Below are 55,843 nucleotides of genomic sequence, written 5' to 3'. Positions count from 1 at the left end.
TGAATTTAGAATATTCGAACTAAAAGGTATTATTGAACAGCTTAAGATAACCCGGCCGGGTGCTGAAGATGTCAAAAAAGCAGAAGAACGGGCACCTGCAATTGTTTCGCCTCCTGCGCCTGTTATACCACAACCTCCTGTTGAAAAACCGAAAGCTCCTGTTGAGGCAGAGATAAAACCAGAACCTATTACACCTCCAAAAATTGAACGGCAACCCGAAGTTATTGAAGACAGCTTATCAATCATCAATCGCCCTATAAAAACACGCGATTTTGGGCACGTGAAACCTTTGCAGCCCAGGCCGTCTTTTTTTGAGCGCCATCCCGACCTGGAAAAATTCATCGGCGAAAATCTCATTAATAAAATAGGCATAGCCATCCTGGTGCTGGCCATTGGCTTCTTTGTAAAATATGCTATCGATAACGATTGGATAGGCTTAGTAGGCCGCGTGGGCATAGGTATTGTTTGCGGCGGTATTTTAATTGCTGTTGCACATGCGCTGCGTAATAGTTATAAGGCCTTTAGCTCGGTATTGGTGGGCGGTGGCCTGGCTGTGTTTTATTTTACCATAACGCTGGCATTTCAGCAGTTTCATTTGTTTAATCAAACAACGGCATTCATTATTTTAATTGTGATCACCGTTTTTGCGGTACTGCTTTCCTTATTATATGATAAGCAGGAGCTGGCCGTGATTGCATTAGTTGGCGGCTTTGCCAGCCCGTTTATGGTAAGTAATGGCAGCGCCAATTATAACGGTCTGTTCATTTACCTGCTGATATTAAATACCGGCCTGCTCATTATTGCTTATTACAAAGCATGGCGGGTGCTTAACATTGTTTCGTTTGGGTTTACGGTAATTGTTTTTTCAACGGTGCTGTATACACTTACACCTCCTACCTACCATTTCGGCTTTATTTATGCCAGCATTTTTTACGCGCTTTACTTTGTTATCAACATAGCCAACAACGTACGCGAGAACAAAAAATTCATCGCCTCCGATTTCAGCATTTTGCTTCTTAATACCGGGTTATATTTTGCTACCGGCCTGTACCTGTTAACCATGATGCATGATGAGCAATACCGGGGTTTGTTTTGCGTGAGTTTGGCTGTGGTAAACCTGGTGCTGTCATACGTGCTGTTTCGTAATCGTAAGGTGGATACCAATATTTTGTACCTGCTTATCGGCATTACGCTCACGTTTATTTCGTTAGCTGCTCCTATTCAGTTGCATGGCAATAACATTACCATTTTCTGGGCTTCAGAAACGGTGTTGCTTTATTGGCTGTACCTGCGCTCTGGCATTCAGCTCATGAAATATACAGCTGTGTTTTTATGGATAGCCATGTTGCTAAGCTTGCTAATGGACATGTACCAGACTTATAGTAATTACAGTTTGAGTTTAACCATAATTGCCAATAAGGGTTTCATCACTACGCTATTTGCTGCTGTAAGTTCATTTTTACTTTCGGTATTGGTTAAAAAGGACCCAACCAAGGTGGAGCACACCAATATTTTTACTGAGCAGCTTTTTGGGGTAGCCGCACTTGTGCTTCTTTTTTTAAGCGGCCTGCTGGAAATCAACCACCAGTTCCTGAACCATTACACGGATACCAACCTTAATATTTTATATGCGATGGTGTATACGCCTGTGTTTGTATTTATCTACTATACGTCATCGCCCAAAATACAGGTTATCAATTTTAGCAGCGACGCAAAGTTTGTGATACTACTCGTCTGCCTGATTGTTTACCTGTTGCTTACGCCACAATATTATTCGCTGCAACATTTGATGCTCGAAACTAAGAAGCCGTCGACCAGTCATTTTATGGCACATTGGATTGGTGCTGTATTTATCGGTCTGTTGTTTTACAGGGTGATCCGCTTATGTCAGCAAAATTTGAACGAAGGCCTGAAAAAAGCGTTTACCTGGGTATTAAGCGCGGGCGTTGTATTGTTTTTAAGCTTTGAAGTAAGCCTGATGAGTAACCTGCTATTTTTTAGTAAAGCCAATTCTATCGATCAAATAGAAACCGTGTACATAAAAACCGGCTTACCTGTATTATGGGGACTGCTTTCCTTCGCCTTGATGTGGCTGGGGATGAAATACAAGCTCCGGGTAATGCGGGTGGCCTCATTAACATTGTTCTCGCTTACTTTAGTAAAATTATTTTTGTTCGATATTAAAAACATCCCGGTTTGGGGTAAAATAGCTGCTTTCTTTTGTTTGGGGGTACTGCTCCTTATTGTGGCATTTATGTACCAGCGAACAGCTAAAAAAAATATTGCCGATGATGAGGCTAAAAAAAATGAATAAGCTAACGCTTTTAACGCTGCTGCTTTGCGGAGTCATATTACCCGCATCGGCACAAAAAAATTTTAAATATAAAGCCGCGCTGCACAAGATTGACAGCACCGGCTTTTACCGTATTGGCTTGCAGCCGGAATTGGTAGCGAAAGCCAAACCCGACCTGTCGGACATTCGCATTGCAGACGCGAAAGGCAACTTTGTGCCTTACATCCAGGCCGGTAGCCTGCCGCAAAAAAGCCAGCAAAGCTTTGTTGTTTTCCCGGAGATCAGCAACACGCCAAAAACCGATACCAGTACTGTTTTTATCATAGAAAATAAAACCGGGCTGGTACTCGACCGCCTTTGGATCAGGCTGCAAAACACAGCCGTAAAACGTAAAGTGAACCTGCTGGGCAGCGATGATCTGAAACAGTGGTTTGCCATCCAGGAAGAGATCCCCTTGCAGGAAGCTGTACAAAACAGTGAAGGCACCTACCTGCAATCGTTGTCGTTTCCGGCGAGTAACTATCGCTATTTAAAAATCCAGGTAAACGATAAAAACAAAAACCCGGTTAAGTTTTTGGAGGCGGGCATTTATACTGAGTACGCGTCGACAGCGCAAAGTTACACGCCTGTTTCGCCTTTAAACATCATCCGTGCCGATAGTAATAAAACCACCTTTATCGACATTAAGCTGAACGATAATTACCAGGTAAACAAGTTGCACCTCAATATCAGCGCGCCGAGGTATTATAAACGAAGTGTTACCGTTTACCAGTTTGTAAACAATGGCAGGGAGCTCCTGAGCGAAGCCGAACTGTCATCAGATAAAACAACTGATCTGTTAATTGCTGCAAAAGCCAACCACCTGTTAATAGAGATAAGCAATGGCGATAACCAGCCGCTGAGCATCGGCGAGATCAAAGCATTTCAATCTGACGAATATTTGATCAGCTACCTTGAAGCTAAGCAAAGCTACCGGTTCCTGGTCGGTGATCCTTCAGCTCAGGCACCGGAATATGATCTTAAGTTTTTTGCTGATAGTATTGGAGGGAACACCCCGGTTATTAAACACGAAGCTGTTGTTAAAAACACCGGCTATGCAGTGGCAGTAAAACCTGCCGGGAAAGATTACATCGGATTAATTTGGGTAGCTATTATTGTTTCATTAGGGTTGTTGTTGTTGTTGACTTTGAAGATGACCAGGGAGGTGAAGAAAAAAGAGGAGGAAAGATAAAATTTCCACCCTTTAAATTTAGAATGAGATTGGATGTAGAGGCTTGCCCATCCCGGCAGACTTATACTTTAGAGCAAATAACCGTCAGCAGAAGCTTAGAGAGTAAATCAAAGTTTTACAAACCATCGACTATGGTTTATGGACTATCAACCACAAATCCTTACATTTGTATTGAGGTAAAAATTGGATAAAGTAAAAGTTTTAGAGAAATATCTACCGGCAGAAGCGGCCCCGCTCATTGCCCGGTGGATTGACTACTTTAAATGCGAATTTAAAATTTCGCGCAACCGTAACAGTAAATTTGGCGATTACCGCTCACCCTATGGCGGCAAAGGTCACCGCATCTCGGTTAATTACGACCTTAACCCCTACGCTTTCCTGGTAACAACAGTGCACGAGTTTGCACACCTGCATACCTGGAACGAGCATAAACAAAAAGCCAAACCCCACGGAACAGAATGGAAAAACAATTTCAAAAAAATGATGCAGCCATTTTTTGAAAAAGAGATTTTCCCGGCAGATGTTAAGAAGGCTATCGTAAACTACCTGGATAACCCGGCGGCGTCAAGCTGCTCAGATTTGAACCTGTACCGCTCGCTGCGCAAGTATGATCCTCCCAAAACATCCGAAGCAATTTTAACGGTAGAAAAGATCCCGCTTAAGGCATTGTTTAAGCTAAAGGACGGTAGAGTGTTCCGCAAAGACGAAAAGCTGCGTAAGCGCTTTAAATGTACCGAAGTAGCTACTAAGCGTATCTATCTGTTTAGCCCGGTAGCGGAGGTGGAGTTGATTGAAGGGGCAACGGCGGCGTAGCATACTTTTTTATTTAAGCCGTTTTAACTAAATTAGCATAAAAGTATTTACAACATGAGTACTACCATCCCTGCAACTGCTGTCGATATATACCGGATGCTGCCCGAGGGTACCAGATGCGAAGTGTTGTACAACCAACTCATCATGACCCCGGCACCCAACACCGACCATCAATTCATTTCCGTAAAACTTTCGGCCCTGCTTTATAATTTTTTGGAAGAGACAGGTAAGGGCGTAATACTGCATGCTCCTGCTGATGTTTATTTCGAGGAGGAACAATCCGTTTTACAGCCGGATGTACTGGTGATCCTGAACGAAAATAAGTCAATTATCCAAAAGGATGGCATTCATGGTGCACCTGATGTTGTTTTTGAAATACTATCAAGCAATCGTATTCACGATACTTTAAAAAAGAAAAACCTGTACGAAAAAGTGGGGGTAAAGGAATATTTCATTATTGATCCTGAAGATAAAAAGGTGGTCATGTTCGCTTATAATGAAGCGCACCAATACGAACTGGTATATGAACTAACCGGCAAAATCACCTCTGAAGTTTTAGGGTGTAGTTTTAATTTGTAGCCGTCGGGATTTGCGTATATGATTCGCTTCTACGGATCGTACCTATCCCAATCAATTTATTCCGTACTTTTACCGCATGGCAAAAGTTATATCATTTGTAAATAACCCTTACCAGGAGAATACCTATATTTTGTATGATGAAACCGGCGAATGTGTGATCATCGATCCGGGTATGTATACCGCTCCCGAGCAAAACACCGTGGTCGGCTTCATCAAAAACAATAACCTGAAGCCTGTTATGCTGCTCAACACCCATTGCCATATCGATCATGTGCTGGGCAATAAATTTGTGTTCGACCAGTATGGCCTTAAACCCCGTTTCCACGTTGGTGAGTCGGAAGTATTGGCGGCCGTAGTAGCTTATGCTCCCTCTATGGGCTTCCGTTACGATGTATCTCCTATGCCTGATGAATTTTTGCCTGAAACCGGCACCATTCACTTTGGCAACACTACGCTACACTTGATATTCGCGCCCGGCCATTCGCCTGCTCACTTGTGTTTTTATGATAAAGAGGCTAAGATCCTGATCGGGGGCGATGTGCTGTTCAGACAAAGCATCGGTCGCACGGATTTGCCGGGAGGTAACTTCACCCAACTGATTGATAATATCGAAACCAAACTGTTCACCCTTCCCGATGATGTTACCGTTTATCCCGGCCACGGCCCCGAAACAACCATCGGCTACGAAAAACAAAACAATCCGTTTTTAACTTAGTTAACATCATAGTGACGTTTTACTGAGCATAAGCAAACCTGAACGCATAATTCCCACACAATTGAACACCTCCATTTACATAGCAAAGCGTTACCTGTTCTCGGGCAAAAAAATGCATGCTATCAATATTATTTCGGGTATATCCATGTTGGGGGTGCTCATTGGCAGCGCGGCTTTGCTTATCATTCTTTCGGTGTTCAATGGCTTTGAAAAAGTTATCCTTTCGTTATACAGCAACTTTACGCCCGAAATAAAGATAGAAGCTAAGCTTGGCAAAACCTTCAATCCCAATACACCTTACTTTGCTTCCCTGCATAAAGATGCGCGCGTATTTTCATTTACCGAAGTATTGCAGGAAAAAGCCCTGATCAAATATGGCGATAAACCGTTTTTAGGTACCGTAATGGGCGTGAGCGATGATTTTTTGAAAAACAACCAGCTCGATAGTACCATAGCCAGCGGCTCATTCACGCTTAAAAGCGGCGATCAAAATTTTGCCGTTATTGGCGCTACCATACAGGGGAGCTTAGGTATTAATGTTCATGACGAGCTTTCGTCCATGCAGATCTATTCGCCGCGGCGCGACGCGGAAAACTCGGTCAATCCTTTAAATGAATTTGTTGTGCGCAGCATTAACCCATCAGGAGTGTTTGCCATACAGCAGGAATTTGATGACATAGCTGTAACCCCCATAGAGTTTGCCCGCGACCTGCTTGACCAGCCGGTAAATGTTTCTTCACTCCAGCTTAATTTTAAGCGCGGCACCAATATCGATGCCATGCAAAAAGACATCCGGGATAAAATAGGGAATGACTTTACCGTAAAAAACCGCAAGGAACAAAACAGCGAGCTTTACAAAACCCTTAATTACGAAAGCTGGGCGGTTTATATGATCCTTACCTTTGTGCTCATCATCGCAATATTTAATATCATTGGCTCGTTAACCATGCTGGTTATTGATAAGCGCAAGGACATAGCCATTTTAAGCGGGCTGGGCGCCAATAAAAATATGATCCAGGGGATTTTCTTTTTTGAGGGAATGATGATCACCGCTATTGGCTGTATTATCGGCATAACGCTGGGCACCATTTTTTGCCTGCTGCAGCAGCATTACGGATGGATAAAAATGGGGGCCAAAATGTCGGTGTTAGACTCGTATCCTATCGACCTTAAAATTAAGGATTTTGGCCTGGTACTGCTAACCGTTGGCGGCATTTCGGTAATAGCTGCCGGCATCAGCGCCCGTTTAAGTATTAAAGGATTGGATGAAATCAAACAGGATTTGTAAATTTGTTAAATGGGTATGAGGTATATCAAAGTTTTTGTTTTGCTGCTTGTTATTATTGCTGTTTACGCATGTAATAATGATGCCCATAAAAAAGACGGGGTTACACTTTATAAAGGCTTGTATAGCGCGGGCCCCGAAATTAAATCATTTAAAGATTGCGATAGCGGCCAGGAGTTTTGGGCTGTTGACAGTTCGGCTCAGTTGGAGCTTCAGTATTCCCAACTCAATTTCGAAAAACCCTATGAACCTGTTTACGTGGAGGTTGAAGGCATCAAATCAAAATCGGGCGATGTTGGCCGCGGGTCTGAATATGACAGTACCCTCGTTGTAAAAAAAGTAGTAAAAATAACCAAAGAGATCCCGCAGGACGTATGTAATTAACCCCCTGCCGCCATTGTTAATAAAAGCCTAAAACAATAACTTAGGCTTTTGCATTAAGCATTAAACACTCATCTGCCTTATCGGCGTAACTAACAACCCATGGAATCAAAACGTCAGCAAAAATTTGCCGGAGTAATACAGGAAGACCTTGCAGCTATTTTTCAGCGCGAAGGCATGAATTATTTGCCTAATACACTGGTAACCATAACCAAGGTACGTGTAACGCCCGATTTGGCCATAGCTCGTATATTTTTAAGCTTTTTGGGCAATCCTAATGTGCAAACCGCTTTGCATACCATCAAATCGCACGCTTCGGAAATCAGGTACAAACTGGGCGCCCGCATCAAAGACCAGGTAAGGATCATTCCGCAGCTTGAGTTTTTTGTTGATGATACCAGCGAATACGTTGAGCGTATGGACAAGATCTTTGATAAGATCAGTAAAGAGGAACGCCAGCCCGATACCGAAGAAAACTTATAACCACTGATGGACCGGCACACGCTGTTTGCTAATTACGTTAACAATCATCCCGAAGCCATTGGCAAAGTGGTTGATTTTGATGCAGATCATGACCGCCTTTATCATTTTGACCTTACCGCCGCCAATAAGGAGTTGACGGCTGAGGTTATTAACAAGCCGTGGATGTTCAGCCAGTTAGTGAGCGAAAAGCTGCGCGACTACAATTGCCGTTACGGTATTGGCGGGTATATGGAACACCGTACCATTTATGCCTTTAGCAGTCATTTTGATACGGATGATGAGCCCCGGCGCCTGCATTTGGGCGTCGATATCTGGAGCGATGCCGGAACGCCGGTATATGCCCCGCTTGATGGCATTGTGCACAGTTACCAGGATAATAATACCATTGGCGATTACGGCCCAACCATTATTTTACAACACGACCTTGATGGCTTAACCCTTTATAGCCTGTACGGGCATTTAAGCCGTAAAAGCCTGAACGGGCTTTCTAAAGGTATGCCTGTGTCTAAAAACAGCCAAATAGCAACCCTTGGCAATACCGATGAAAACGGCCATTGGCCGCCGCATTTACATTTTCAGCTTATGTTTGATATGGAAGGTAAACAGGGCGATTATCCCGGTGTAGCTAAGTTTTCAGAAAAAGAGATCTGGCAGAAAAATATACCCGACCCCGGCTTGATATTGAGGTTTCCGGATGCGGTGAATGTGGGGTAGGCCCCATAGAGACGCATAATTGCGTCTTCCCCACAACCCCGCGGCTGGTAAACCTTTTTAGGACGATACATTCGGAAAAGCACAAGTCATCCATGCTTATATCCCCCACACAGGACTTGCGCTAAAAAGGGATTGCCGGTGCTGGGATAACTTTTGCATCCTGCTGTTATTTCTCCGTTAATACCGTAAACTTAAAATCAAGCGGTTCAAACAGGCGAATGAGTTCATCAATAAAAGTTTGCCCCCATTTTACATACATGAGGCCGAAGTTTTCAGAACGCTCCTGCAAACTGTCTTTCGGGAAGAGCTCGGCTTTAACGGCGGTGAGTTGCTCCAAGCGTACACTGTAATTTCTTTTTTCGGCACGGATCAGCTTCTTTTCAAGGTTATCCATGGCCTTTTTAAGGCGGGCCTGTACAGCCGCCGCTGAGGGTGAAAGGGTAGGATCTATCTTGTAGGCACGTAGTTTTATTTTCTCAAAAAGGTTTTCCATTTCCCTCCATTCTTCGGCAATGCTCAGGTTATGGCCGCTGTGCTTTTTGATCCAATAGGTTTGCAGGGCATCGCTTTGTTTAAACAAGGCAAGTGCATCCAGATCCATACGTGATATCTTGGAAGCTTGTTCTTTCTTGATTACCAAAGCCGAGTTGCGAAGGATGAGGATAGGGAAATCAATTTTATAATGATCAAAATTAGATTTCAACTCGAGCCAGTAAACTACTTCTGCACCACCGCCGATGTAGGCAATGTTTGGTAAAATACATTCCTGGTATAGCGGGCGCATCACCACATTAGGGCTAAAGCGTTCGGGATACGCTGCTATTTCCTTTTTTAGCTCAGCTTCAGTAAACCTGATTTCGGTATTGAGCACATGATAGCTGTCATTTTCGAAAACTATCCGCTCGCGAAGCTGATCTTTCAGGTAAAAGAAATTGATCTCGCGCGGGTTAACCTGGATGTGTACACCAAGTTCATGCAGCTTTTGGTTGGTTTCGGTAATGTTTTTAAAACTGTGCTGACCAATGATATCCTGCTCAATAATGGCCGCGAACTCTTTTTTAAATTCATGGTCATCGGCATCAATGATAACTAAACCATATTGTCCGAAAAGTGAATTAACAAGATATCTGGTAGCATCAGCAAGTTTATCAAATTTGGTATAGGCAGTTTCAACAATTTCGGCAAGGTCAGTAGCGTGACCTTCCATGCCTAAAACGCCTTTGTATTGGTTAAGTGCCTGGCGCATGCTCACCGGGTCGATACGACCTGTGGCTCCCGAAGCCTCATACCACCAGTGTACTTTTTTACCGCCAATGTTGGTATAGTTGATCTCGGCAAAGTCGTGGTCTTCGCTGGCCATCCAGTAAACAGGCACAAAATTTTTATCGGGATGGGCGGCTTTTAACTGCTGCGCCAGTTTAATGGCCGTTGCAATTTTATAAAGGAAATATAAAGGTCCGGCGAAGATATTCAACTGGTGGCCGGTTGTAATGGTATAGGTATTATCCTGTTTTAACAGCTCCAGGTTTTGGGCTGTAAGGGCAGTTGAATATGTACATAATTTACCCGGCTCTTTGCCTAAACACTCGTACTGCTTAGTTAAAACACGTACCAGCACTTCGCGATCAGCAACTACCTTTTTGTTTTTCAAAAACCCGGCAAAACCGGCCATATCCGGGCGATAACCATAAAAAGGCCGTAGTTCGGGTTTATTGTCGATATATTCGGCAACTGTGCTTGAAAAAAAACCGGTGTCTTTATAACTTATACAGGATGCGTCCATTTTCGATTTCGGATTTTTCACTTTTTAACTTGCTTTCTATGGTGTTCAAGAAGGCTTCGCCGTTTGAGATGTTCGATTTCGGATTTGACCTAAAACAAAACATCAGCAAATAAAATTAAATGCTGATGTCGAAATTAGATTATAAATCGCAAATCGCTTTACAGCCGACCGCAAATTAACATTATTTTACAATTTGTCCATAAAGGTCAAAGTCTTCGGCGCTGTCTATCTTTACGTTAACAAAGCTGCCAACGGTAGCATAATCAATGCTGGCATCAATCAAAACTTCGTTATCAACCTCGGGCGAATCAAATTCTGTACGGCCAACAAAATAGCCACCATCCTTTTTGTCAATCAGCACTTTATAGGTATTGCCGATCTTTTCCTGGTTTTTATCAAAAGAAATGCCCTGCTGGATTTCCATAATGGCATCGGCACGCTCCTGTTTCACTTCTTCAGGTACATCATCAATCAAAGTATGGGCGTGGGTTTTTTCCTCGTGCGAATAGGTGAAACAGCCCAATCGGTCAAACCTGGTATCCTCAACCCATTGTGCCATCTCTTCAAAATCCTGCTGGGTTTCGCCCGGGTAACCGGTGATTAACGTAGTACGCATAGCAATGCCCGGTACACGATCGCGGATCTCGTTCACAATATCAATGGTTTTTTGTTTGGTGATGCCCCGGCGCATTGATTTAAGCATATTATCGGTGATGTGCTGCAAAGGCATATCCATGTATTTGCAAATATTTTCACGCTCGTTCATCACATCCAGGATCTCCATTGGGAAGCCTGAAGGGTAAGCGTACTGCAGCCTGATCCACTCAATACCGTTCACGTCAGATAAGCGACGAAGCAGCTCATCCAGGTTACGTTTGCCGTAAAGGTCGAGACCATAATAGGTTAAATCCTGTGCAATCAGGATCAGTTCTTTTGTTCCGTTTTTAGCCAACTTCTTAGCATCCTCAACCAGTTGCTCAATAGGTGAGCTCAGGTGCTTGCCACGCATCAGCGGAATAGCACAAAATGAACAGGGACGGTTACAACCTTCAGCAATTTTAAAGTAAGCAAAGTGCGAAGGTGTGGTTAATAAACGCTCGCCTATCAACTCGTGTTTATAGTTTGCGCCTACAGTAGCTAATAAATTTTGCAGGTCGTTGGTGCCGAAGTAGGCATCAACATTGGCGATCTCGGCTTCAAGCTCGGGTTTGTAGCGTTCGCTCAGGCAGCCGGTCACAATCACCTTTCCTACTTTGCCCTGCTCCTTAAGTTCGCTGTATTGTAAAATAGTATCTATCGACTCCTGCTTGGCATTATCAATAAAGCCACAGGTATTAATTACTATAATATCATTTTTGCCTACCTTCTCGGCCTCATGCACCACATCAAACTGGTTGCCCTTCAGTTGGCCCATTAATATCTCCGAATCGTAAATATTTTTTGAGCAACCTAACGTAACCACGTTTACACGGGGTTTGGCTTGCTTAACCGCAGGGCGTGAAATTTCCTTTGTCTTCATTATTTTTTATTGATTTCAGTGATTTTTTTGATTTCACTGATTTCGTTTATACAGACATCCGTTTAATTGAACAACTTACGTTACCGAAATTGATCAATAAGCCTGTTTTTATTTTACTTGCTTTTAAATAAGATAAGAGTTGTTTTTGGAAAATTACAGGCATGAAAGGCCCTGTTACAGCTTTTATTTCAAGAATGACTTTTCCCTCAATAAAAAAATCGCATCTAAATTCCCCAACACACTTTTCCTTAAAATATAATTCGAATTTCTTTTCTGTTTCGAAAGCTAAACTTTCCAATTGTAACTGATGTTGTAAGGCTTTTGAGTATACTTTTTCAATAAAGCCCGGCCCTAAATGTTTGTGAACCTCAAAACAACATCCTATTATTTTTTCGGTTAACGAGTCGTTTTCATAAGCCATAAATAATCTGTGAAATCAAAAAAATCACTGAAATCAAAAAATCAGGCTTTAAACAAGCTATCTACAAACGCCTGCCTGTCAAACAGCTGCAGGTGATCCATTCCCTCGCCAACACCTATATATTTAACCGGAATCTTAAACTGATCTGATATTCCTATAACCACACCACCTTTAGCTGTACCATCCAATTTGGTTAGCGCCAGGGCGTTTACATTAGTAGCATCGGTAAACTGCTTGCATTGCTCAATGGCGTTTTGCCCGGTTGAGGCGTCCAGTACCAGCAGTATCTCATGCGGAGCACCGGGGATCACCTTTTGCATCACGTTCTTGATTTTGGTTAGCTCGTTCATCAGGCCAACTTTATTATGCAAACGGCCGGCAGTATCTATAATAGCCACATCATCGCCATTGGCCACAGCCGAGCGAAGGGTATCATAAGCAACCGAAGCCGGATCGGATCCCATAGCCTGGGCAACAACTTTTACCCCAACACGTTCGCCCCAAAGTTTAATCTGGTCAACCGCGGCTGCGCGAAAGGTATCGGCAGCACCTAAAACAACCTGGTTGCCAGCCTGCTTTAGTTTATGGGCCAGCTTGCCTATAGTAGTGGTTTTACCTACGCCGTTAACGCCAACCACCATAATTACGTATGGCTTATGATCGCCATATTCAAAATTGCGGAAGTCGTTACTGTTGTTTTCGGCAAGCAGTTGCTGAATTTCATCTTTTAACAGGGCGTTCAGCTCGTTGGTGCTTACGTATTTATCGCGGGCAACACGTGCCTGGATCCTGTCAATGATCTTAAGCGTAGTGCTTACGCCAACGTCGGATGTAACCAGGATCTCTTCCAGTTCATCCAACACATCATCATCAACGGTTGATTTACCGGCGATGGCTTTGGTGATCTTTGAAAAAAAGTTATCCTTGGTTTTTTCCAAACCGGTATCAAGCGCCTGCTGTTCCTGCTGCGTGTTTTCCTTTTTCTTAAAAAAATCAAATAATCCCATGGTGATCAGAATTCTCAGAATTATAGAATTTTCTGAATTTAAATATGTTTTCAGAAATATCAGATATTAATTCAAACAGCATTCTGTCAATTTATTAATTCTGTAAATTCTGATTCAGATAACATTCAACAAAAAAAGCCCTCTCGTTAAAACAAGACGGCTTCAATATTTTAATCAAAGAGTGATTATATAGTTTTACCTGCAATTGCATCCTTAACTAAATCGTTAGGGACAATTTGCTCTTTGAATGAATAAGCACCAGTTTTAGGTGATTTATTCATGGTGATCACTTTTGAATATTCTTTGCCTTTACCTGCTACTTTCAGCGTTGCAACTACTTTCTTTGCCATGTTGTTTAATTATTGATTTAGTGAATTATTGAGTTGGCTATATCAAATTAAAACTTAATGAGCCAATCAATCCGGTCAACTAATTATTTAATCTCTTTGTGAACGGTTACTTTCCTCAAAACAGGGTTGAATTTTTTCAACTCTAATCTTTCAGTTGTATTTTTTTTGTTCTTAGTGGTGATATAGCGAGACATGCCTGGCATACCGCTTGTTTTGTGTTCGGTGCACTCTAAAATCACCTGAACCCTGTTGCCTTTTTTTGCCATTTTCTTTTTATGTTGTACGTGTCACCTCACGGCTTACGTAATTTTTCAATTTTATTATACTGCTAAACTTGAAAGCCAACTACTAAATGTAGCCTTTTTTAACAAATTTATTGATGCAGGCGGTAATACCGTTTTTGCTGATAGTTTTTACAGCAGAAGTAGATACCTTTAAGGTAATCCATTTATCTTCTTCAGGAATATAAAACTTTTTAAGTTTCAAGTTAGGATGAAACCTGCGTTTTGTTTTAACGTTTGAGTTTGAAACGTTGTTACCTACGATAGATCCTTTTCCTGTTAGATCACAAATTCTTGACATGACAAATATTTTTAATTATCAACCCTTTATCCAAAAAGAGTTTGCAAATATCAGACTTTTAAATCAAATATTCAACAGTGATTTGAAAAATTTTCAAAAAAGATTTGCGGTAGTGCCAGGCGCTTATCTATTTAGCTAATAACAGGTTATTCTTACCGGTGTTGCTGTTGTCTGAACCCGGCTTCTGGAATTTGATCAATTAACAGAATGCTAAGCAAATTCGATGAATTCTTTTAATTTCATAAATTCGAGTTCAGACAAAATCGGCGAGTAATTTACCGGGTTCTTGAAAATCAATTACTTACGAACTAAGTAACAACTCTGCCACTTCCTCACCTACCAAGCTCCCCATGGCAACGCCCATGCCGTTGCATCTCACAGCGCAAAAAATATTAGGCTGCACTTGTTTTACTATCGGGCTGATCTCCTGCCCGAAACCCATGATGCCGCTCCACCAATAATCAATCTCTACATTTTGGCCGGGGAGGATCACCTCGTTCAGATAGTTTATCAATTGCTGTTTAACTTCATCGGTATGCCCAAAATCCCAGGTTTCTTCTGCTTTATAATTGAGGTTACGGCCGCCGCCAAACAACACCCGCCCATCAATATTGCGGAAGTAATAATAACCCTGATTAAAATGATAAGTGCCTTTAAGTTTTAACCCGGGAACAGGCTTGGTAACCATTACCTGTCCGCGGCCGGGCACTACATCAAGCTGAGGATATAGCTGGCTTGCAAAAGCATTGGTAGCCAGGATCACTTTGCCCGCTTTAAAAATACCTTGCGAGGTGCTTAACCTGATGTGCTGATCTTCCTGCCCGATAACGGAAATACTGCAATTATTAAGTACCAATACGCCGAGTTGGTATGCTTTATATAAAAGAGTACGCATCATTTTGCCGGTATGGATCTGCCCTTCAAAAGGGTTGTATATGATATGCTTTACTTTATTAAAGCCAAAGTCTGCAATTTTTTCATCGGCTACTGAATAAATGTCAGCCCGGCCTATAGCTTGTTTTAATAATTTGTTAAGGTGGTTTATTTGATCAATACACTCACGTGCATGGCTTTCCTCATGATCCATAAACAGTTCATATCCGCCATATTGATAATAATCGATGTTAGCGTCACCCAAATTTTCCCTTAATCGTTGCAGTCCTTTCCACTTGTAGGTCACCAAGCGCATCGCCTCTGTTTCTGATGAATGATTTATTGCCTCAATTTGCTCCGAAACTGTACCAAAACAGGCAAAACCAGCGTTTTTAGTACTGGCGCCTGACGGTAGGAAGCCGCGCTCCAACACTAAAACTTTTAAGGTTGGTTGCTGTTTTTTTAACTGAAGGGCGGCGCTAAGGCCAACAAGGCCGCTGCCAATAATGATAACATCGGCATTATCAGTAAAGGCTGTACGCTCCCAGTATGAAAATGATGGCTCCAACATGTTCAAAAATAGCTATTCGGGAAGCAAAAACTTTGAGGTAGCCTAATGCTTTTAAACTTTTTGCTTAAAGCGGAATAGTTTTTGAACAAGCGCTGTAACGTTTGTAAGGTTTCAACCTACTTAGTTTTAACTTAATATTTATCAATCATATGAATCACATGTCATTAATTATGGGATACATCGCGCCGAACTCGGCCTGGTTCCTGATGATTATTGTTGCCCTGGTAAGCTTTATTGTACAATGGCGGTTCAGGAGTAAAATTAAGCAGTATTCTGAAATTGGCTTAATGTCTGGCTTATCGGGACAGGAAGTAGCCGTGAAGATGCTGCGCGCCCATGGTATCTTTGATGTACAGGTAATTTGTGTTGAAGGACAGCTTACGGATCATTATAACCCCGAAACAAAAACAGTGAACCTGAGTACCGATGTTTTTTACAGCCGCAGCATTGCCGCTGCCGCTGTCGCCGCACATGAATGCGGCCACGCCGTACAACACGCCGAGGCTTATGGCTGGTTAAGTTTCAGATCGGCTATGGTGCCCGTTATCAACGTGGCATCAACTATTACCCAGTGGACTTTGTTCATCGGCATTATGCTGTTATTCTTTTCAGGTAGCCCTTATGTTTTGGCAGTTGGTGTTGCCGCGCTTGCACTGGTTACATTTTTTAGCTTTATAACCCTGCCGGTTGAGTTTGATGCAAGTCGCCGGGCGTTGGCGTGGCTGGATAACAATTATGCTGTGGTACAAACCGGACAAGAACATGAAATGGCAAAAGATGCCCTCTGGTGGGCTGCCATGACCTATGTAGTTGCCGCGTTGAGCGCTCTGGCTACGCTGGTTTACTATGCATCGTTTTTATTTAACAGGAGGAATTAAGCTTCAAGAGGCGAGAAATCAAGAGCCAGGAGGCAAGAAATCAAAAGTTAAAGAAGGAAGAACGAAATTAAGACGCAAAAAAAGCCCTAACCGAATTGTCGATTAGGGCTTTCTCTTTTTAAGTTTTCTTTTCTTGCCTCCTGGCTCTTGACTTCCTGCCTCTACTTCATGATCTGTTCATTTAACAGGCCGAAACTTAATGTAATGTTCATGTTACACGGGTAGGTTTGGGTAAAATCATATATCATGAAAAAAATAGCAAGTGTATTTATGGTGCTTTTGATAGTGTCAGCAGCATCCGTTAAAACCTATGCACAAATCAGTATAGGTGTTTCTGTAAATATAGCGCCGCCTGTATTGCCTACCTATACCCAGCCGCCCTGCCCTGTTGATGGATATTTATGGACACCTGGTTATTGGGCTTATGACCAGGATGGCGGATATTACTGGGTTCCGGGTGTATGGGTAAGTCCACCCAGGGTGGGTTATTTGTGGACGCCTGGTTACTGGGGGTACGATGGTGCAGTATACGTTTTCCATGAAGGCTACTGGGGCCCGCACATCGGATTTTACGGCGGTGTAAACTACGGCTACGGTTATGTTGGAACCGGCTATGTTGGCGGGCGCTGGGCCGGCAATTCATTTCAGTACAATACCGCTGTTGTGAATGTTAATAACACGGTTGTGCATAATACCTATGTCAACAAAACTGTTATCAATAATAATGTTACCGTTAATAATAACAGTTTTAACGGGCCGGGTGGTGTAACCGCAAAACCGCAGCCGCAAGAGCAGGCTGCTGAAAAGGAAAATCACATACAGCCTACGGCTGATCAGATTACCCACCGGCAGGTTGCGGTAAAAGACCCAAGCCAATTTGCGAAAAATAATAACGGGCATCCGGCAACCGCTGCCATGAACAAGGTCAACGGAAGCCGTTTTACACCGGAAGGAAGCAGGGCGCAACCCTCAGTAAGAGCAAATGCAGCAGCTAATCCGGCTCATGCTGGTAATGCTGCACCATCTGCCGACAATTCCGCTAACAGCCATTCTGCAGCCAGGAGGTCAAATGTCGCGGCGGTAAATAATGGTGCCGCAAGGGCTGTCGCGCAGCATAGCAACAGAGTTCCCCGCAGGCAAGCTTTGGCTCCGCGCGAAGAAAAACCGCACAGGGAAAGGCAACGATAGCTGGCCCCCTAACCCCCTAAAGGGGGAACAATAGCGGGTACTTTGAACAGAAAAAGCCGAGTGAAAAATCATTCGGCTTTTTTGTATCATGAAATTTATTTCTTAAACTCCCCCTTTAGGGGGCGTGGGAGCAACTAATTCAGCCTGTATGGCGCTATCAGATAAAACTCCGGGATTTGTACATTGAAGTTGGCGTTATCCAACAGGCGGATCATGTGGTATTCGCCTTTCATGTTGCCCATGTCGGTTTTAAGGTTACAACCTGATACATACTCATGAGTATGGCCCGGCTCAATAACAGGCTGCTGGCCTACTACACCTTCGCCTTCCACTTCGCGCTTTGCACCGTTTGAGTCAAATATATACCAGTGACGGCTCATCAACCTGATGGCGTAGTTGGTCATATTTTCGATGCTTACCTTATAGGCAAACATAAAATGATCGTTTGCCGGGTTTGAATACTCCGGCTGATATATGGTTTCGATGGAAACCTTAACACCCTCAGTTATAGTGGTAACCATGTGACAAGTATCGTTTATTTCAAATATATGGAAAGGGAGCAAATATTAAGCCATTTCGATGGCATATTTTTCTTCGATCTCGGCCAAAATCTGGTCAACTGCTTCAAGATCAGGGGCGGTAACAAAACGCATCCTGAACTCTTTGAAATGATCTATCCCTTTAAAGTAGTTAGAGTAATGCCTGCGCATCTCAAAAATGCCTGTTTTAGGGCCTTTCCACTCTATTGATTTGTACAAATGGGCACGGCAAGCTGCCACACGTTCGGCAATTGTTGGCTTATCCAGGTATTCGCCGGTTTTAAAATAATGCTTTACCTCACGGAAAATCCATGGATAACCAATCGCCGCACGACCGATCATCATGCCGTCAACCTCATATTCCATCCGCCATGCGGCCGCCTTTTCGGGCGAATCGATGTCGCCATTGCCGAAAATGGGGATTTTTATCCGCGGATTTTTTTTGATATCTCTGATCAACGACCAATCGGCTTCGCCTTTGTACATCTGCGAGCGGGTACGGCCGTGTATAGTAAGTGCCTTGATCCCCACATCCTGCAGGCGTTCGGCAACTTCGTAAACATTTTTTGTGTTATCGTCCCAGCCCAGGCGGGTTTTTACAGTTACCGGCAAATGTGTTGCATCAACAACCGCTTTGGTCATGGCAACCATTTTATCGATATCTTGTAAAAGACTTGCACCGGCACCGCGGCAGGCCACCTGTTTTACCGGGCAGCCATAATTAATATCCATTAAATCGGGATTGGCCAGCGTAGCTATTTCGGTAGCTTCGCGCATGTGGTCAATATCACTGCCGAAGATCTGGATGCCAATAGGCCTTTCGTATTCAAAAATATCCAGCTTTTGCCTGCTTTTTGCCGCATCGCGGATAAGGCCTTCGCTTGAAATAAACTCTGTATACATCATATCCGCGCCGTTTTGCTTGCACACGTAACGGAAGGGCGGATCACTCACATCTTCCATCGGCGCCAGCAATAGCGGGAACTCACCTAAATCAATATTTCCTATTTGTACAGACATCCTTATCTTTAGCCTGCAAAAATACGAATTTTACATCGAATGATAAAAGACTCATATCAAAGCCCTCAGCCACAGGGAAGTCAAATAACACCGTTTTTACAATTTATAATACTGATTGCGCTAACTATAGGGATGCTGATTGTGTGCGGCTTGGTAGCTGCCGGGATTATCGGGGTAATATTCGGATCACAAACACTTACGGATACATTTACTTTTAATACCCGAAATCCGCATGTTGGTGCCGCTTTATGGACGTTGCAAATCATCAGTACTACGTTGCCCTTATATCTTGCCCCTGTAATTTTTGCGCGCTTTATAGTAAGGGAACCTGTAGATTATTTGAAGATTACCCCCAATTTTCCACCGGTGCTGTTATTGCTGATCCTCTCTATCATGATCTGTTCGTCGCCGGTTATGGAAGTATTGGTAAATGTTAATCAGAAACTGGTTTTGCCGGCCCAATTAAAAAGTTTGGAAGATGCGTTGCGCGCAATGGAGGCCCAGGCCCAAAAAGCCACCGAAGCCATGCTTCAAATGAAGACCATATCCGACATGCTTTTTGCGGTTTTGGTAGTTGGCTTGTTAACTGCCATTGCCGAGGAGTTTTTATTCAGGGGATGTTTGCAAACCATCATGATCCGGTGGACGGGAAATCCGCATGCGGCTATCTGGATCACGGCGATATTTTTCAGTGCTTTCCATATGGAGTTTTTTACCTTTTTACCGCGTGTGGCGCTGGGTGTGTTTTTTGGCTATTTTGTAATGTGGAGCGGCAGTATCTGGACAAGCGTTTGGGCGCATTTTTTAAACAATGCCACCCAGGTGGTGATCCTGTACCTGTATTCGCAAAAGCGCATTACGCTTGATCCTAACGATCAGCACGTTTTTAATTATCAGAGCTATGCGTTAAGCCTGATAATTATTTTAATTTTGCTTATTATGTACAGAAATACTGCTAAAGGAAAAAGCCCGCTGTTGAGTTAAATGGAAAAAAACTGGGTCAAAATTTTTACTTCAACTAATTTTTACCAATCAGAAATTGTTAAGCAAATGCTTACCGGGAATCATATTGATACCGTTTTGCTGAATAAACAGGATTCATCGCACCGCAACTTTGGCGAAATAGAGGTTTATATTCACCAGGAGGATTTTAGTAAGGCTATTGAGATCATGATCCTCAATCAAATTAATATATGAAACAACGCGCCATCACTGGCTTATTTTTTATTATCGTAATGATCGGGTCTAATTTGTTAGGTCCGTATGTATTTAGTGTTTTTTACCTGTTATTGAGCCTGTTTTGCTTGCTGGAGTTTTACAAGCTGGTTAAACAGGGCGGTACGCAGCCCGAGCGTTTTACCGGGGCGCTTGCCGGCGTAATCATGTTCTTCTTTTTTGCGGCTAACTGCTATTTCCCGGCATATAGATATATTATCCTGCTGCCCATACTGCTTAGCTTTATTCCGATAGGCGAGTTATATAAAAAATCTACCGCGCCATTTACTAATATTGGCTTCACTTATTTGGGTTTGCTGATGGCTGTTGTGCCGTTCATGTTTTTCCATGCCATGGCTTTTACGCGGGGAGATGGTGTTTTTAACTTTCACGTGCCGCTTGGCTTTTTAATTATGCTGTGGAGCAATGACACCGGGGCTTACCTGGTGGGCAGCAAATTTGGCCGTAACAAGTTATTCGAAAGGCATTCGCCTAAAAAATCATGGGAAGGCTTTATCGGGGGCATCCTGATCTGCGCTTTGGCGGCATATATTTTGAGCCGTTTTTATACAGAATACAATTGTTTCGACTGGATCATTATGTCGCTTATCATCTCAAACTTTGGCACCATGGGTGATCTGGTTGAATCCATGTTCAAGCGAAGCCTCAACGTAAAAGATTCGGGGGGCATATTACCAGGCCATGGCGGCCTGCTTGATAGGTTTGACGGGTTGCTGATGGCCGCGCCAATTGTATATGCATACCTGTACTTAATTTCAAATTAGTAGTTTTGTATTAAATACAATAAATAATGACCATACATAAAGAAGGCTATACCTCGCTCGCTATTACTATCCTGTTCATTTTTGTTTTAAATGCGCTCATCCAGTTTTACATGCCAACTGCGCATACGCTGAAATGGATAGTTTATATTTTTTCGGGTGCTTTATTTTTGATCATCCTACAGTTTTTCCGCAGTCCGTTCTTTGATATTGAAACCGCCGAAAATACTATCCTTTGCCCTGCCGATGGCAAGGTTGTAGTGATTGAAGAAACTGAAGAAACCGAATTTTTAAAAGATAAACGTATTCAATTATCGGTTTTCATGTCGCCGGTTAATGTGCACGTGAACCGTAACCCTATTGCAGGTGTGGTAAGTTATTTTAAATACCATAAAGGTAAATACCTGGTGGCCTGGCATCCTAAATCATCAACCGAGAATGAGCGTACTACCATAGCTATTGAAAACAGCAAAGGGGTAACTGTATTGTTCAGGCAGATAGCCGGTGCATTGGCGCGCCGCATAGTTTGGTATGTTAAACAAGGGGATATTGTTGAGCAGGGCCAGCAGTTCGGTTTTATTAAGTTTGGCTCGAGAGTGGATGTTTTCCTGCCGCTGGGCACTAAGATCCTGGTAAATATTGGCGATGTAGTAAAAGGCGGTCGTACCATTTTAGCCGAGCTGGTTGACGCTGAGCCTTTAAAAGAAGCTGCGAAACCTGATGCCATTGTTGTTCCCGAGCCGCCTGCAGCACCTGTTGAACCAGCTGTTTTGGTAGAGGAAACACCTACTATGAACAGCATTACTCCTGCTCCGTCATTGGTAGTTGATCATCCTGAGACAGCTGAAAATCCGGCAGTGGAAGAAAGCGCCGCAGAGAAACCTGTTAAGAAAAAAACAGCATCAAAAGCTAAAAAAGTTGATAGTGGTGATGCGGCAAAGGAAGCGGATAGCGAATAATTAGAATTTTATATTAAAAAAGCAGTTGGGTTATCCATCTGCTTTTTTTTGTGCCCGGATAGTTGCTTGTGCTATGAAATCTACATAAGCAAAACCTGTTGTCATTTCGACGAACAGGTGGAGGGTAAAGTAATGGGGCGAAAGAGAAATCTTCTACACCATGCTTTAACGTTTACAGTGGCTTAACAAGGTGTATAAGGTTTCTCTTTCGCCCCGTTGCGAATCCTTCCCTGCTCACTCGAAATGGCAATTTTATTTATTGGAATTAAAAACGCTGTCGCAGGTTTAGCGATAGCGTGACCCGTGATTCGGCATGATTGAAGCTTTCAGCTTCAGTGGCATCTTAAGCTGAAAGCTTCAGCCATGGTTCACCACGGGTTACAAACCCGCGGCGGTTTTATAGTTTACTTTGATAGCTTGCCTTTACCTTCGTATTTGAAAATCAACGGATTAAGAGGACCGTTTTTCAAAAACCATCACATAGCAAAAGGCCTTACCGAAATTATTTCAGAAAGGCCTTTTAATCTTTTATATACCGCTAAGCGGTTGGGTAAATTAAACGCGTTTTGATTTGATACGAGCTGCTTTACCAGTAAGGGCACGCAGGTAGTATAGTTTAGAACGACGAACTTTACCAACGCTGTTAACTTCGATCTTGTCGATGTTTGGAGAGTTAACAGGGAAGATACGCTCAACGCCAATGCCATTTGATACTTTACGCACAGTAAAAGTTTCGCTTACACCAACGCTGTTACGCTGAATAACAACACCTTGGTAAACCTGAACGCGTTCTTTATTTCCTTCTCTGATTTTATAGTGAACACTTACAGTATCACCAGCTTTGAAGGATGGAAGCTGCTTTTTTTCTACTGATTGCTCTTCAACAAATTTTACTAAATCCATGATTTTAAGCTCTTAATGCGATTTTTAGCCCGTAAAAATCGGATTGCAAGTATAGGGATTATTTTCAATAAAAGAAAGCCAAATTTAAAAATTTCCACATTTAGTTTTTTTATTAACAACGCGTTGTGGTTTTAATAGACTTACGAAGTTTTTAAAACTTCGTAAGTCTGGCCTAAGATTAAGGGAGGTCTTCATCTTTCTATAATTTCCGGTACTGGCCTCTTCTCTGTAAAGAAAGCGATAAGTGTATACACCAGCCCGATTAAAAGCAGGTTGAAGACAAAATTAATGAGCGTATCACTCACCGAATGCGAGCGTTTATCGATATCAATAAACGTAAAAACAGCATAAGCAAGTGCAATGATCAGTATGATCCAGCCAATAATGGATACAGGCAGGTAGATGATCCCTTTGCGGGTAAACCAGGTTAATTTCATGATGATTAGTTTTTGATGGAGATGTTTTCTGTCATGGCGAAATTGATGAACGCGAACACAATGGCAAGGCTGATGAGGATCAATACAATGTTCCACAGTTTTAACCTGATACTGATATTGAGCTCTTTTACTTTGCGCCTGTCGGGATCTATTGGCCGAACCTGTACATGAGTAATAGAAAGCAGGTTGATAACTATGCAAACAACAGGCAGTATGAACAATACCAGCGGGCCGATATAATCGATATAGGGCACTTTTTCCAGCTGTACCATCACGCTGAACATGGCACTAAACCAGTTTGCATTAATGTGGAAGTGATAATACATAAATACGCACAGCAAAAAGTAGCAGGGCACGATCACCAGCCACAATCCCAGGGCTGCCGAACGCCCGGCGTTCATGATGGCCATTTTCACCATGCCCTGGTGTTGGGATGGGTTTACATCGGGTACTTTTAAATTTTCCATTTGCTTTAAAAATTCGTCTTGATCTTTCATATTAATTACCCTTATAATGCATTAATTGATTTTGGTTGCAGCGGCTACAGCATATTTCTTAATTTCTCTAAGCCCCGCGAAAGCAACGATTTTACGGTGCCTTCATTTTTATCCAGGATCTCGCTGATCTCGGTATTTGTTTTCTGTTCAAAATATCTCAAAGAAATAACCTCCTGGTATTTAATATCAAGCTTAAGCAGGTTTTGACGGATCTGGTTGTAATCATTGTAAGCTTTCAGTTCCTGCTCCATCATCTCGCGCTCGTTGCCGGCATGGTCATGCAGCAGCTTTTCCATCTGCGGGTTTTCCAGCAGTTGCTGTAACGATTCCGGTTTGTATTTACTGCTGCGGTAATACTGATTAAGCTCATTGGTGGCAATGCGGTAAAGCCATGACGACAGGCCTATCCCCCTCCATTTAAATGAACCTATCTTCAAAAAAGCTTTTAGGAAAGTTTCGGCTGCGATATCCCTTGCCAGGTCATAATCCCCGCAGCGGCGCATAATGTAGCCGAATACCGGTTTATACCAACGATCGAACACCTGCCCGAAAGCAGCCGGGCTGGTTCGGCATTGTTCAATAAGCTGGCCTTCGGTATGGTTAGGGTTCATAGCTGCAACGCCACTATAATGCAGTGAGCATTATTTGGTTGCAATCTAATTTAAGGAAAAACACAGTATTAATATAACCGCGATGTTTTAACAAAGCGTTGAATTTTGAATAATTATATCCGGAGATAGGCTATAAATTGGTATCATTGATACATGCCATATCATATGCGTTTTAATGTAAAGCAAAATCCCTATTTCCTGTTTTCACCGTTCCTTGTTTATTACGTTTATCGTGTATTGAAATTTAAATATCCTGTGTTATATGGCGATGAGCCCAGGTACGTTGGTTTTGCATCCAACTTAATTCATGGTTTTTACTCGGCCCCCGCGCCTGATATTAATTTGTGGAGCGGTCCGGGTTATCCTGTTGTACTTATGCCTTGTGCCGCTTTGCATTTACCGGTTATTTGGTATCCCTTATTAAACGCGCTTTTCTTTTACCTGTCGGTCGTGTTTTTGTATCAGGCCCTGCGCTATCTGGTTAAGGAAAAGCTTGCCATGTTATTTGCCATTATATGGGCATTTTATATTAATCTTTACCAGTTTTTGCCCGCTATTTATACTGAAGTTTTTACTTCATTTTTAATAGTAAGTATTGTATACAGCGTCACCTTGTATTTTGTGAAGCATAAAACAATATACCTTGTACTTTCAGGTTTTCTGATTGGTTTCCTGGCCTTAACCAAAATCATTTTCGGTTATGTAATATTGCTTTGTTTGATTATCTGTTTGCTGTTAAGTATCATAAAGGCGATAAGAATATCTTGTATTAATGCGGTATATATCTTCGCTATAGCCTTGCTTACTACAGTGCCTTACCTTTCTTATACCCAACACCTTAGCGGAAAGATTTTTTACTGGGGAAATTCCGGAGGGATGAGTTTGTACTGGATGAGTTCGCCTTATGATTTGGAATATGGCGATTGGAAGGCTCCCTATCTGTCTAACTCAATACTCCCGATGCCGTTTAAATCAACCGAAGGCGATTCGCTGCTGCAAGCAAATCATGCCAAAGAGATATCTTTTATCATGGCGCATCAAGGTGTTGAGCAGGATGAACTTTTTAAAAAAGCGGCAATCAGGAATATTAAATCCGCACCTAAAAAATTTGTAAAAAATTACTTCTACAACATCTCGCGAATGCTTTTTGATTTTCCTTATTCATATACCTACCAGGTTACTCAAACAGTAAGCAACATTATCACAGGATCCTTGCTTTTGTGGGCTTCCGTTATATGTTTAGTTATAAGTGTAATTAACCGAAAGCAGATCATCTATCCGGTTAAACTAACAATGCTGCTTTTTACGGTTTACTTTTTGCTTAGCGGCTTTGCAAGTGCTTACGTGAGGCAATTGGATGTTGTGGTGCCGATACTGCTTTTTTGGATAGCCTGTACTATTGATAAACTTCCAAAAATGAGCCTTAAGTTTAAAGAAGCGGCTGTTTAATCTTTATCCAAAAGATCCGGCCGTCGTGCTTTTGTACGCTCTAATGCCTGCTCATGGCGCCATTTTTCTATTTCGGGCGTGTTGCCTCCTAAAAGTATTTCGGGGACCTTGTGCCCGTTCCAGTCGGCCGGACGGGTATAAACAGGGGCATCCAGCAGGTCATCCTGGAAAGAATCGGACAGTGCGGATGTTTCATCACTCAGCACGCCGGGGATAAGCCTCACTACGGCATCAACCAATACGGCGGCGGGCAGTTCCCCGCCCGAAAGTACGTAATCGCCTATCGAGATCTCGCGGGTAACGTAAATGTCGCGGATGCGTTGATCGATACCTTTGTAATGACCGCAAAGGATAATGATGTTTTTTTTGATGGAAAGCTGGTTGGCAATAGCCTGGTTGAGGGTTTCGCCATCGGGCGACATGAAGATGATCTCGTCATAATCACGCTCTGATTTTAGTTTTTCAATACATGCCGCAAAAGGTGGAATGGTCATCACCATACCGCTGCCGCCACCGTAAGGATAATCATCCACGCTTTTTTGCTTGTTGGTGGCATAATCCCTCAGGTTATGAACAACAATTTCAGAAATCCCCTTTTTCTGCGCACGCTGCAAAATAGAATGTGCAAAAGGGCTTTCAAGCAAACCGGGCAATACAGAGATGATATCGAAACGCATATTTTCTTCAGACTCAGGATAAAAGAATCAGGATGCAAGATTACTGAAAAATGTCCTCTCTCCGAAATTGTCTTGATTCCTGAGTCTTGCAATCTTGCTTCTATGACTATCCTCTATGCTGATAAATTCCCCATAAATTACCCGCCGGGTCAGTAAAATGTGCGGTAATTTCCGGGAAATCCTTACCAATGGGTTGAACAATGATACCTCCGTTAGCTTCTATCAGTTTAAGTGTTGCTTCTGCATTATCAACCATAATGGAGATCAGTAACCCTGCTTTGCCCATCGGTTCGCGACCGGTTACCCACATGCCGCTTACTTCGCCTACGCCGTCATCAAACGAGGCGGAGCCGTGATTATCCGTACGGATGTGCCAGCCGAAAACAGTTTCAAAAAACTTTGAGGATATGCTGATATCAGTAGCTGGAATCTCGATATAACATATTTTGCCATTGCCGTAGGTGGGTTGCTTTGCCATGGGGTTATTGGGTTAAAGTTTTAAAATCTACGCAAAAATTATGTCATTGCGAGGAGGAACGACGTGGCAATCGCATGCTATACAGGGCGGCTATGCTTCCGTGCGGTTGCCACGCTTCGCTCGCAATGACATGGTTTATAAAAGTATTTTGTTTAAATAACCTTCTCAATCATCCATCGATGCCCGAAAGGGTCAATAAAGTCACCCTGGCGGTAACCATAGTCCCAGTCCGTTACTTCCGAAGCTATTGTTGCGCCTGCCTGCCTCGCAGCTTCCATTACCGCATGTACATCATCAACAAAAAGACCGATGGTAACGCTGGTAGCCTTTGTAGTATCGGGACAAAGCACAGCCGTTCGTTCGGTTTCTTCATGCAGGTGAAAAATAGTTCCGTCTATCGAAAGCTCCGATACATGGATGCTGCCATCATCATTGCTAAAACGCCTGAGTTCTACCGCGCCCAAAGCTTTAATGTAAAAGCTGATATCGGTTACACCATGCGGAATGGTTAACTGCGGTGCGAAGCTTGGTTTTGTTGCCATGGTTATATTGGTTTAATTAATCCTCGTCGTCTAACGAAAAAATGTCCTCAACAGGTTTGCCAAATACGCGGGCTATTTTAAGGGCCAGCACGGTTGATGGCACATACCTGTTGCTTTCGATGGTATTGATGGTTTGCCGCGACACCCCGATAAGCTCTGCAAGCTCGGCCTGGGTTATGTTTTTGATGGCCCGCTCAACCCTGATGTTATTTTTCATGCCTGCCCCTCTTCCTTATTGATGAGGCGGTTGTTCTGAAAAATCTTCCACCTGAAACGCACAATGAAAAACACAAGCGGTACCAATAAATTTAAAAACAAAATATGTTCGGTGTCTTTACTTAATATTAAACTCACCACCAAAAGTATATAATTTACATAAATAGCCCACTGCAATGAATCGAGCCGGAGTTTAAAGATCTGTTCGTCTTCAATGCGTTCTTTTGCGAAAGCGATAAAGAATAAACCTATGGCCATGAGCAGTGTGGTAGTCATGAAAAAGATATGATGGCTGTTAAACAGGTCGTCGCTTACAGGTTCTTCATGCATGCTAAAGCCCATCTCTTTTTTAAACATTACGATGGGGATATGGATCAGGAACAGCGCAAGCCCCAGGTACCTGAACCAGTGTGGGAATAGAAAACGTGATTTCATAATTGTAAAGTTTGGCTTACCAAAAGTAAAATAAACTTTACAAATGTCAAATATTTTTGACAAATATTTTTTAAAATTCCGTTAAATAAAAAATGCCCGTGAGGGGACACGGGCATGGGGGAATCTTATTCTTTAATCTAAAAGTCTTTACTCTCAAACTTATCCTTCCAGGTAAATATCCAGCAACCCTTCGGGCAGGTCAATGTAAATCTCACCGCCTTCAACATCAATACCTTTAATGATCTCTAAGTTAAGCGGGAAAAGTACTTCCTTATTTTTGTATTGAACCGTGGCTATCAATTGCTGCGGATATTCCTGCACCGATAATATTTCGCCCAGTTCACCGTGGGTTTCATCTATCGCGATAAAGCCTTCCACGTCATTCAGGGTAAACTCGTTCTTTTTCTTTTTGGGCTTTAGCTTAGCGGGCAGGTAGATATCCCGCTTTACCAGGGTTGATGCTTTTTCAATGGTATCAACATCTTCCAGGTTTAAGTAGGCGTTGTTTTTTTGCAGGTACTTTATTGATGATACAAAATAAGGGATCATTTTACCCGCAATGTCAATAAACACCGCGTTAAATTTAATGGCTTCAATGCCATCAAAATCAACGTAGATCTGTAGTTCGCCTTTTAAGCCTTTGGTTTTTAGTACGCTGCCTATCCTGAAATGCTCTTCGGTTTTCATTTAAAAATATAATTAAACAATAATGGCGAAGCTGTTTGCCTCGCCATTATTCGGATTTAAGAAATCAAACGTATAGATTCAAGATAAATTACTTTTCCTGCGTTCTGTACGCTCTCTTCAAAATTATTCTGCGCTTTCAGCTTCTGGTGCTGCATCTTCTGCAGGAGCTTCTTCTTCGGCAACAGGAGCGTTTTTAGCAGCAATAGCAGCAGCTTTTTCTTCGCTCTTTTTAGCTTCAGCAGCTAAAGCGGCTTTGCGGGCTTCGTCTTTAGCAACGTTAAGGCTGGTTTTTTTACCGGTGATTTTGCCTTCTTTCTGGTCAAGCCACTCAGCAAATTTGGTTTCTACCTGCTCTTCGGTTAAAGCACCTTTTTTAACACCACCTTGTAAGTGTTTTTTGTACAGCACACCTTTGTATGAAAGGATAGCACGACAAGTATCGGTAGGCTGGGCACCGTTGTTAACCCAATCTAAAGTTTTGTCGAAATTGATGTCAATAGTTGCGGGGTTGGTGTTTGGGTTGTATGAACCTAAACGCTCAATGAAGCGTCCATCACGTGGAGCGCGTGAGTCTGCTACTACGATATAATAAAAAGGTTTGCCTTTTTTACCGTGTCTTTGTAGTCTGATCTTAGTTGCCATTGTAAATTTTTATGTATTCAACATTATCCCCGGAGTTCTTTCTGCGGGGATGCAAAGGTATTAATTTTTATCATAATTAAAAATGGTTGATAATTAATTATTTATGGTTGAAGTGAATGGCTGATTGGGTTGACTGGTGAATGGTTGTTTTTGTAGGACATAGTTTGGTTTATTTAGCTGTTTTTAAAACTTAACATTGCAATAATTTAAAAAAATCGGAACTTACCCGCCATGAGCATTAACAGAAAAATACGGATAGCTATTGATATGGATGAAGTTATTGCCGATACCATTGGCAAATTCATCAGTACGTATAAAGAAAGGCATGGCGAAGAAATAAGCCTGGGCAATATGGAAGGTAAGGAGTTTAGGGAGATCCTGCCGCCGCACTTAAGCGAAACTTTGCGGGTTTATATTAATGAACGGGGCTTTTTCAGGGATATCCCGGTAATGGCGGATGCACAGGAAGTAGTAAAGGCCCTGCACGAAAAGTACGATGTGTACATAGCATCGGCCGCTATGGAGTTCAAGTACTCGCTGGAGGATAAGCAGGAATGGCTGGAAGAACATTTTCCATTTATTTCGTGGACAAACATTATTTTTTGCGGGCACAAGATTTTGGACGTGGATATCATGATAGATGACCGGATCAAAAACTTCACCACGTTTAATGGCCGGAAGATCCTGTATACCTCACCGCATAACATGCTGCTTACCGACTATGAGCGGGTAAATACCTGGAAGGAAGTTGCAGCGAAATTATTGTAGTTGTTTGTTTATCATGTAAATAGCCATATCTTTAAGTATTCACAGCTTGTTTATATGTTTAACCCAAACCCGGCTGCAACCGGAAATTGTACAATTGTTTTTGATATCGATGAACAGAAATACCTGTTTGTAAGTGAAAGCTTTTACAGCCTTTTTGAAATAGGCGCTGATCATCTTCGTCAAAATGTTGATTTTTTGATTGGATTGGTAAAGCCCGAAACGTTTGCCGGTGTAAAGCAACTTACTGAAGGGCTTGCTATGAACGAGTCGATCCAAATAACTTATCACCTGGAGGCCAGCCAAAAGCAGCTAACCGAAAAACGGACATTTGCTACTGATGGGCTCACCGGTCATAAAATTATATTAAGTAACATTACCTCTGCCCTGGAAGGTGTACGTACCCCGATCCCTTTTATCAAACCCGGGCTAAGCGAGCAGTTTCTCAATTCGCTTATTGATTCGCAAACAAATTTCCTGGTACGGATAGATATTAATGGCAGATTTAGCTTTGCTAACCGCAGGTTTTTTAAAACCTTCGGTTATGATGAGGCTGACATAATAGGTCATCACTTTTCCAAAACAACCATTCCGGAAGATGCGCAGCTGTGCCAGGAGGCTTTTGTGGAATGTATTAATAATCCCGGCAAGATCGTCAGGCTCGCTCACAAAAAGCCTGCTAAAAATGGGAACCTGCATGATACCGAATGGGAGTTTGTATCCATCGCCGACGATAACGGAATGGTAGTTGAAATACAGGGCATAGGCAGGGACATTACATCTCAAATGCAAATGCGGGAAGAGGCTTTGCATATGAAAGACAGCCTTGAAGCATTGATCAATAATACCCGTGACCATATCTGGTCGGTTGATAAGGAGTTGCGTTATTTGTACATGAACCAGGCCTATGTTGAGCAGGTGACTCATTTAACGGGCCAAAAACCTTTTAAAGGTGAATACTCCTATAAACATCAGGGCTTTGGCAAGCAATTAATTGACGATTGGACTGTTTACTATAACCGTGCTTTAAGCGGAGAACGGTATGATATTATCAGTGAAAGCATCGATCCGGTAAATGGGCAGCGTTTGTATTATGAAGTTAATTTTAATCCTATTTACACCGCTGCAGGCGATATAATAGGTGCAGGTTGTTTTGGTCATGATATTACCGAAAGGCTCAAAATACAGAAAGAACTCGTGAGCCAGAACGATCGTTTAAGAAATGTTGCTTCTTTAAGCTCGCACGAGCTGCGCCGGCCTGTGGCAAGCATGCTTGGGCTTATCAGCTTAATGGACCATGAAGATTTTTTTAATCCTGAAAACAAGGAGATCATAGCGCACCTGTTTACTGTGAGTGCTGAAATTGATACAGCGATAAGGCTTGTTGTTGACAGTACTATTGCCAAATAAAATAGCCCCGGCTTGATTAAGGCGGGGCTGTTTTTATTTATCGTTTTAGCTTAAATTACATAGAAAGCATTTCAACCAGTTTAATCATGTTTGGATCAATGCCCTGGTGGTGTTTAATAGCATGCTCAAACGGGGTATAAGCAATTTCACCATTGATGAGGCCTATCATTTCATTGCGGTGCCCATCTCTCAAAGCTTCAACTGCAGCAGCGCCAACACGGCTTGCCAATACCCTGTCCATACAGCTTGGTGCTCCGCCGCGTTGTATGTGACCTAAAATAGAGATCCGGGTATCATAATTAGGGAACTTTTCCTGCACTAACCTGCCCACTTCAAACGCGCCGCCCGCATCTTCACCCTCTGCAACAATTACTATACGCGATGTTTTATCTTTACGGCCAAATTCAAGGCGGTTTAACAAACCTTCGAGCCCGGTTTTGCTTTCGGGAATCAGGATAGCCTCGGCACCGGTAGCAATACCGGTACGTAAAGCGATAAGGCCCGAGTCGCGGCCCATTACTTCAACAATAAATAAACGGTCGTGTGATTCTGCAGTATCCCTGATCTTGTCAACGGCGTCAACAACAGTGTTAATGGCGGTATCGTAACCAATGGTAAAATCGGTGCCTACAAGGTCATTGTCAATTGTACCTGGTAGGCCAACCACCGGAATATCATATTCGCTGCCAAAAACTTTAGCGCCGGTAAAAGTACCATCGCCGCCAATGGCTACCAATGCGTCAACTTTATTTTTTACCAGGTGCTCATATGCTGCCTTACGACCTTCGGGGGTTCTGAACTCATCACACCTTGCAGTTTTAAGGATTGTACCACCACGCTGGATAATGTTTGAAACGGATTTACGATTCATGGTAAAAAAATCACCTTTGCCCATGCCGTCGTAACCACGGCGGATCCCCGTGACTTCAATTCCGTAATACATGGCGGCACGTACCACCGCCCTTATGGCAGCATTCATTCCGGGGGCATCACCACCCGAAGTAAAAACGCCGATATTTTTGATCTGAGTCATTTTTTTGTTTTGTTATGAACAGGCTAACCTATTCATAACTAATTAGGGTTGTAAATATTGTTCATTATTCAAACGCCGCGCCTAACCAATAAAACGCGGAATTTGAATTTTGCGCGAATTTACACTTATTTTTTGAACCCGATCTCTATTTTTTGTAAGCAGCTATGCCACTATCCAAAAATTTGAGGTAGCTGGCAATATCATAATTTGCAGGTGATGTAGGGATCTCGGCACCCGACGCATCCTTAAGCAAGTTACCATCACTATTAAGCATAACATATAATGGCTGCGAATTGGAGTTGAAGCGCTGTGCCTCCAGGTTGCTCCATTTACCGCCAAGCGTTGTGATCTTTTTACCGCTGTAATCTGATACAAACTGTTCGGCAACAGGCAATTCGGCTTTGTCATCAACAACCAGCTGCAGCAGCACAAAATCATTTTTAATGCGGCTAAAAACCTGCGGATCTGACCATACGTTGGCTTCCATTTTACGGCAGTTAACACAGTTAAAGCCTGTAAAATCAATCAATATCGGTTTATGCAGGGCTTTTGAAACCTGTAAAGCCTGATCATAATCATACCATGCATCTAAACCTTTGGTTTTAATGCGGGTGTAATTTGCAGCATATTTACGTTCGCCAATACTTGCGGGTATAGCAGCCGATGGAGCTGCTGCCGACGAGGAATCAGAACCATCAGGAATAGCTGAGAGGTTAAAATCCTGGGTAGCCTCCGGAGGTAAAAACGCGCTTATTGATTTTAAAGGTGCTCCCCACAATCCCGGTATCATGTAAATAACAAACGCGAAAGTAATTATAGCCAGGAATGTACGCGGGATACTTAGATATTTAACATCGCTGTCATGCGAAAATTTGATCTTGCCGATCAGGTAAAGCCCGATCAGTAAGCCAATGGCTATCCAAAGCGACAAAAATATCTCCCGGTCAAACCAGTTCCAGTGATAAGCCAAATCAACGTTTGATAAAAACTTCAAAGCAAATGCAAGCTCAAGGAAACCCAATACAATTTTAACGCTATTAAGCCATCCGCCCGATTTAGGCAGGGTTTTCAGTGCTGAAGGAAATAAAGCGAATATGGTGAAAGGCAGTGCTAAAGCCAGAGAAAAGCCGAACATACCCATTGCCGGGCCAAGGCGATCACCTTTTGAGGCCGCATCAACCAGCAATGTTCCTATAATAGGGCCTGTACAGGAAAACGAAACAACAACCAATGTTGAAGCCATAAAGAAGATCCCTGCAAGACCGCCTTTATCCGAATTTGCATCCAGCTTATTAGCCAGCGAACTTGGTAGTGTGATTTCAAATGCGCCCAAAAAGGAAATACCAAATACAATGAGCAGCAAAAAGAAGAAAATATTAAATATACCGTTCGTTGCCAGTTCATTAAGTGCATCCGAGCCAAAAATGATGGAGATCAGCAAGCCTAACGTAACGTAAATTACAATGATTGATACCCCATAGATAAGCGATTGCATAACGGCTTTGCTCTTGCTGCCGCTTTTTTTGGTGAAAAAGCTTACGGTTAAGGGGAGTAAAGGATAAATACATGGCAAAATTACCGCGGTGAAACCGCCAAGTAACCCCTCAATAAAGATTTGCCAAAGTGATTTTGGCTTTTCTGCTGTTTTTGAAGCAGCAGCAGGCGCTTTTGATGTCTTTGCCGCTTCTGTCTTTTTTACCGAATCGGCTTGCTTTTTCCTGATAGCTAAGCTATCGGCAGCGGTGGGGATATCTGTAAATGTAACATCGGCAGCTGATACCGAAGTATCGGCTGCTTTTTTTTGCACAGCATAAGCCGGGTTTGCCCCGGCTATGTTAAAGATGATGAGGGTAATTAATGTGATAAGCCCGGCGCGCAGGTAAGCACCTTTATTTAATAATTTCATGACTGTTACGGATGCTGAATTATTTACCTAAAGGGATAGTGAAATCAACATCTTCTGGTGGCAGGCATTTCATATCGTTACAGGTCATGTAGGTTAGTTTGCCTGTAATTGCTGTTGCTTTGGGTGATTTTAAACTGATTTTTTGGCTAAAAACAACTTCCTTTTCAAAGTAGCTAACATTCATGCTGAATGATTTTTCATACTTGGTTACCGGGGTAGGCTCAGTAGTTTTGCCAACAGCAGCATATAATTTTGATGGAGCAAAATCAAATGAAGTTTTTATTGGGCCGCCGTCTTTTACGGTTTGTGAATAAATGTGCCAGCCGTTTTGTATGGTTGCTTTTAAAAATACAACAGCTTCTTTGTCATTTACCTTTTTTGCCGCGTATGACCACCTCACAGGCGATTCGATCTGAGCGTAAGCGCCAACGCTGATGATAAGCGCGGTTACCAATACCAATAGTTTCTTCATTTGTTTGTTACGGTTATTATTTATTTAAAAATTTCAATTCTTTGAGGTTAAACTCCATTTGTTGCCCGTTAGTATCTTCAATAAGCAATAAGCCATTTGGCAGTACATTTTTTACAATGCCATTGAATACCCTGCCGTTTGACTCAAAACTTTTAACCTCGTTTAACCAGTATAGCCGGCTTAAGTAAGTATTCCTTACAAAATCAATTTGCCCGGCTTTCAGTTTAAGATAGTATACCTCAACGTATTTGCAAATTTCCGATAATAACAGGGTTAAATCATAATCCTTTTGTAAGATTTGTTTTACAGAGGTGGCATTTGAGGCGCCGGGTGGAAAATTTTCCTGGTTTATATTTAAACCAATGCCAATAACCGAGTCTTTGAGCTGCCCGCCCTGTATAGTATTTTCGATGAGCATGCCACCCAGCTTCCTGTCGGCATAGTAAATGTCATTAGGCCATTTTATTTTTAGCTCATCACCTAATAATAGATGCAGGGCATCATACACCCCTAAACTTACCGCGCGGTTCAAATCAAACTGGGCATCAACAGGTAAAAAATGGGGTTTTAATAAAAGGCTGAACGTAAGGTTTTTTCCGGGTTCGCTATGCCAGGTATTTTGTTGCTGGCCCCGGCCGGCGTATTGCTCTTCTGCCATAATGACCGTACCTTCGGGTACTGGCTTGGAATTTGACAGTAGTTTTTTAAGAAAACTATTTGTTGAGTCAACTTGTTTAATTGTTACTAAATTTTGACCAACAAATAATCCTGAAAATATGTTATTTTGCAAAGTGTAATAATTTTATACTCAAAAACGTTCAAAACTAATTCTTTTTGATGGTAAAAAACAAAGTGTTAAGTGAATCTGCCTATATTTCAGAGCTGGCAATACATGGTATCCAGGAAAAAAAAGGCAACGATATTATTAGGTTAGACCTTCGTAATATATTCAGTTCAGTAGCAGATTATTTCGTGATCTGTCATGCTGATTCGTCGACACAGGTAAAAGCTATAGCAAATAGCATTGAGGATGAAATTTTCAAAGCCACCCAAGCCGAGCCCTGGCGCAAAGAGGGAATTGAGCATGGTGAGTGGATACTGCTTGATTATGTGGATGTTGTGATCCACGTGTTCAGGACCGATAAACGTGAGTTTTATGGTGTGGAAGATTTGTGGGGCGATGCAGATATTAAATATTATAAAAGTGCATAAACATCCGTCACAAAAAGGCTCAACGCATAGTCTTACTGTTACCGCGTAAAATTTAAATTATAGATTGTAAGTTTGAGCTCGTTAAAAGAAATGAAAGATATTAAAGATTCTAAATCAGAAAATCCAAGACCTATCCGTAAAATTGTGAACAAGAAGCCCTCACCAAAGCCGCCTAAATTCAATATCATGTGGTTATATGGTATTGTTATTCTGGCTTTTTTATTGATCCCGGCCTTGTTAAACGGCGGATCGGGCAAACCGGTTACTTTCCAGGAGTTTGAAGCCAACATGCTGCGCACCAACGATGTTCAGAAAATTGTAGCTTATAAAAGCGGTGACCTGGTAATGGCCGATGTTTACATTAAACAGCAAAGTTTGTCAAAACCATATTTTGTTAATAACACCTCTAAAGAAAAAAACTTTTTTAATACCAGTACCAACAGCGGTCCGCAGTTTACTTTTACAGATGCCTCTTATGAAAGCCTGAAAAAGTCTATCGCCGATGCTCAAAAAGATGTACCTGATGATCAAAAAGTGTCATTACAATTTGAACAGGGACATGAAAGCCTGTTATCAAACTGGTTGGTACAAGGTGTTATCATGGTGATATTGTTTGCCGGCGTGTGGATCTTTATCATGCGCAGGATGAGCGGTGGTTCGGGCGGTGGTCCGGGCGGCCAGATCTTTAACATAGGTAAATCAAAAGCTACCCTGTTTGATAAAGAAGCCCAGGTAACCGTTACATTTAATGATGTTGCCGGTTTGGAAGAAGCCAAACAGGAAGTAATGGAAATTGTTGATTTCCTTAAAAACCCTAAGAAGTATACTAACCTGGGTGGTAAAATTCCTAAAGGCGCGCTGTTGGTAGGCTCGCCGGGTACCGGTAAAACCTTATTGGCCAAAGCTGTTGCAGGCGAAGCTCAGGTGCCTTTCTTCTCCCTTTCAGGATCAGACTTTGTGGAGATGTTTGTAGGTGTAGGTGCATCACGTGTACGCGATTTGTTCCGCCAGGCTAAAGACAAAGCTCCTTGTATCATATTTATTGATGAAATTGATGCTATCGGCCGTGCCCGTGGTAAAAACAATATCGTAGGCGGTAATGATGAGCGCGAAAACACCCTGAACCAATTACTGGTTGAAATGGATGGTTTCGGTACCGATTCGGGTATCATCATCTTGGCTGCAACTAACCGCCCTGATGTACTGGATTCAGCGTTATTGCGTCCGGGACGTTTTGACAGGCAGGTATCTATCGATAAACCGGATTTGATTGGTCGTGAGCAAATTTTCAAAGTTCACCTGAAACCAATTAAATTATCTGATGGTGTTGATGCCAAGAAATTATCTGCACAAACCCCTGGTTTTGCCGGTGCTGAAATTGCCAACGTTTGTAATGAGGCTGCGCTGATTGCCGCCCGAAAAAATAAAGAGTCGGTTGATATGACCGATTTCCAGGATGCTATCGACCGTGTTATCGGTGGTTTAGAGAAGAAAAACAAAATCATCTCTCCTGAAGAGAAACGCATTGTTGCTTACCACGAAGCTGGTCACGCCATTGCTGGTTGGTTTCTGGAACATGCGGATCCATTGGTTAAGGTATCAATTGTGCCTCGTGGTGTCGCCGCGTTAGGTTATGCCCAATATCTGCCAAAAGAGCAGTTTTTGTACACTACCGAGCAATTGCTTGACGAAATGAGTGTATCTATGGGCGGTCGTGTTGCGGAGGATATCGTTTTCGGTAAAATTTCTACCGGTGCACTGAGCGATTTGGAGCGTATCACCAAACTTGCTTATGCCATGACCAAAATTTATGGTATGAACGATAGTGTTGGTAATGTATCATTCTATGATCCGCAGGGCGAGTACCAGTTTAACAAACCGTACTCAGATACTACTGCCGAAATGATTGACGCTGAAGTACGAAAGCTGGTTGATGTGGTTTATCAAAAAACCAAAGACTTGCTGAATGCTAAACGTGATGGCCTTGAAAAGATAGCTCAGAAACTATTGGAAAAAGAAGTTCTTTTCCAAAGCGATCTGGAAGAAATTTTGGGTAAGCGTCCGTTTGACGAGCGCACAACTTATGATAAGTTTGTAAACGGTGAAGCCGCGTTAAATCCGGATGTGGATAACAATGCTATTCCAGACTCGCTGACTAATCCTGAACTTTCAAGAATAGAAAGCGAAGATCCGAAACTTTAATTTTTAAATTATAATACAAAGCCACCGGCAAAGCTGGTGGCTTTTCTTTTTTAGCCATGAGGGATATCACTACATCAAAAGAAAAACTGCTTAAAAAAATCAGGAAAGCACTTTTGGAGAAAAGGGATAACCCATACCCTCAACTGGAAGACCAGCCCCTTTATCCTGCAACGGATGAAATGCCCGAGGTAGTCTTCGCCGAACAGTTTACCAACGTAGCAGGCCAGTTTGTTTTTTGTGAGGATGAGCTGCAATTTATTGAAAATCTGCTTACCCTTGCCGAAGAACGTAAATGGCACAAAATTTACTGCTGGGAACCTAAGTTGCAGGAGATCCTGAACCAGTTTGAATACCCGCACTACGAAACTGATAAAGATTTTGAACAAGCCGAAGTTGGGTTTACCCTTTGCGAGGCTTTGATTGCCCGTAACGGCAGTATTTTACTTTCAAACGGTAACATGGCTGGCAGAAGGTTAAGCATCTATCCATCGGTGCATATTGTGCTGGCTTATACTTCGCAAATGGTTATGGACTTGAAAGATGGTTTTAAACTTATCAAAACCAAATATGGCAACCAGCTGCCATCTATGATCAGCACGGTAACCGGCCCAAGCCGTACCGCTGACATTGAGAAAACACTGGTATTAGGCGCTCACGGCCCTAAAGAGCTTTTTGTTTTTATGCTGGAAGGCTGATCGCTGATTTTTTTGATTACGATGATTTCGTTGATTTTTTCTTTTTAGGATTACACCGATTGATTTTTTGATTTCTCCGATTGAGGTTAGCCTGTTGTCTTTCGCCTTTTACCTCGGTCTTAAAACAATTCCTCTAATCTACACGCCTCCAATATTATCCTTTCGCTTTGATTTTGTGCGTTGTATTCCCATTTAATTAAGCGTATTTGACCATCGGCTATTTCGATGCCTGTTATATCGCCATCATCGTAGCAACAGCAGCCGCTATTGAAATAGCTTGGGTCGCATGCACTAAAATCGGGAGCCACATCACCTTTCACTTGCCGGTTAACGATCTGTTTATTTAGCTCATCGGCCAGTTTATCGTTTCCTGCTTTCCTTGCTTTCGCTATATCGTTATACAGTTTTTCGAGGTGGGTTAATGACCTGAATACCGGCTGATGTGTGTGCCCGGTTATCAGCAGCGTGTTTTTTTGTCTCTGGCTCCATTCATACATAATGCGGTTATGATCTGTTTTGAGCAAGTCGTTATTTGCCGGGGTATTAATATTAACCTTCAGATATGCCTGGAAAGGTGCCCATACATTGGATACAAACCATTTACTGAACCAGTTGCCATCGCTTTGCAAATCGCCCTGGTGGCCATGCGTCATGAATATATTTAGTGGTTTACCATTAACTGTTGTTTGTAGTACAGCTCCTTCATAGATCTTAATTACTTCATCATAAATTTGCTTTAATCCAACTGCCGCTAAAGGGTCATTGTCCCAAAACAGATCATGATTGCCAAATATTTTCATGAATTCTTTACGTTGTATGAACCGCCTCTCGCTTTCAAATGTGGCTTTGTTATGCTTTTTTATGGTGATGAACAGATTTTCCCAAAGCTCCTCGCTATCACCAAGATTGATGTAGAAAAACTGTTGGCTGTAGTAATAATCAAGTGCTGTAAGGTAGTTCTTCTCGGCAAGGGCGAAGATGTCCATGTCATCACGCGCGCCTTTATGTTGATCGGACAGGATAATGAATTTACCTTTTTCTGCATCGAAAGGTATTAAAAGGCCTTTTTTACCCGACCCGGTTAGCAGGCTTTTGTATAACCGGTTCAATGATCTGTTAACCCGCTTCTTATCCGGTCGTGACGAGAGCCTGTCGGCCAACCGGGCAACCGGCTTGGTTAACAGTTTTTGTAAAAACTTGCGCATGACTTTTTAACGTATGATATAGTGTATTGTGTTGTAAGTTGACAGTTACTTTTACCGTGTTTAAACGGGATATAATACAGTGAAATAACGGATAGGTTGTTTTATTATAATTAGTTAGATTAGGCCTGATTTAAAGACACCCTAAATTATATGGAACCTATTGACTTAAAAACAGCCAGAGAAATGGTAGCCCGCTATAAGCAAACCCGAAAAGCGGTTATTGACAAACATCATGAGGTTAATGATACGGAATCGACATGGCTCCCGATAGACAAACTGAAGGAGTTTATTAATAATCTGCCGCCGGAAGCTACTGGAGTGAGGATACATTTTGGAGTGCACGATGCGGATCATAAAGATGCACCGCATCAAACATCGGTTGCCATAGTTGGTACAGTGGCAGGGAAAGGTGTGGATCAGCATATAGATGCTATACAGAGTGATGATGTGGCAAGCCTGGCGGTAAGTGGGTTAGCTGCTTTAAAATCAAGTAAGGATTGCCCGCCAACATGTCAATCCTGATAAATTTGTAAGCTGCATGAATGCTATTATATATTATTTTAGCGTTCATGCTTGATTCCCTTTATTATGTGATGTTTGTAGTGGCTTTTATATGCTGTATATTCACATATAAGTCGCTTGACAAAAATTTTAAATGGTTTTTGCCTTTCTTAGCTTTTGGGGTATTTTATAATTATCCGGCTATTTTTCAACTGCTTATTATTAACCATACCAATGCTTGGTGTAATAACTTCAATGACATACTGGAGTTTATTTGTTATACAATGTTCATCATGTCATTTGATGATCGGACAAAACGAAAAAAGTTTGTATATATAGCTGCGGGTGTTATTGTTGGGTTAACACTTATTGATATATTTTTCATTCAGGGTTTCTGGCATAGAGCAACTATCGCGATAGTTATACAGAATATATTTGGCCTTTGGCTTGTTTGTGATTATTACTACAGATTATTGAATGATGATAATGACGAATACATAGAATTAATATCACACCCCCCGTTTTTGGCGATAACGGGGATTTTTTTCTATTATTTGGCAATGACATTTTATTACTCTTGTTTCAGCTTCATGGTGTATAAAAACAATTATCATTTTTATCTGATAGCAATGACATTGTTAGATCTTAACTCATTAATGCTATACGGCCTATTTTCATTTTCCTTTATATGCTTTTTCAGGAAGAACAATTTATCCTCATAATAATAGCGGGTACTGCTTTATTGCTTCTGTTAGGGGTGTTCATGGTTAGCTTTATGCTCATGTACCAAAAAAAGCAGAACAAAAACCTGCTTGAGCGCGAAAACCTAAAGGCCTCATTTAAGCAGGAAATGCTTAAAACGCAGATAGAGATTCAGGAGCAAACGCTTAACGATATAAGTCGTGAGATCCATGATAACATTACACAGGTTTTGTCATTTGTAAAATTGAACCTGGGCCTGCTTAACAATAGCCTTGATGACGAAAAAAAAGCCCGTGTAAATGAGAACCGCGAACTGGTTTCGCAAACCATTAACGATTTGAGGCACCTTTCAAAAAGCATGAGTTTTGAGCATATCAGCTCACAGGGACTTATAAAAACGCTTGAAACCGAAACCGAACGTTTAACCCGCAGCGGTATCATCAATGTTATTTTTGATGTTGAAGGTGATGTATATAGTTTAGGCGAGCAGCGCGAACTGGTGATATTCCGGATCTTCCAGGAAGCGGTAAATAATACCCTGAAATACGCTAAGGCAGCTAACCTTAAAATCGGTTTGTATTATACTTCACAAATGTTTAATTTGCTCATCGAAGATGATGGTGCTGGTTTCAATGCCGAAAAGGTTGATAATAAGGGCGGTTCGGGATTGCGGAATATTGAAAACAGGGCAGCTTTAGTAGGCGCGGACGTAATTATTGCCAGCTCGCCTGGTAAGGGTTGCCAGATAAAATTGTCGTTCAATCCCCTGGTACAACAAATTTATGCTAAAGGAACCCATTCAAATAGCCTTAGTTGATGATCATAAACTCTTCAGGAGCGGTATGGCTGCTCTTGTCACCAATTTTAAAAGATACAACATACTATTTGAGGCCGCAAACGGGCAGGAACTGATAAATACCATAAACAACGGCACTGTTCCGGATATTGTTTTGCTGGATATCAGCATGCCCGTTATGGATGGGGTTGAGGCTGCACAGGTGCTACGGGCGAAACATCCCGGCGTAAAAATCATCATATTATCGATGTTCGAGGATGCCGAAAAGGTATTGGTCATGGTAAAAATGGGTGTAAAAGGCTATCTGCTTAAAGATTCGGAACCGCATGAAGTTGAAGACGCCCTTTTGAAAGTTGCGCAGGGAGAGCTTTATTACCCCGAGTTTGTAACCCGTCATCTGATCACTAACTTTAACAGTAAGTTAGAAAACATAAAGCTTAATCCCCGCGAGATCGAGTTCCTTCGTCTTACCGGTACCGAGCTTACTTATAAAGAAATTGCCGAAACCATGAACATCAGCGTGCGCACCGTTGATAGCTATCGCGACCAGCTTTTTGAAAAACTCCAGATCAAAAGCCGCGTAGGGCTGGTTTTATACAGCATAAAAAATAAACTGATTGAATTGTAATTTGCTAATAAAATTAGCAAATTTGTTCGATGTCACATGAGGAAAATCCGGATTTTTTTAAAGGACGAGGGGCGCAGGTAAATACGCACAATAAGTTTCTGAAAAACAAGTATGTACTTGATCATATCGAAGGCATTGACGAGCCTTTGCTTGAAAATAGCAACACGCAGCTTTTTGAAGAAACGCCAAAGAAAATAGTAAGCGAATCCAACAGTCCTGATTTGAGCCATATGTACTCCATAAACCCCTACCAGGGTTGCGAGCATGGCTGCATTTACTGTTATGCCCGTAACAGCCATGAATATTACGGTTTTAGTGCCGGGCTCGATTTTGAACGCAAGATCATTATTAAACCCAATGCCCCCCAGCTGCTTGAGCAATATTTCAACAAAAAAAATTATAAGCCGGTTTGCATCATGCTATCAGGCAATACGGATTGTTATCAGCCTGTTGAACGTAAACTCGGGATAACGCAAAAACTACTGGAAGTTTTTTGGAAGTATAAAAACCCGGTAAGTATCATCACCAAAAACAACGTTATACTGCGGGATATAGATTTGCTTACAGATATGGCCAGGCTGAACCTGGTGCATGTAAATGTTTCTATTACCTCGCTTAACGAGCAGCTGCGTCAAAAACTGGAGCCACGTACAGTGACTGCAACGGGTAGATTGGCAGTGGTTCAAAAGCTTTCGGAAAAAGGCATCCCGGTACGGGTAATGGCGGCGCCTATCATCCCCGGGTTAAACAGTAATGAGGTGCCCAATATCATTAAAGCCGCGGCCGACAGAGGCGCTTTAGCCGCCGGTTTTACCATGGTCAGGCTCAACGGCAGTATAGCCGAAATCTTTAGCGACTGGATCTATAAGGCTTTTCCAGATCGCGCCGAAAAGGTACTGAATATGATCCGCTCGACGCATGACGGCAAGTTGAATGATAGCGATTACGGTCGCCGGATGAGCGGTGACGGTAAAGTAGCCGAATCTATTCACCAGATGTTTAAAATGGCCTGTAAGCGCTTTATGGGCGACAGGCAGATGCCAGAATATGATTATAGTTTATTTGTACCAAGGAAAGGGAAACAGACGAGTATGTTTTGATATTATTTAATGAGTTTGATTTTTTGTAAACTTGATAAAAGTGTATAGCAATGGTACTAATACTAAAAAAAGGAGCATCGAAAGAAGAGATAAGGGCTATTGAGCAAAAAATTTATAAAAAAGCTCCGGTTACTGGTTTTGATGCAAAAAAGTATAACGGCATAATTTCCTTAAACGAGAAGGCTGCGGCTATCCAAACCAAGCTTAGAAATGAATGGGAAAGAGAATTTAGCTAATAGCTGTTTTATGCAATTCTTTTGAGAAATAAGCGTCCACCCCTACGCCTATCCCCACCCCAATAACATAACACAACAAATCGCTCCATAAAAAGCCCTCGCCTAAAACGAGCCTGCCAAACAAGGTATGCCTCAGGTCATTTATCCAGGGCGCTTTATAAAGCTGGCTAAACTCTATCACGAAGCAAAACGCCAACGCAGCTACAACAGTAAACATAAGGGGCTTGCTAATAAACAGGAACCGCATGATAAAGTAAACCATCGTAGCCCATAAGATGTCGCCTATGAATAAAGGGATGAATTTAAAATGGCGGGATAACAAACCGAGGATAATGGTTGCTATTGTTAATATCAAATAGGTTATCCGGCTTTTAGGCATGGAATAAATATCGGCTAAATAAACGCAACAAAAAAGGCACCCGCCGGGTGCCTTTGATATATTTAATTTTATAAATGGTTGCTTATGCTTCTTCAGCTTCTAAAGCCATTTGCTCGTCAACAAGGATCCGTCCGCAATGCTCGCAAACGATGATCTTTTTGCGCTGACGAATATCTGACTGGCGCTGAGGCGGGATTTGGTTAAAGCAACCAGAGCATGAATCACGTTGGATAGTTACAACTGCAAGACCGTTTTTTGCGTTTTGACGTAAACGGGTGTAAGCAGTTAATAAACGCTCTTCGATGTTGTCCATAGCTTTTGCAGCCTGGGCATTCAACTCGGTTTCTTCTTTTTCAGTTTCGGCAGTAATGGTGCCTAATTCTTCTTTCTTGGCGTCAAGGTCGGCCTGGCGGGCTTCCAAATCGGCCAATGCTTTTTCGTAAACCTGGGTTTTGTTGGTGATTTCGAAGCCGTATTCGCGGATCTTCTTTTCGCTCACCTGTATATCTAAGCCCTGGATCTCAATCTCTTTTGAGATTGCATCATATTCGCGGTTGTTTTTAACCTCGTTAAGCTGGCCTTCGTATTTTTTGATGTTTGCCTGAGCTTCTTTGATCAGGTTTTTACGGGTAACTATGTCATCTTCCACATCGTCAAGTTCACCTTTGATCTTTTGGATGCGGGTTTCAAGGCCTGCAACGTCGTCCTCAAGGTCGGCAACTTCCATTGGCAATTCGCCCCTTACCTGGCGGATCCTGTCAATCTTGGTGTGGATAGTTTGTAGCTCGTATAAAGCTTTAAGCTTTTGTTCTACGGTTTGTTCCATTAAATAAAATATTTGACGGGGTTTGTATTTACTTCTGTTAAACGGACGGCAAAGATAGGGAATTTTTTTCTAATTATTTCATACAATAATTGCTGCGTAAATTGTTCACTCTCAAAGTGTCCGATATCTGCAATAACTATCTTTCCTTCGGCATCAAAAAACTCATGATACTTGTAATCGGCCGTGATAAAAACGTCGGCTCCTGCGGCTATGGCATGCTTTAGCAAAAAGCCTCCCGAACCGCCGCACACAGCTACCTTTTTAACGTGTTTGCCCAATAATTTAGTATGCCGTATCACATGTGTGCGCATCTTATCCTTTACATGAAACAGGAAACTTTCTTCATTAAACGGCATTTCCAGCTCGCCTATCATACCCGAGCCTACCTGCTGGTGCTGGTTGGTTAAATTGTAAAGATCATAAGCAACTTCTTCATACGGATGGGCCAGGATCAGCGCCATCAGGATCTTGCTCTCCAAATTGGCCGGATACACCGTTTCAATGCGGATCTCATTTTCCTTGTGGCGTTTGCCAATTTCGCCCACATAAGGGGTTGCGGCATCATTGCCTTTAAATGTCCCTGTTCCCTCTGCATTAAAACTAACCTCGCTGTAATTACCAATATTGCCTGCACCTGCTGCAAACAAAGCATCGCGTACAGTGTCGGCATGGCTTAAAGGAACATACGTAACCAGTTTTTTGATCAGGTTATGTTTGGGCAGCAGTATGCGGCTGTTTTTTAAACCTAAAGTTTCACAAATGCGGGCATTAACGCCGGTCATGATGCTATCCAAATTGGTGTGAATAGCGTATATAGCAATACCTTTACGGATAGCTTTTTCAACCACCCGTTCCACATAGGTTTTGCCGTTGAATTTTTTTAACCCCTTGAAAACGATAGGGTGGTGCGATATGATCACCTGGCAGCCGGTAGCAATAGCCTCATCAACCACAGCTTCGGTACAGTCAAGCGAGATCAGGGCCTGGCTTACCTCCTGCTCCGGGTTGCCAACTATCAGGCCAGAATTGTCGTAATCTTCCTGGTAATTAAGTGGTGCGAGGCTTTCAAGGTAAGCGGTTAGGACAGATAGTTTCATATATACAATTAAAGCTAATCTATTAAATAAATCGTTCTTAAAATAAAAGAAAAAAATAAAACAGTAAATTTGATTTATGGGAATTTTAATTGCACATCCTGAAAATAAAGAAAAGTCAGACGCTTTAAAAGCGTTCATGAAAGCGTTAAAGATTCAGTTTGAAGAAGAAAAATCGGCCTATGACCTGGAGTTTGAAAAGAAAATAAAGCGGAGCAAGGAAGATTTTGAGGCTGGGAAATTCAAGGCGATTAAGACTGATGATCTATGGAAATAATTTATTCTGAAGAATCTCAGAAGGATATTCAATTCTGGAAGAAATCAGGTAATAAAATCATCCAAAATAAAATTCAACAACTCCTAAACGCCATTAGCCAGGACCCGTTTAATGGTATTGGTAAACCGGAAATGCTTAAACATAATCTTACAGGATTATGGTCACGGCGCATAAACCAGGAACATCGGATAGTTTATGAAGTGTTAGAAGAGGAGACCCGTATAAAAATCCATTCAATGAAAGGGCATTATTAATACGATAACCTTAGCTGCTCATTTTAGCCATTTGGTAGCTTTCATAAGCCATATTCTTATTATACTCCAAAGTTATCGACTTATTGTTGATCAGATCCACAATAGTACCAATAACACAAAGCCCGCCTGTAAAAAAATACAGGATCCCCATGCCAATCTGTCCCAATACAAAACGCTGGATACCTGCAAAGCCAACAAACCCAAGCAAGGTAAATAACAATATATCTTGTGAGTTTTTGCGCTTGTTGCTGTAAACCATGTAGAAATATTTCTTTTGATTTTCGGTTAAATCGGGTGTTGCGTGTTGTAAAAAGCCCAACTCCTCGGGCGAAAAACCGGCAAAAGTATTATATGGGTCTTGTAGTGAGCTCATGTTTGGTAAAGGCTTTTGTTATAGCGATAAGCCAAATTTAAATATTTACTGCATTAAAACTATAGGTTAAAAAATGATTTAAAAATTCTTTTCCATACGTAGGGGTAAACAATAGTGAGGTTGTAATACCTGTATGAAAGTTTTAGTAACCGGGGCAACAGGGTTTATTGGCAGGCAGCTCACGTTGTCGCTGGCTATGCATGGTTATGATGTTAAGGCCTTATGCCGCAATACCGATCATCCATATTTAATAAAGCATAAAAACATCGAACCGGTTACAGGCAATATCCTGTACCGGCAAAGCCTGGGAAGGGCTATGCAGGGCTGCCAGCAGGTTTATCATACAGCTGCCATGGCCAAAATGTGGTGCCGCAATCCCGATGACTATCATGAAACCAACGTTGTTGGCACACGTAATGTGCTTGAAGTTGCCGCTAACTCGGGTATTAAAAAAATTGTTTATACTTCTACCTGCGGCGTGTGGGGCCCAACCGTAAAATATCCCATGAATGAGAACGACCCAAGGATAGCTGGTTTCCCTATTGCATACGAGCGTACCAAATACCTGGCCGAGCTTGAGGTGCAAAACTTTTCAAAGCAGGGGATACACATTGTTACGGTAAATCCATCACGCGTATATGGCGAAGGGCCTGTTACCGAAAGTAATACAGTAGGTAAAATGGTTTCGGCCTATTTACGCGGCAAATGGCATTTTATTCCCGGCAATGGCGAACAGGTAGCCAATTATGCTTTTTTAACCGATGTGGTTGATGGACATTTGGCGGCTATGAATAATGGAACCAGCGGCGAACGCTATATTTTAGGCGGAGAGGATATTAGTTTTAATGATTTTTTCAAAACAGTACATCAGGTATCAGGTAAACAATATCGTCTCCTTCATCTGCCTTTAAAAGCTATAGCGTTTTATAGCCATTTTGAAAAGCTTAAATCACAGCTTACCGGGCTGCGCCCTTTCTTTTTGCCTGAGTTTGCCGAACGTTTAAAGTATGATCAAAAATACAGCAGCAATAAAGCCATAACGCAGCTTGGTTACCGGATAACCCCTTTTACAGAGGGGATGCATAAAACCATTAATTACCTTCAACAAGCCTGAAGCATGATAGATCAGACAGCCATTATAACCGGAGCCAGCGAAGGGTTGGGTAAATCGTTTGCCATTGAACTGGCGTCGCGGCAAATAAACCTGGTACTGGTATCATTGCCAGCTACCGGATTGCCTGAGCTGGCATCCTTTATCCGTAAAAACTTTGAGGTTAAAGTGAATTATTTGGAAATTGATTTAACACTTGCCGAAAGTTACCCTGCAATTTTTAATTACCTTAGTGATGAGCAAATTACGGCCCACCTGCTCATCAATAATGCGGGTTTAGGTAACTGGTCGTGGTTTGAAGATTTGAACATTGGGTTTTATAAAAAGCAAATTGAACTGAACGTGATTACACCGGTACTGCTTACACGCTTGTTCCTGGCCCAGGCCGATGTCTCTGCTACCTCTTATATATTGAATGTAGGGAGTTTGGGCGGCTTGTTTGTGGTGCCTAAAAAGCAGGTTTACGGTGCTACCAAATCATTTATCAGGTATTTTACCAAATGTTTGCAGCTGGAACTTCATGGCTCAAATGTGAAGATCAGCTTGCTTAGCCCCGGTGGTATCAACACTAAGCCCGAGCTGCTGGTGATGAATAATAAACTCAAAGGCATATCAAAGGCAACCATTATGGAGGCCGGGCACGTAGCACGTATAGCGGTGGATGGCTTGCTGAAAGGAAAAAAAGAGATCATCCCCGGTATGATAAACCGGATGCTTGTTTTATTAAACAGTTTGCTGCCTGCCGGTGTTAAAGAAATCATTATAAGGCAGCGACTGGCCACCATTATTAAAAGCTGACAGCATGATCATTTCATTACTTACCTATCGGCATATTAAAAACCTTTGCAGCTTTTTCAAGCGCACGCGCAATAGTTTTAAGCTTATTAACAACGAACGCATTGTTATCCTTTCAGGCAGTATGCGCGGGCTGGTATTGTATTTTGACCGGGATGCCTGCGAGGTGAAAAATGGAGAAACAGATTTTATAAGTATTGACATAACCCGCGATTTTTCGGTAGATATGCTGATGCGGATCCTGGTTAATCATAATATCATAACTCCTGTTTTTGAAGGCTGAAGAGATGAAAACAAATCCGCATCATCCCGTTACATAAATGAACACCCACCTGTCCGTATCCGAACGATAGTGTATAGTGATTTTTTATAATTTTCTGATGATTAGCTATTTACAATATTGGCATCATTTTAATTAGGTGTTGCCTGATAAAGCCGATATTATTATGCTGAAAAACTATATCAAAACCGCCTGGCGGAACCTTGTCCGCAATAAGTTTTATTCGGTGATCAATATTGCCGGGTTAACCCTGGGCCTCGCCATTGGGATTCTGATCCTACTTTGGGTGCAGGACGAATTTAGCTTTGATAGCTTTCATAAAAACGCATCAAATATTTACCGGGTAGAGCTTTTTGGCGGTACAGGGGCCAGCAAGCAGATCTGGCAAACAACAGTAGCACCGATGGGGCCGCTGGCTAAACAGGAACTGCCCGTTGTGCAAGATCAGGTGCGCATAACCAATAACTGGTTTTTCTCATTATTTAAATACCAGGATAAAATTTTTAACGAGCAGGCGGTAGGCTTTGCTGATCCCTCCCTGTTTACTGTTTTTGATTTTCCGCTGATTGAAGGTAACAAGGCAAAGCCTTTTACCAGCGATAATTCGGTAGTGATCACAAAAAGAACGGCAAAAAAATATTTCGGTAATGAAGATGCTTTAGGAAAAGTTATTGTGGCCGATAATAAAGAGAATTTTACTGTATCGGGCGTTATTGATGATTTTCCGCTTAACTCAAGCATTAATTATGATATGATCATGCCTATGAGCTATCATATCAAATATATGTTTACCAACAATAAGGTTGATCTGAACCATGATTTCAGCAATTACGCTTATGAAACCTATTTGTTGTTGAAGCCGGGTACTTCTTTAAAAAAGCTATCGGCCGATTTGAATAAAGTTCACCTGAAACGGAAGCCTGAAGATACCGATGCCGATTACCTCTTGCTGCCCGCAACTAAAATGCATCTTTATAATGCTGATGGTACCGACCGGGGGATCAGCACTGTACATATCTTTATCATTATTGCCTTAGTAATATTAGTGATTGCCTGTATCAACTATGTTAACCTTTCAACCGCGCGGGCCATGCTGCGCGCCAAGGAAATAAGCATGCGAAAGATCATCGGCGCGGCAAAAACACAATTGTTTATGCAGTTTGTGGTAGAAACAGCTTTGCTGTTTATCCTTTCGTCGGTTTTAGCAGTGTTGGTAATTTATAACGCAATTCCTGTATTTAATGAAATTGCGGGTAAGCAACTGGTATTTAATCTTTCCAACTATCATATCTGGTTGGTTATTGCGGGTACCATTACTGCTACACTTTTATTGTCCAGTATTTACCCGGCGCTACTGCTTTCATCTTTTGAACCATTAAAAGCACTTAAGGGTAAAATCTCCAATGGTATTGGAGATGTGCTTTTCCGTAAGATCCTGGTAGTGGTGCAGTTTACCTTTTCAGTAATATTGATCATCAGTACCATTGTGATCACCAGCCAGCTTAATTACATCCGGTCTAAAAATTTAGGCTATGATAAAAGTCATGTGTTTGCTTTTTGGATGCGCGATATGAAAGATCATTATGATGCTGTTAAAGCCGAACTTTTGAAACAACCGGGGGTTGAAGCCGTAACGCGTTCAAGCGGCAATATTGTTAATAATGGTGGTATTTCCGGCGATAACGATTGGGATGGTAAAGCCGCCGGTCAAACGTTTATTGTACATCCCCAGGGAATTGATAAAGATTTTATTTCTTTTTTCAAGATAAAAATGGCTACAGGTCGCAGTTTTGATGGCTCGGTGAGTGATTCGGCTCATTATATCCTGAATGAGGCTGCAATTAAGGAGTTAGGTATGAAAGACCCGATAGGCAAACGTTTCAGGTTGCGTAAAACTGAAGGAACTATCATAGGCGTGGTAAAGGATTTTCACTTTGCAAGTATGCGTGAAAAAATTGGGCCGATGGTGTTTTTCTACGCCCCGGATACGTATGCTTCACTGTATATTAAAACAACCGGCGATGGTGCGCCAAAAGCCATAGCAGCTGCCGAAAAAGAGTTTAAACAATACAATGGGCAGTTTCCGTTTGGTTACACTTTCCTGGATGAAATATTCAACAAGCTTTACCAGGGCGAACAGCGGGAAGGTACATTGTTTAACTATTTTGCGGGGATAGCTATTTTAATCTCCTGCCTTGGCCTGCTTGGTTTGGCAGCTTACACCGCTCAGGTACGTACCCGCGAAATTGGTGTGCGGAAAGTTTTGGGTGCTACCGTAACAAATGTTGTTGCCCTCTTAGCAAAAGATTTTATTAAGCTGGTGCTTATTGCTATCGTTGTGGCTTTCCCGATTGCCTGGCTGGCTATGAGCCACTGGCTTGACGCATTTGCTTACCGAGTTGGCATAAGCTGGACAGCCTTTGTATTAGCTGCTGTGATTGCTGTATTGATCGCTTTTATCACTATCAGTTTTCAATCGGTTAAGGCCGCGTTGGCTAATCCGGTTGATAGTTTGCGGAGGGAATAATAGTTGGTTCAAATTGGTAGAGACTCGTCACATGCGTTTCCCGAATAGAAACCAGACTTACGAAGTTTTCAAAACTTCGTAAGTCTTCAGTAATGATTGATATGGAAATGTAGAGACGCATTATATGCGTCTTCCGAATGCAGGACCTGCAAATTGATTGCTTACCCGTTCTCATGGGAAAAGCATATAATGCGTCTTTACTTTGAAAACTTAAAACAATTCCACCAACCGCTCTAAAGCCATTCCTCTTGATCCTTTGATCAGGATAGTTGAATTGGTAATAGGCTGTGCTTTCAAAGCAGCAATGGCATCTTCGGCAGTTTCATAAAACTTGTCCATGGTCCCTGGTCCATGGTCCACGGACTGCGAAGCACCTAAAAAATCCTTTCCGATAAAGATGCGTTCATCAACAGCGGTATCCATAGCTTTGCGGATAACAGATGCATGTTCAACAGCCGCTTCCGGCCCCATTTCAAACATATCGCCCAAAATAAGTACCTTCCTTTTTGCTTCAATTTTGCCCACGTTTTCAATGGCGACAAACATGCTGCTTGGGTTGGCATTATAATAATCGCAAATGAGGGTATTGGTAGCCGTCTGTACAATTTGCGAACGATTATTTTTAGGCTGATAACCCTCGATACCGGCGTTGATTTCATTAGCCGGTAAACCGAGATATGTTCCGATACATATGGCTATTAAAATATTGGGCAGGTTATAAGTACCCGTTAGCTGGGTTTTAACTTGATAGCTGTCGCCGGTTTTATTATTGGTCCACTCCAAAGTAAGTAAGGGAGAGTTTTCCAACAGTTCACCGCTAATGAGATTATCAATGGCATCAGTACCATAATATTCCACATGACGCAAACGACGGGCCGCAGCCATCTCCATTAAAATAGTATCATCGCTATTGATAAAGACAGCACCATCTGTTTTGCTTACGCCCCCTTTACGGGGCAGGGCGGCAAAATAATCATACAACTCCCCTTTACCCTTCTTCACTCCTTCAACTCCGCCAAAACCTTCCAGATGCGCTTTACCAACATTGGTAATTAAGCCAAGCGATGGTTGAGCAATGCTGCAAAGCAGCTCGATCTCTTTTTGGTGATTGGCCCCCATTTCAATAACGGCCACCTCATGGCTGGCATCAATGGTTAAAATGGTAAGTGGTACACCAATATGGTTATTTAAATTGCCTTGGGTAGCCTGGGTTTTAAAATGCTGCGATAATACGGCGTTGATCAGTTCTTTGGTGGTGGTTTTTCCGTTGGTACCTGTAAGTCCGATAACCGGAATGTCAAGCTGACGGCGATGATAACGCGCTAAATCCTGCAAGGTAGTTAAAACATCCTCAACCAATAAATACTGTTCGCCCAGCTGATATTCGGCGTTGTCAATTACTGCGTAAGCTGCACCGGCCTCAACTGCTTTTTGTGCAAAAGTGTTGGCGTCAAACTTATCGCCTTTGAGGGCGAAGAACAGACTGTCAGGGACTATCTTCCGGGTGTCGGTGCTAATTACGGGGTGTTTGAGGTATATATCGTACAGTTGGGTTGTGGTAGTCATGCGTATTATAATGGCAAACGTAAATTAAAAGTACAATTATCTTGCGCTCGTTTGTAACGAGTGCTTAACGTGGTTTGGCGATTGTATCGCCGGACTTGCGTTTTAAACGCAAACCCATATTAAGCGCTCGTTACAAACGAGCGCAAGGTTACATTATGCTAAACTTAACAAAAATTATTCCCCCTTGTTCATCCAGCCAATTACAGCTTTGATTTCACCGTAGCTGTAATCATCGCCTAAAACTTCTTTTAAGGGCGATAGTCTTTCAGCTCCATAACTTTCAACGGCGTCGGCAATAACAGCGATCTTTTTCTGCGGAACTATTTCGGTTATATCCAAATCGCCGTTTTGTACATAATAACTCAGGTGTGTTTCTATGGTAGCTGTAGTGAACCCACGCTCAGCAGCTATTTCGGCAACGGTTTTTCCGGAGCGATATAGATTAAACGTTTCGGCTTTAGTATCATTGCTTCGCGAAGAAGATTTGGTTTGCCCCGGTGATTTCGCCTTTCGCTCCCGTTTAGGCGATTTCTGTTTTATTTTTGAGCCGAGGCCTTTTTCAGCACAATAAGCTTTAACCGGCTGCAGCAGCTCCCGGCCATAGCGGGCAAGTTTAACATCGCCAAAGCCCGAGATCAGGCGCAGCTCATCCAGGCTTTGGGGCAGGTAAGTCGCCATTTCCAGCAACGTAGCATCCGATACTATAATATAAGCAGGCACATTTTCGTTTGTGGCGATGCCCCGTCTAACTTCCTTAAGTTGATTAAGCAGCGCAGCTTCATAAGGCGGGTTTTCTTCATGGTGAACCTCTTCAACTTTTTCTATCTCAATAAACTCAACCTTTTGCCCGCCCTTTAATACGTCGGTGCTCTGCGCGGTAAGTTTTAATACCGGGTATTCATCGCCGGCGGTTTGCAGATAGCCCATACTAATCAACTCGCGGATGTGGTGCTGCCAGTCGGCCTTGCTGATATCTGCACCGATACCGTAGGTTTTTAACTGCTTATGTTCTTCACGGATCTTATCGCTTTTTGATCCCCGCAAAAAATCTATTACATAGTTAGCCCCGAAACGTTCATTTAACCGGGCTACCGCCGAGAGCGCTTTTTGAGCGATCAGCGTGCCATCAAAACGTTTATATTCGGTTAAGCAAACATCGCATGAGCCGCATTTGGCCGGGAATTCTTCGTCGAAGTATTTCATCAGGTATTGCCTGCGGCACGATAGCAGCTGGCAATATTTAACCATATCATTAAGCTTATTAAGCATGATGCGGCTTTGCTGCTCATTGCCTTCTACTTTGGCAAAAGCCTGCAATTTCATTGCATCGCCGGGCGAGTAAAGCAACAATGCTTCCGACGGAAGCCCATCGCGTCCCGCCCTGCCGGTTTCCTGATAGTAACCTTCAATGTTTTTTGGCAGATCGACATGCACTACATAGCGCACGTTTGATTTGTTGATGCCCATGCCGAAAGCGATGGTTGCCACAATGATCTTCAGGTCATCTCGCAAAAATGCTTCCTGATTACGGGCTTTTATTTCGTTACTTAATCCGGCATGGTAGGCTTCTGCAGCAAAGCCTTCATCTTTTAAATCCTCGGCCAATGCCTCGGTAGATTTGCGGGATAGGCAATAAATAATCCCCGACTCATCCTTATGTTCATTTAAAAAGGCGATGAGCTGTTTAAAGCTGTTCTTTTTAGGCGCTACGCGGTAAGTAATATTTGCCCTGTTAAATGAGGA

General features: G+C 42.3%; 63 protein-coding genes and 1 pseudogene (2 of these 64 running past the window's edge). 32 read left to right on the top strand and 32 right to left on the bottom strand.

Annotated features, from left to right (window positions below; translation table 11 throughout):
- The 9 genes from ACEN82_RS24060 to ACEN82_RS24020 all read left to right on the top strand — a co-directional run.
- A protein-coding gene (locus ACEN82_RS24060) for a DUF2339 domain-containing protein (RefSeq protein ID WP_413322100.1) crosses the window boundary here: on the top strand, window positions 1–2,314 show its 3' portion. 89 nt of this gene lie to the left of the window's left edge; only the last 2,314 of its 2,403 coding nucleotides appear in the window; its start codon lies off the left edge, out of view; it ends in the stop codon at window positions 2,312–2,314.
- Window positions 2,307–3,524 (top strand): hypothetical protein, encoded by a 1,218-nt coding sequence (locus ACEN82_RS24055; RefSeq protein WP_413322101.1) that lies wholly within the window; start codon window positions 2,307–2,309, stop codon window positions 3,522–3,524. The genes ACEN82_RS24060 and ACEN82_RS24055 overlap by 8 nt, the downstream gene beginning before the upstream one ends.
- A gap of 183 nt (window positions 3,525–3,707) precedes the next feature.
- A complete protein-coding gene (locus tag ACEN82_RS24050) occupies window positions 3,708–4,337 on the top strand; it encodes a SprT-like domain-containing protein (protein WP_090532317.1) in 630 nt (209 codons plus the stop codon).
- 54 nt (window positions 4,338–4,391) lie between these two features.
- Window positions 4,392–4,916, top strand: coding sequence for a Uma2 family endonuclease (locus ACEN82_RS24045; RefSeq protein ID WP_413322102.1), 525 nt, complete (start codon window positions 4,392–4,394; stop codon window positions 4,914–4,916).
- Window positions 4,917–4,992: 76 nt separating this feature from the next.
- A complete protein-coding gene (locus tag ACEN82_RS24040; RefSeq protein WP_413322103.1) occupies window positions 4,993–5,631 on the top strand; it encodes an MBL fold metallo-hydrolase in 639 nt (212 codons plus the stop codon).
- A 61-nt stretch (window positions 5,632–5,692) separates the two neighbouring features.
- On the top strand, window positions 5,693–6,919 hold the full coding sequence (locus tag ACEN82_RS24035) for an FtsX-like permease family protein (RefSeq protein WP_413322104.1): 1,227 nt from the start codon (window positions 5,693–5,695) through the stop codon (window positions 6,917–6,919).
- 15 nt (window positions 6,920–6,934) lie between these two features.
- Window positions 6,935–7,300: a hypothetical protein gene (locus ACEN82_RS24030; RefSeq protein ID WP_413322105.1), complete on the top strand. Its 366-nt coding sequence runs from the start codon at window positions 6,935–6,937 to the stop codon at window positions 7,298–7,300.
- A 99-nt stretch (window positions 7,301–7,399) separates the two neighbouring features.
- Window positions 7,400–7,780, top strand: coding sequence for a 30S ribosome-binding factor RbfA (gene rbfA / locus ACEN82_RS24025; RefSeq protein WP_112653375.1), 381 nt, complete (start codon window positions 7,400–7,402; stop codon window positions 7,778–7,780).
- A gap of 6 nt (window positions 7,781–7,786) precedes the next feature.
- Complete coding sequence (locus ACEN82_RS24020; protein ID WP_413322106.1) at window positions 7,787–8,494, top strand: peptidoglycan DD-metalloendopeptidase family protein; 708 nt, start codon at window positions 7,787–7,789, stop codon at window positions 8,492–8,494.
- Between the two features lie 166 nt (window positions 8,495–8,660).
- Here the strand turns inward: ACEN82_RS24020 and bshC are convergent, their stop codons facing one another.
- The 8 genes from bshC to ACEN82_RS23980 all read right to left on the bottom strand — a co-directional run bounded on the left by bshC (window position 8,661) and on the right by ACEN82_RS23980 (window position 15,600).
- Window positions 8,661–10,277: a bacillithiol biosynthesis cysteine-adding enzyme BshC gene (gene bshC, locus ACEN82_RS24015; RefSeq protein ID WP_413322107.1), complete on the bottom strand. Its 1,617-nt coding sequence runs from the start codon at window positions 10,275–10,277 to the stop codon at window positions 8,661–8,663.
- Between the two features lie 181 nt (window positions 10,278–10,458).
- The gene (gene rimO, locus ACEN82_RS24010) at window positions 10,459–11,796 is read right to left on the bottom strand and encodes a 30S ribosomal protein S12 methylthiotransferase RimO (RefSeq protein WP_413322108.1); all 1,338 of its coding nucleotides are present in this window, start codon (window positions 11,794–11,796) and stop codon (window positions 10,459–10,461) included.
- A 46-nt stretch (window positions 11,797–11,842) separates the two neighbouring features.
- On the bottom strand, window positions 11,843–12,217 hold the full coding sequence (locus tag ACEN82_RS24005; RefSeq protein WP_413322109.1) for a GxxExxY protein: 375 nt from the start codon (window positions 12,215–12,217) through the stop codon (window positions 11,843–11,845).
- Window positions 12,218–12,258: 41 nt separating this feature from the next.
- Window positions 12,259–13,224, bottom strand: a complete 966-nt coding sequence (ftsY, locus tag ACEN82_RS24000) for a signal recognition particle-docking protein FtsY (protein ID WP_413322110.1) — start codon at window positions 13,222–13,224, stop codon at window positions 12,259–12,261.
- Window positions 13,225–13,409: 185 nt separating this feature from the next.
- Window positions 13,410–13,574: a DUF4295 domain-containing protein gene (locus ACEN82_RS23995; RefSeq protein WP_090532298.1), complete on the bottom strand. Its 165-nt coding sequence runs from the start codon at window positions 13,572–13,574 to the stop codon at window positions 13,410–13,412.
- A gap of 83 nt (window positions 13,575–13,657) precedes the next feature.
- Window positions 13,658–13,840 carry a 50S ribosomal protein L33 gene (rpmG, locus tag ACEN82_RS23990; protein ID WP_022830075.1) on the bottom strand — a complete coding sequence of 61 codons (183 nt, stop codon included), beginning with the start codon at window positions 13,838–13,840 and terminating at the stop codon, window positions 13,658–13,660.
- A gap of 82 nt (window positions 13,841–13,922) precedes the next feature.
- Window positions 13,923–14,156 carry a 50S ribosomal protein L28 gene (gene rpmB, locus ACEN82_RS23985; protein ID WP_022830076.1) on the bottom strand — a complete coding sequence of 78 codons (234 nt, stop codon included), beginning with the start codon at window positions 14,154–14,156 and terminating at the stop codon, window positions 13,923–13,925.
- Between the two features lie 301 nt (window positions 14,157–14,457).
- Window positions 14,458–15,600, bottom strand: a complete 1,143-nt coding sequence (locus ACEN82_RS23980; protein ID WP_413322111.1) for an NAD(P)/FAD-dependent oxidoreductase — start codon at window positions 15,598–15,600, stop codon at window positions 14,458–14,460.
- 149 nt (window positions 15,601–15,749) lie between these two features.
- On the opposite strand from ACEN82_RS23980, the gene ACEN82_RS23975 reads away from it, so the two are divergent.
- A complete protein-coding gene (locus ACEN82_RS23975) occupies window positions 15,750–16,478 on the top strand; it encodes a zinc metallopeptidase (protein WP_091167106.1) in 729 nt (242 codons plus the stop codon).
- Between the two features lie 246 nt (window positions 16,479–16,724).
- Window positions 16,725–17,666, top strand: coding sequence for a YXWGXW repeat-containing protein (locus tag ACEN82_RS23970; protein ID WP_413322112.1), 942 nt, complete (start codon window positions 16,725–16,727; stop codon window positions 17,664–17,666).
- 134 nt (window positions 17,667–17,800) lie between these two features.
- Here ACEN82_RS23970 and apaG read toward each other — a convergent pair whose 3' ends face one another.
- Window positions 17,801–18,187 carry a Co2+/Mg2+ efflux facilitator ApaG/CorD gene (gene apaG / locus ACEN82_RS23965; RefSeq protein ID WP_090532292.1) on the bottom strand — a complete coding sequence of 129 codons (387 nt, stop codon included), beginning with the start codon at window positions 18,185–18,187 and terminating at the stop codon, window positions 17,801–17,803.
- A gap of 45 nt (window positions 18,188–18,232) precedes the next feature.
- Window positions 18,233–19,225: a tRNA dihydrouridine synthase DusB gene (gene dusB, locus ACEN82_RS23960; protein WP_413322113.1), complete on the bottom strand. Its 993-nt coding sequence runs from the start codon at window positions 19,223–19,225 to the stop codon at window positions 18,233–18,235.
- Between the two features lie 39 nt (window positions 19,226–19,264).
- Here dusB and ACEN82_RS23955 point away from each other — a divergent pair, with 39 nt between their 5' ends.
- The 4 genes and pseudogenes from ACEN82_RS23955 to ACEN82_RS23940 form a co-directional block, all read left to right on the top strand.
- Window positions 19,265–20,209 (top strand): CPBP family intramembrane glutamic endopeptidase, encoded by a 945-nt coding sequence (locus ACEN82_RS23955; RefSeq protein WP_413322114.1) that lies wholly within the window; start codon window positions 19,265–19,267, stop codon window positions 20,207–20,209.
- A complete protein-coding gene (locus ACEN82_RS23950; RefSeq protein ID WP_091167115.1) occupies window positions 20,210–20,422 on the top strand; it encodes a putative signal transducing protein in 213 nt (70 codons plus the stop codon). It begins immediately after the preceding gene.
- Complete coding sequence (locus ACEN82_RS23945; protein ID WP_413322115.1) at window positions 20,419–21,225, top strand: phosphatidate cytidylyltransferase; 807 nt, start codon at window positions 20,419–20,421, stop codon at window positions 21,223–21,225. Before ACEN82_RS23950 ends, ACEN82_RS23945 begins: the two co-directional genes overlap by 4 nt.
- A 26-nt stretch (window positions 21,226–21,251) precedes the next feature.
- Window positions 21,252–21,905 (top strand): annotated as a pseudogene (locus tag ACEN82_RS23940) (phosphatidylserine decarboxylase family protein); the annotation flags it as partial.
- An 831-nt stretch (window positions 21,906–22,736) separates the two neighbouring features.
- Here the strand turns inward: ACEN82_RS23940 and rplS are convergent.
- The 4 genes from rplS to ACEN82_RS23920 all read right to left on the bottom strand — a co-directional run bounded on the left by rplS (window position 22,737) and on the right by ACEN82_RS23920 (window position 24,629).
- Entirely contained in the window at window positions 22,737–23,084 is a 348-nt protein-coding gene (gene rplS, locus ACEN82_RS23935; protein ID WP_090532282.1) for a 50S ribosomal protein L19, read from the bottom strand.
- A 191-nt stretch (window positions 23,085–23,275) separates the two neighbouring features.
- The gene (locus ACEN82_RS23930) at window positions 23,276–23,521 is read right to left on the bottom strand and encodes a hypothetical protein (protein WP_413322116.1); all 246 of its coding nucleotides are present in this window, start codon (window positions 23,519–23,521) and stop codon (window positions 23,276–23,278) included.
- A 5-nt stretch (window positions 23,522–23,526) separates the two neighbouring features.
- Window positions 23,527–24,018: a hypothetical protein gene (locus ACEN82_RS23925; protein ID WP_413322117.1), complete on the bottom strand. Its 492-nt coding sequence runs from the start codon at window positions 24,016–24,018 to the stop codon at window positions 23,527–23,529.
- Between the two features lie 44 nt (window positions 24,019–24,062).
- Window positions 24,063–24,629, bottom strand: coding sequence for an RNA polymerase sigma factor (locus ACEN82_RS23920; protein ID WP_413322118.1), 567 nt, complete (start codon window positions 24,627–24,629; stop codon window positions 24,063–24,065).
- 165 nt (window positions 24,630–24,794) lie between these two features.
- Here ACEN82_RS23920 and ACEN82_RS23915 point away from each other — a divergent pair, with 165 nt between their 5' ends.
- Window positions 24,795–26,078 carry a glycosyltransferase family protein gene (locus tag ACEN82_RS23915; RefSeq protein ID WP_495644028.1) on the top strand — a complete coding sequence of 428 codons (1,284 nt, stop codon included), beginning with the start codon at window positions 24,795–24,797 and terminating at the stop codon, window positions 26,076–26,078.
- Here the strand turns inward: ACEN82_RS23915 and trmD are convergent.
- The 7 genes from trmD to ACEN82_RS23880 form a co-directional block, all read right to left on the bottom strand.
- A complete protein-coding gene (gene trmD, locus ACEN82_RS23910; protein ID WP_091167128.1) occupies window positions 26,075–26,755 on the bottom strand; it encodes a tRNA (guanosine(37)-N1)-methyltransferase TrmD in 681 nt (226 codons plus the stop codon). The genes ACEN82_RS23915 and trmD overlap by 4 nt on opposite strands.
- 106 nt (window positions 26,756–26,861) lie before the next feature.
- Window positions 26,862–27,233 (bottom strand): VOC family protein, encoded by a 372-nt coding sequence (locus ACEN82_RS23905; protein WP_413323181.1) that lies wholly within the window; start codon window positions 27,231–27,233, stop codon window positions 26,862–26,864.
- 152 nt (window positions 27,234–27,385) lie between these two features.
- Window positions 27,386–27,775, bottom strand: coding sequence for a VOC family protein (locus ACEN82_RS23900; protein WP_413323182.1), 390 nt, complete (start codon window positions 27,773–27,775; stop codon window positions 27,386–27,388).
- 16 nt (window positions 27,776–27,791) lie between these two features.
- On the bottom strand, window positions 27,792–27,992 hold the full coding sequence (locus tag ACEN82_RS23895; protein WP_091209995.1) for a helix-turn-helix transcriptional regulator: 201 nt from the start codon (window positions 27,990–27,992) through the stop codon (window positions 27,792–27,794).
- Window positions 27,989–28,426: a hypothetical protein gene (locus ACEN82_RS23890; RefSeq protein ID WP_091167136.1), complete on the bottom strand. Its 438-nt coding sequence runs from the start codon at window positions 28,424–28,426 to the stop codon at window positions 27,989–27,991. Before ACEN82_RS23890 ends, ACEN82_RS23895 begins: the two co-directional genes overlap by 4 nt.
- A 159-nt stretch (window positions 28,427–28,585) precedes the next feature.
- A complete protein-coding gene (gene rimM / locus ACEN82_RS23885; protein WP_495644027.1) occupies window positions 28,586–29,113 on the bottom strand; it encodes a ribosome maturation factor RimM in 528 nt (175 codons plus the stop codon).
- Window positions 29,114–29,236: 123 nt separating this feature from the next.
- Window positions 29,237–29,755 (bottom strand): 30S ribosomal protein S16, encoded by a 519-nt coding sequence (locus tag ACEN82_RS23880; RefSeq protein WP_413321855.1) that lies wholly within the window; start codon window positions 29,753–29,755, stop codon window positions 29,237–29,239.
- Between the two features lie 231 nt (window positions 29,756–29,986).
- Between ACEN82_RS23880 and ACEN82_RS23875 the strand changes: the two genes are divergently transcribed.
- A complete protein-coding gene (locus ACEN82_RS23875; RefSeq protein ID WP_413321856.1) occupies window positions 29,987–30,523 on the top strand; it encodes a 5' nucleotidase, NT5C type in 537 nt (178 codons plus the stop codon).
- A gap of 54 nt (window positions 30,524–30,577) precedes the next feature.
- The gene (locus ACEN82_RS23870) at window positions 30,578–31,930 is read left to right on the top strand and encodes a PAS domain S-box protein (RefSeq protein WP_413321857.1); all 1,353 of its coding nucleotides are present in this window, start codon (window positions 30,578–30,580) and stop codon (window positions 31,928–31,930) included.
- Between the two features lie 55 nt (window positions 31,931–31,985).
- Here ACEN82_RS23870 and pfkA read toward each other — a convergent pair whose 3' ends face one another.
- The 4 genes from pfkA to ACEN82_RS23850 all read right to left on the bottom strand — a co-directional run bounded on the left by pfkA (window position 31,986) and on the right by ACEN82_RS23850 (window position 36,131).
- The gene (pfkA, locus tag ACEN82_RS23865; protein WP_090532241.1) at window positions 31,986–32,963 is read right to left on the bottom strand and encodes a 6-phosphofructokinase; all 978 of its coding nucleotides are present in this window, start codon (window positions 32,961–32,963) and stop codon (window positions 31,986–31,988) included.
- A gap of 145 nt (window positions 32,964–33,108) precedes the next feature.
- On the bottom strand, window positions 33,109–34,869 hold the full coding sequence (locus ACEN82_RS23860; RefSeq protein WP_413321858.1) for a protein-disulfide reductase DsbD family protein: 1,761 nt from the start codon (window positions 34,867–34,869) through the stop codon (window positions 33,109–33,111).
- A gap of 19 nt (window positions 34,870–34,888) precedes the next feature.
- Window positions 34,889–35,341: a protein-disulfide reductase DsbD domain-containing protein gene (locus ACEN82_RS23855; protein ID WP_413321859.1), complete on the bottom strand. Its 453-nt coding sequence runs from the start codon at window positions 35,339–35,341 to the stop codon at window positions 34,889–34,891.
- A gap of 16 nt (window positions 35,342–35,357) precedes the next feature.
- Window positions 35,358–36,131: a biotin--[acetyl-CoA-carboxylase] ligase gene (locus ACEN82_RS23850; protein WP_413321860.1), complete on the bottom strand. Its 774-nt coding sequence runs from the start codon at window positions 36,129–36,131 to the stop codon at window positions 35,358–35,360.
- Between the two features lie 47 nt (window positions 36,132–36,178).
- Between ACEN82_RS23850 and rsfS the strand changes: the two genes are divergently transcribed.
- From rsfS to ACEN82_RS23835, 3 genes are all read left to right on the top strand, one after another.
- A complete protein-coding gene (rsfS, locus tag ACEN82_RS23845; RefSeq protein WP_091167167.1) occupies window positions 36,179–36,553 on the top strand; it encodes a ribosome silencing factor in 375 nt (124 codons plus the stop codon).
- A 90-nt stretch (window positions 36,554–36,643) separates the two neighbouring features.
- Entirely contained in the window at window positions 36,644–38,755 is a 2,112-nt protein-coding gene (gene ftsH, locus ACEN82_RS23840; RefSeq protein WP_188833625.1) for an ATP-dependent zinc metalloprotease FtsH, read from the top strand.
- A gap of 56 nt (window positions 38,756–38,811) precedes the next feature.
- Window positions 38,812–39,450, top strand: a complete 639-nt coding sequence (locus ACEN82_RS23835; RefSeq protein ID WP_091167171.1) for a LutC/YkgG family protein — start codon at window positions 38,812–38,814, stop codon at window positions 39,448–39,450.
- Between the two features lie 119 nt (window positions 39,451–39,569).
- Here the strand turns inward: ACEN82_RS23835 and ACEN82_RS23830 are convergent, their stop codons facing one another.
- A complete protein-coding gene (locus ACEN82_RS23830) occupies window positions 39,570–40,655 on the bottom strand; it encodes a metallophosphoesterase (RefSeq protein ID WP_413321861.1) in 1,086 nt (361 codons plus the stop codon).
- A 150-nt stretch (window positions 40,656–40,805) separates the two neighbouring features.
- Here ACEN82_RS23830 and ACEN82_RS23825 point away from each other — a divergent pair, with 150 nt between their 5' ends.
- The 5 genes from ACEN82_RS23825 to ACEN82_RS23805 all read left to right on the top strand — a co-directional run bounded on the left by ACEN82_RS23825 (window position 40,806) and on the right by ACEN82_RS23805 (window position 44,618).
- Window positions 40,806–41,177 (top strand): hypothetical protein, encoded by a 372-nt coding sequence (locus ACEN82_RS23825; protein ID WP_112653349.1) that lies wholly within the window; start codon window positions 40,806–40,808, stop codon window positions 41,175–41,177.
- Between the two features lie 667 nt (window positions 41,178–41,844).
- Entirely contained in the window at window positions 41,845–42,675 is an 831-nt protein-coding gene (locus ACEN82_RS23820) for a sensor histidine kinase (protein ID WP_413321862.1), read from the top strand.
- Window positions 42,641–43,282 (top strand): response regulator, encoded by a 642-nt coding sequence (locus ACEN82_RS23815; RefSeq protein ID WP_413321863.1) that lies wholly within the window; start codon window positions 42,641–42,643, stop codon window positions 43,280–43,282. The genes ACEN82_RS23820 and ACEN82_RS23815 overlap by 35 nt, the downstream gene beginning before the upstream one ends.
- 29 nt (window positions 43,283–43,311) lie before the next feature.
- Window positions 43,312–44,382, top strand: coding sequence for a PA0069 family radical SAM protein (locus ACEN82_RS23810; RefSeq protein WP_413321864.1), 1,071 nt, complete (start codon window positions 43,312–43,314; stop codon window positions 44,380–44,382).
- A gap of 50 nt (window positions 44,383–44,432) precedes the next feature.
- Window positions 44,433–44,618, top strand: coding sequence for a hypothetical protein (locus ACEN82_RS23805; protein WP_413321865.1), 186 nt, complete (start codon window positions 44,433–44,435; stop codon window positions 44,616–44,618).
- Here ACEN82_RS23805 and ACEN82_RS23800 read toward each other — a convergent pair.
- The 3 genes from ACEN82_RS23800 to ACEN82_RS23790 all read right to left on the bottom strand — a co-directional run bounded on the left by ACEN82_RS23800 (window position 44,611) and on the right by ACEN82_RS23790 (window position 46,920).
- Window positions 44,611–44,997, bottom strand: a complete 387-nt coding sequence (locus ACEN82_RS23800; RefSeq protein ID WP_413321866.1) for a ribosomal maturation YjgA family protein — start codon at window positions 44,995–44,997, stop codon at window positions 44,611–44,613. The genes ACEN82_RS23805 and ACEN82_RS23800 overlap by 8 nt on opposite strands.
- A gap of 82 nt (window positions 44,998–45,079) precedes the next feature.
- A complete protein-coding gene (locus tag ACEN82_RS23795) occupies window positions 45,080–45,823 on the bottom strand; it encodes a zinc ribbon domain-containing protein (protein ID WP_090532210.1) in 744 nt (247 codons plus the stop codon).
- Entirely contained in the window at window positions 45,823–46,920 is a 1,098-nt protein-coding gene (locus ACEN82_RS23790; RefSeq protein ID WP_413321867.1) for a Nif3-like dinuclear metal center hexameric protein, read from the bottom strand. Before ACEN82_RS23790 ends, ACEN82_RS23795 begins: the two co-directional genes overlap by 1 nt.
- Before the next feature lie 76 nt (window positions 46,921–46,996).
- On the opposite strand from ACEN82_RS23790, the gene ACEN82_RS23785 reads away from it, so the two are divergent.
- Window positions 46,997–47,194, top strand: coding sequence for a DUF2683 family protein (locus tag ACEN82_RS23785; protein WP_413321868.1), 198 nt, complete (start codon window positions 46,997–46,999; stop codon window positions 47,192–47,194).
- Window positions 47,185–47,448, top strand: a complete 264-nt coding sequence (locus ACEN82_RS23780; RefSeq protein ID WP_413321869.1) for a Txe/YoeB family addiction module toxin — start codon at window positions 47,185–47,187, stop codon at window positions 47,446–47,448. Before ACEN82_RS23785 ends, ACEN82_RS23780 begins: the two co-directional genes overlap by 10 nt.
- Before the next feature lie 10 nt (window positions 47,449–47,458).
- Here ACEN82_RS23780 and ACEN82_RS23775 read toward each other — a convergent pair whose 3' ends face one another.
- On the bottom strand, window positions 47,459–47,821 hold the full coding sequence (locus ACEN82_RS23775; RefSeq protein WP_112653343.1) for a TM2 domain-containing protein: 363 nt from the start codon (window positions 47,819–47,821) through the stop codon (window positions 47,459–47,461).
- Window positions 47,822–47,954: 133 nt separating this feature from the next.
- Between ACEN82_RS23775 and ACEN82_RS23770 the strand changes: the two genes are divergently transcribed.
- From ACEN82_RS23770 to ACEN82_RS23755, 4 genes are all read left to right on the top strand, one after another.
- Complete coding sequence (locus tag ACEN82_RS23770) at window positions 47,955–48,935, top strand: NAD-dependent epimerase/dehydratase family protein (RefSeq protein ID WP_413321870.1); 981 nt, start codon at window positions 47,955–47,957, stop codon at window positions 48,933–48,935.
- 3 nt (window positions 48,936–48,938) lie between these two features.
- Entirely contained in the window at window positions 48,939–49,730 is a 792-nt protein-coding gene (locus ACEN82_RS23765; protein ID WP_413321871.1) for an SDR family NAD(P)-dependent oxidoreductase, read from the top strand.
- A 4-nt stretch (window positions 49,731–49,734) separates the two neighbouring features.
- Window positions 49,735–50,010 (top strand): hypothetical protein, encoded by a 276-nt coding sequence (locus ACEN82_RS23760; protein ID WP_413321872.1) that lies wholly within the window; start codon window positions 49,735–49,737, stop codon window positions 50,008–50,010.
- Window positions 50,011–50,173: 163 nt separating this feature from the next.
- Window positions 50,174–52,534 carry an ABC transporter permease gene (locus ACEN82_RS23755; RefSeq protein WP_413321873.1) on the top strand — a complete coding sequence of 787 codons (2,361 nt, stop codon included), beginning with the start codon at window positions 50,174–50,176 and terminating at the stop codon, window positions 52,532–52,534.
- 210 nt (window positions 52,535–52,744) lie between these two features.
- Here ACEN82_RS23755 and ACEN82_RS23750 read toward each other — a convergent pair whose 3' ends face one another.
- Window positions 52,745–54,100 (bottom strand): UDP-N-acetylmuramoyl-tripeptide--D-alanyl-D-alanine ligase, encoded by a 1,356-nt coding sequence (locus ACEN82_RS23750; protein WP_413321874.1) that lies wholly within the window; start codon window positions 54,098–54,100, stop codon window positions 52,745–52,747.
- Window positions 54,101–54,274: 174 nt separating this feature from the next.
- On the bottom strand, window positions 54,275–55,843 hold the 3' portion of the coding sequence (recQ, locus tag ACEN82_RS23745) for a DNA helicase RecQ (protein ID WP_413321875.1). The gene runs 609 nt beyond the window's last position; only the last 1,569 of its 2,178 coding nucleotides appear in the window; the start codon falls outside the window, past its right edge — the gene reads right to left on this strand; its stop codon occupies window positions 54,275–54,277.

It is taken from the genome of Mucilaginibacter sp. Mucisp73 (genome assembly GCF_059491465.1).
The sequence above is the reverse complement of the archived record's forward strand: the minus strand, read 5'-3'. Positions and strand labels throughout refer to the sequence as shown.

Excerpts from the sequence above, each read along its gene's own strand:
- ACEN82_RS23890 (WP_091167136.1), bottom strand. The coding sequence starts at position 28,426 with ATGAAATCACGTTTTCTATTCCCACACTGGTTCAGGTACCTGGGGCTT.
- ACEN82_RS23800 (WP_413321866.1), bottom strand. The coding sequence starts at position 44,997 with ATGCCTAAAAGCCGGATAACCTATTTGATATTAACAATAGCAACCATT.
- ACEN82_RS23880 (WP_413321855.1), bottom strand. The coding sequence starts at position 29,755 with ATGGCAACTAAGATCAGACTACAAAGACACGGTAAAAAAGGCAAACCT.
- ACEN82_RS23970 (WP_413322112.1), top strand. The coding sequence starts at position 16,725 with ATGAAAAAAATAGCAAGTGTATTTATGGTGCTTTTGATAGTGTCAGCA.
- ACEN82_RS23810 (WP_413321864.1), top strand. The coding sequence starts at position 43,312 with ATGTCACATGAGGAAAATCCGGATTTTTTTAAAGGACGAGGGGCGCAG.
- ACEN82_RS24040 (WP_413322103.1), top strand. The coding sequence starts at position 4,993 with ATGGCAAAAGTTATATCATTTGTAAATAACCCTTACCAGGAGAATACC.
- ACEN82_RS24030 (WP_413322105.1), top strand. The coding sequence starts at position 6,935 with ATGAGGTATATCAAAGTTTTTGTTTTGCTGCTTGTTATTATTGCTGTT.
- ACEN82_RS24020 (WP_413322106.1), top strand. The coding sequence starts at position 7,787 with ATGGACCGGCACACGCTGTTTGCTAATTACGTTAACAATCATCCCGAA.
- ftsH (WP_188833625.1), top strand. The coding sequence starts at position 36,644 with ATGAAAGATATTAAAGATTCTAAATCAGAAAATCCAAGACCTATCCGT.
- ACEN82_RS23750 (WP_413321874.1), bottom strand. The coding sequence starts at position 54,100 with ATGACTACCACAACCCAACTGTACGATATATACCTCAAACACCCCGTA.
- rimO (WP_413322108.1), bottom strand. The coding sequence starts at position 11,796 with ATGAAGACAAAGGAAATTTCACGCCCTGCGGTTAAGCAAGCCAAACCC.
- rbfA (WP_112653375.1), top strand. The coding sequence starts at position 7,400 with ATGGAATCAAAACGTCAGCAAAAATTTGCCGGAGTAATACAGGAAGAC.
- pfkA (WP_090532241.1), bottom strand. The coding sequence starts at position 32,963 with ATGACTCAGATCAAAAATATCGGCGTTTTTACTTCGGGTGGTGATGCC.
- ACEN82_RS23855 (WP_413321859.1), bottom strand. The coding sequence starts at position 35,341 with ATGAAGAAACTATTGGTATTGGTAACCGCGCTTATCATCAGCGTTGGC.
- ACEN82_RS23835 (WP_091167171.1), top strand. The coding sequence starts at position 38,812 with ATGAGGGATATCACTACATCAAAAGAAAAACTGCTTAAAAAAATCAGG.
- rimM (WP_495644027.1), bottom strand. The coding sequence starts at position 29,113 with ATGAAAACCGAAGAGCATTTCAGGATAGGCAGCGTACTAAAAACCAAA.
- ACEN82_RS23950 (WP_091167115.1), top strand. The coding sequence starts at position 20,210 with ATGGAAAAAAACTGGGTCAAAATTTTTACTTCAACTAATTTTTACCAA.
- ACEN82_RS23830 (WP_413321861.1), bottom strand. The coding sequence starts at position 40,655 with ATGCGCAAGTTTTTACAAAAACTGTTAACCAAGCCGGTTGCCCGGTTG.
- trmD (WP_091167128.1), bottom strand. The coding sequence starts at position 26,755 with ATGCGTTTCGATATCATCTCTGTATTGCCCGGTTTGCTTGAAAGCCCT.
- ACEN82_RS23785 (WP_413321868.1), top strand. The coding sequence starts at position 46,997 with ATGGGAATTTTAATTGCACATCCTGAAAATAAAGAAAAGTCAGACGCT.
- ACEN82_RS23975 (WP_091167106.1), top strand. The coding sequence starts at position 15,750 with ATGAATCACATGTCATTAATTATGGGATACATCGCGCCGAACTCGGCC.
- ACEN82_RS23925 (WP_413322117.1), bottom strand. The coding sequence starts at position 24,018 with ATGAAAGATCAAGACGAATTTTTAAAGCAAATGGAAAATTTAAAAGTA.
- apaG (WP_090532292.1), bottom strand. The coding sequence starts at position 18,187 with ATGGTTACCACTATAACTGAGGGTGTTAAGGTTTCCATCGAAACCATA.
- ACEN82_RS23945 (WP_413322115.1), top strand. The coding sequence starts at position 20,419 with ATGAAACAACGCGCCATCACTGGCTTATTTTTTATTATCGTAATGATC.
- ACEN82_RS24055 (WP_413322101.1), top strand. The coding sequence starts at position 2,307 with ATGAATAAGCTAACGCTTTTAACGCTGCTGCTTTGCGGAGTCATATTA.
- ACEN82_RS23900 (WP_413323182.1), bottom strand. The coding sequence starts at position 27,775 with ATGGCAACAAAACCAAGCTTCGCACCGCAGTTAACCATTCCGCATGGT.
- ACEN82_RS23995 (WP_090532298.1), bottom strand. The coding sequence starts at position 13,574 with ATGGCAAAGAAAGTAGTTGCAACGCTGAAAGTAGCAGGTAAAGGCAAA.
- ACEN82_RS23815 (WP_413321863.1), top strand. The coding sequence starts at position 42,641 with ATGCTAAAGGAACCCATTCAAATAGCCTTAGTTGATGATCATAAACTC.
- ACEN82_RS23860 (WP_413321858.1), bottom strand. The coding sequence starts at position 34,869 with ATGAAATTATTAAATAAAGGTGCTTACCTGCGCGCCGGGCTTATCACA.
- ACEN82_RS24045 (WP_413322102.1), top strand. The coding sequence starts at position 4,392 with ATGAGTACTACCATCCCTGCAACTGCTGTCGATATATACCGGATGCTG.
- ACEN82_RS23790 (WP_413321867.1), bottom strand. The coding sequence starts at position 46,920 with ATGAAACTATCTGTCCTAACCGCTTACCTTGAAAGCCTCGCACCACTT.
- rpmB (WP_022830076.1), bottom strand. The coding sequence starts at position 14,156 with ATGTCAAGAATTTGTGATCTAACAGGAAAAGGATCTATCGTAGGTAAC.
- ACEN82_RS23980 (WP_413322111.1), bottom strand. The coding sequence starts at position 15,600 with ATGTTGGAGCCATCATTTTCATACTGGGAGCGTACAGCCTTTACTGAT.
- ACEN82_RS23920 (WP_413322118.1), bottom strand. The coding sequence starts at position 24,629 with ATGAACCCTAACCATACCGAAGGCCAGCTTATTGAACAATGCCGAACC.
- rplS (WP_090532282.1), bottom strand. The coding sequence starts at position 23,084 with ATGGATTTAGTAAAATTTGTTGAAGAGCAATCAGTAGAAAAAAAGCAG.
- ACEN82_RS23775 (WP_112653343.1), bottom strand. The coding sequence starts at position 47,821 with ATGAGCTCACTACAAGACCCATATAATACTTTTGCCGGTTTTTCGCCC.
- rpmG (WP_022830075.1), bottom strand. The coding sequence starts at position 13,840 with ATGGCAAAAAAAGGCAACAGGGTTCAGGTGATTTTAGAGTGCACCGAA.
- ACEN82_RS23780 (WP_413321869.1), top strand. The coding sequence starts at position 47,185 with ATGGAAATAATTTATTCTGAAGAATCTCAGAAGGATATTCAATTCTGG.
- ACEN82_RS23875 (WP_413321856.1), top strand. The coding sequence starts at position 29,987 with ATGAGCATTAACAGAAAAATACGGATAGCTATTGATATGGATGAAGTT.
- ACEN82_RS23825 (WP_112653349.1), top strand. The coding sequence starts at position 40,806 with ATGGAACCTATTGACTTAAAAACAGCCAGAGAAATGGTAGCCCGCTAT.
- ACEN82_RS24005 (WP_413322109.1), bottom strand. The coding sequence starts at position 12,217 with ATGGCTTATGAAAACGACTCGTTAACCGAAAAAATAATAGGATGTTGT.
- ACEN82_RS23770 (WP_413321870.1), top strand. The coding sequence starts at position 47,955 with ATGAAAGTTTTAGTAACCGGGGCAACAGGGTTTATTGGCAGGCAGCTC.
- ACEN82_RS23765 (WP_413321871.1), top strand. The coding sequence starts at position 48,939 with ATGATAGATCAGACAGCCATTATAACCGGAGCCAGCGAAGGGTTGGGT.
- ACEN82_RS23805 (WP_413321865.1), top strand. The coding sequence starts at position 44,433 with ATGGTACTAATACTAAAAAAAGGAGCATCGAAAGAAGAGATAAGGGCT.
- ACEN82_RS23755 (WP_413321873.1), top strand. The coding sequence starts at position 50,174 with ATGCTGAAAAACTATATCAAAACCGCCTGGCGGAACCTTGTCCGCAAT.
- ACEN82_RS23820 (WP_413321862.1), top strand. The coding sequence starts at position 41,845 with ATGCTTTTTCAGGAAGAACAATTTATCCTCATAATAATAGCGGGTACT.
- ACEN82_RS23905 (WP_413323181.1), bottom strand. The coding sequence starts at position 27,233 with ATGGCAAAGCAACCCACCTACGGCAATGGCAAAATATGTTATATCGAG.
- rsfS (WP_091167167.1), top strand. The coding sequence starts at position 36,179 with ATGGTAAAAAACAAAGTGTTAAGTGAATCTGCCTATATTTCAGAGCTG.
- ftsY (WP_413322110.1), bottom strand. The coding sequence starts at position 13,224 with ATGGGATTATTTGATTTTTTTAAGAAAAAGGAAAACACGCAGCAGGAA.
- ACEN82_RS23930 (WP_413322116.1), bottom strand. The coding sequence starts at position 23,521 with ATGAAATTAACCTGGTTTACCCGCAAAGGGATCATCTACCTGCCTGTA.
- dusB (WP_413322113.1), bottom strand. The coding sequence starts at position 19,225 with ATGTCTGTACAAATAGGAAATATTGATTTAGGTGAGTTCCCGCTATTG.
- ACEN82_RS23915 (WP_495644028.1), top strand. The coding sequence starts at position 24,795 with ATGCGTTTTAATGTAAAGCAAAATCCCTATTTCCTGTTTTCACCGTTC.
- ACEN82_RS23870 (WP_413321857.1), top strand. The coding sequence starts at position 30,578 with ATGTTTAACCCAAACCCGGCTGCAACCGGAAATTGTACAATTGTTTTT.
- ACEN82_RS23795 (WP_090532210.1), bottom strand. The coding sequence starts at position 45,823 with ATGGAACAAACCGTAGAACAAAAGCTTAAAGCTTTATACGAGCTACAA.
- bshC (WP_413322107.1), bottom strand. The coding sequence starts at position 10,277 with ATGGACGCATCCTGTATAAGTTATAAAGACACCGGTTTTTTTTCAAGC.
- ACEN82_RS23760 (WP_413321872.1), top strand. The coding sequence starts at position 49,735 with ATGATCATTTCATTACTTACCTATCGGCATATTAAAAACCTTTGCAGC.
- ACEN82_RS23895 (WP_091209995.1), bottom strand. The coding sequence starts at position 27,992 with ATGAAAAATAACATCAGGGTTGAGCGGGCCATCAAAAACATAACCCAG.
- ACEN82_RS23955 (WP_413322114.1), top strand. The coding sequence starts at position 19,265 with ATGATAAAAGACTCATATCAAAGCCCTCAGCCACAGGGAAGTCAAATA.